Annotated in this window: 50 protein-coding genes and 1 pseudogene (2 of these 51 only partly in view); 24 read left to right on the plus strand and 27 right to left on the minus strand. The window is 74.2% G+C overall.

Going from position 1 to position 56,416, the window contains the following annotated elements; genetic code table 11:
* Positions 1-720, minus strand: the beginning of a protein-coding gene (locus ACGRHY_RS09690; RefSeq protein WP_394634985.1) for a beta-N-acetylhexosaminidase. The gene continues 906 nt to the left of window position 1, outside the view; 720 of the gene's 1,626 nt are visible here — the first part of the coding sequence; the start codon lies at positions 718-720; its stop codon lies off the left edge, out of view.
* 214 nt (positions 721-934) lie between these two features.
* On the opposite strand from ACGRHY_RS09690, the gene ACGRHY_RS09695 reads away from it, so the two are divergent.
* The 5 genes from ACGRHY_RS09695 to ACGRHY_RS09715 all read left to right on the plus strand — a co-directional run bounded on the left by ACGRHY_RS09695 (position 935) and on the right by ACGRHY_RS09715 (position 5,084).
* A complete protein-coding gene (locus ACGRHY_RS09695; RefSeq protein ID WP_394634986.1) occupies positions 935-1,579 on the plus strand; it encodes a 2-oxo-4-hydroxy-4-carboxy-5-ureidoimidazoline decarboxylase in 645 nt (214 codons plus the stop codon).
* 136 nt (positions 1,580-1,715) lie between these two features.
* Positions 1,716-2,096 (plus strand): succinate dehydrogenase, cytochrome b556 subunit, encoded by a 381-nt coding sequence (gene sdhC, locus ACGRHY_RS09700; RefSeq protein ID WP_101255118.1) that lies wholly within the window; start codon positions 1,716-1,718, stop codon positions 2,094-2,096.
* Positions 2,097-2,100: 4 nt separating this feature from the next.
* Positions 2,101-2,535 (plus strand): succinate dehydrogenase hydrophobic membrane anchor subunit, encoded by a 435-nt coding sequence (locus ACGRHY_RS09705; protein ID WP_394634987.1) that lies wholly within the window; start codon positions 2,101-2,103, stop codon positions 2,533-2,535.
* 24 nt (positions 2,536-2,559) lie between these two features.
* The gene (gene sdhA / locus ACGRHY_RS09710; RefSeq protein WP_394634988.1) at positions 2,560-4,314 is read left to right on the plus strand and encodes a succinate dehydrogenase flavoprotein subunit; all 1,755 of its coding nucleotides are present in this window, start codon (positions 2,560-2,562) and stop codon (positions 4,312-4,314) included.
* Positions 4,314-5,084, plus strand: coding sequence for a succinate dehydrogenase iron-sulfur subunit (locus tag ACGRHY_RS09715; RefSeq protein ID WP_394634989.1), 771 nt, complete (start codon positions 4,314-4,316; stop codon positions 5,082-5,084). Before sdhA ends, ACGRHY_RS09715 begins: the two co-directional genes overlap by 1 nt.
* Before the next feature lie 530 nt (positions 5,085-5,614).
* Here ACGRHY_RS09715 and ACGRHY_RS09720 read toward each other — a convergent pair.
* Both ACGRHY_RS09720 and ACGRHY_RS09725 read right to left on the minus strand, forming a co-directional pair.
* Positions 5,615-6,979: a metallophosphoesterase gene (locus ACGRHY_RS09720; RefSeq protein WP_394634990.1), complete on the minus strand. Its 1,365-nt coding sequence runs from the start codon at positions 6,977-6,979 to the stop codon at positions 5,615-5,617.
* A gap of 69 nt (positions 6,980-7,048) precedes the next feature.
* Complete coding sequence (locus ACGRHY_RS09725; RefSeq protein WP_394634991.1) at positions 7,049-7,297, minus strand: SCO4848 family membrane protein; 249 nt, start codon at positions 7,295-7,297, stop codon at positions 7,049-7,051.
* 111 nt (positions 7,298-7,408) lie between these two features.
* On the opposite strand from ACGRHY_RS09725, the gene ACGRHY_RS09730 reads away from it, so the two are divergent.
* Positions 7,409-8,995, plus strand: a complete 1,587-nt coding sequence (locus tag ACGRHY_RS09730) for a serine hydrolase (RefSeq protein WP_394634992.1) — start codon at positions 7,409-7,411, stop codon at positions 8,993-8,995.
* A 57-nt stretch (positions 8,996-9,052) separates the two neighbouring features.
* Here the strand turns inward: ACGRHY_RS09730 and ACGRHY_RS09735 are convergent, their stop codons facing one another.
* Together ACGRHY_RS09735 and trpS are read right to left on the minus strand one after the other, a co-directional pair.
* Entirely contained in the window at positions 9,053-9,637 is a 585-nt protein-coding gene (locus ACGRHY_RS09735) for a 2'-5' RNA ligase family protein (protein WP_394634993.1), read from the minus strand.
* 57 nt (positions 9,638-9,694) lie between these two features.
* Positions 9,695-10,708, minus strand: coding sequence for a tryptophan--tRNA ligase (gene trpS / locus ACGRHY_RS09740; RefSeq protein WP_394634994.1), 1,014 nt, complete (start codon positions 10,706-10,708; stop codon positions 9,695-9,697).
* A gap of 225 nt (positions 10,709-10,933) precedes the next feature.
* Here trpS and rocD point away from each other — a divergent pair, with 225 nt between their 5' ends.
* Complete coding sequence (gene rocD, locus ACGRHY_RS09745) at positions 10,934-12,193, plus strand: ornithine--oxo-acid transaminase (RefSeq protein WP_394634995.1); 1,260 nt, start codon at positions 10,934-10,936, stop codon at positions 12,191-12,193.
* A gap of 58 nt (positions 12,194-12,251) precedes the next feature.
* Here rocD and ACGRHY_RS09750 read toward each other — a convergent pair whose 3' ends face one another.
* Positions 12,252-13,409 carry a site-2 protease family protein gene (locus tag ACGRHY_RS09750; protein WP_394634996.1) on the minus strand — a complete coding sequence of 386 codons (1,158 nt, stop codon included), beginning with the start codon at positions 13,407-13,409 and terminating at the stop codon, positions 12,252-12,254.
* Positions 13,410-13,621: 212 nt separating this feature from the next.
* Positions 13,622-15,127, minus strand: a complete 1,506-nt coding sequence (gene pdxR / locus ACGRHY_RS09755; RefSeq protein WP_394634997.1) for a MocR-like pyridoxine biosynthesis transcription factor PdxR — start codon at positions 15,125-15,127, stop codon at positions 13,622-13,624.
* Between the two features lie 47 nt (positions 15,128-15,174).
* Between pdxR and ACGRHY_RS09760 the strand changes: the two genes are divergently transcribed.
* The 7 genes from ACGRHY_RS09760 (at position 15,175) to ACGRHY_RS09790 (ending at position 20,541) form a co-directional block, all read left to right on the plus strand.
* Entirely contained in the window at positions 15,175-15,669 is a 495-nt protein-coding gene (locus tag ACGRHY_RS09760; protein WP_394634998.1) for a carboxymuconolactone decarboxylase family protein, read from the plus strand.
* Positions 15,666-16,415 carry an isocitrate lyase/PEP mutase family protein gene (locus ACGRHY_RS09765; RefSeq protein ID WP_394634999.1) on the plus strand — a complete coding sequence of 250 codons (750 nt, stop codon included), beginning with the start codon at positions 15,666-15,668 and terminating at the stop codon, positions 16,413-16,415. Before ACGRHY_RS09760 ends, ACGRHY_RS09765 begins: the two co-directional genes overlap by 4 nt.
* A 173-nt stretch (positions 16,416-16,588) precedes the next feature.
* Positions 16,589-17,191, plus strand: coding sequence for a M48 family metalloprotease (locus ACGRHY_RS09770; protein WP_394635000.1), 603 nt, complete (start codon positions 16,589-16,591; stop codon positions 17,189-17,191).
* Complete coding sequence (locus tag ACGRHY_RS09775) at positions 17,188-18,417, plus strand: MAB_1171c family putative transporter (protein WP_394635001.1); 1,230 nt, start codon at positions 17,188-17,190, stop codon at positions 18,415-18,417. The genes ACGRHY_RS09770 and ACGRHY_RS09775 overlap by 4 nt, the downstream gene beginning before the upstream one ends.
* A gap of 52 nt (positions 18,418-18,469) precedes the next feature.
* A complete protein-coding gene (locus tag ACGRHY_RS09780) occupies positions 18,470-19,435 on the plus strand; it encodes an NsdA family TPR-like regulatory protein (protein WP_394635002.1) in 966 nt (321 codons plus the stop codon).
* A complete protein-coding gene (locus tag ACGRHY_RS09785) occupies positions 19,432-19,926 on the plus strand; it encodes a DUF3574 domain-containing protein (protein WP_394635003.1) in 495 nt (164 codons plus the stop codon). Before ACGRHY_RS09780 ends, ACGRHY_RS09785 begins: the two co-directional genes overlap by 4 nt.
* 186 nt (positions 19,927-20,112) lie before the next feature.
* Entirely contained in the window at positions 20,113-20,541 is a 429-nt protein-coding gene (locus tag ACGRHY_RS09790) for a VOC family protein (protein WP_394635004.1), read from the plus strand.
* A 55-nt stretch (positions 20,542-20,596) separates the two neighbouring features.
* Here ACGRHY_RS09790 and ACGRHY_RS09795 read toward each other — a convergent pair.
* A pseudogene (locus ACGRHY_RS09795) lies at positions 20,597-21,548 on the minus strand (phosphotransferase family protein).
* 136 nt (positions 21,549-21,684) lie between these two features.
* Between ACGRHY_RS09795 and ACGRHY_RS09800 the strand changes: the two are divergent.
* On the plus strand, positions 21,685-21,912 hold the full coding sequence (locus tag ACGRHY_RS09800; protein WP_394635005.1) for a hypothetical protein: 228 nt from the start codon (positions 21,685-21,687) through the stop codon (positions 21,910-21,912).
* Between the two features lie 29 nt (positions 21,913-21,941).
* The gene (locus ACGRHY_RS09805; RefSeq protein ID WP_394635006.1) at positions 21,942-22,262 is read left to right on the plus strand and encodes a hypothetical protein; all 321 of its coding nucleotides are present in this window, start codon (positions 21,942-21,944) and stop codon (positions 22,260-22,262) included.
* A gap of 77 nt (positions 22,263-22,339) precedes the next feature.
* On the opposite strand, the gene ACGRHY_RS09810 is transcribed toward ACGRHY_RS09805, so the two are convergent.
* From ACGRHY_RS09810 to ACGRHY_RS09850, 9 genes are all read right to left on the minus strand, one after another.
* Positions 22,340-22,600, minus strand: a complete 261-nt coding sequence (locus tag ACGRHY_RS09810; RefSeq protein WP_394635007.1) for an AAA family ATPase — start codon at positions 22,598-22,600, stop codon at positions 22,340-22,342.
* A 589-nt stretch (positions 22,601-23,189) separates the two neighbouring features.
* The gene (locus ACGRHY_RS09815; protein ID WP_394635008.1) at positions 23,190-24,155 is read right to left on the minus strand and encodes an ABC transporter substrate-binding protein; all 966 of its coding nucleotides are present in this window, start codon (positions 24,153-24,155) and stop codon (positions 23,190-23,192) included.
* A gap of 53 nt (positions 24,156-24,208) precedes the next feature.
* Positions 24,209-26,305: an ABC transporter permease subunit gene (locus ACGRHY_RS09820; protein WP_394635009.1), complete on the minus strand. Its 2,097-nt coding sequence runs from the start codon at positions 26,303-26,305 to the stop codon at positions 24,209-24,211.
* The gene (locus tag ACGRHY_RS09825; protein WP_394635010.1) at positions 26,302-27,456 is read right to left on the minus strand and encodes a quaternary amine ABC transporter ATP-binding protein; all 1,155 of its coding nucleotides are present in this window, start codon (positions 27,454-27,456) and stop codon (positions 26,302-26,304) included. Before ACGRHY_RS09825 ends, ACGRHY_RS09820 begins: the two co-directional genes overlap by 4 nt.
* Positions 27,453-29,045, minus strand: coding sequence for a GMC family oxidoreductase (locus ACGRHY_RS09830; protein ID WP_394635011.1), 1,593 nt, complete (start codon positions 29,043-29,045; stop codon positions 27,453-27,455). Before ACGRHY_RS09830 ends, ACGRHY_RS09825 begins: the two co-directional genes overlap by 4 nt.
* Positions 29,046-29,140: 95 nt before the next feature.
* Entirely contained in the window at positions 29,141-30,643 is a 1,503-nt protein-coding gene (locus tag ACGRHY_RS09835; RefSeq protein WP_394635012.1) for an aldehyde dehydrogenase family protein, read from the minus strand.
* 319 nt (positions 30,644-30,962) lie between these two features.
* Positions 30,963-31,952 carry a malate dehydrogenase gene (locus ACGRHY_RS09840; RefSeq protein ID WP_394635013.1) on the minus strand — a complete coding sequence of 330 codons (990 nt, stop codon included), beginning with the start codon at positions 31,950-31,952 and terminating at the stop codon, positions 30,963-30,965.
* A gap of 266 nt (positions 31,953-32,218) precedes the next feature.
* Complete coding sequence (locus tag ACGRHY_RS09845; RefSeq protein WP_394635014.1) at positions 32,219-32,701, minus strand: DUF3017 domain-containing protein; 483 nt, start codon at positions 32,699-32,701, stop codon at positions 32,219-32,221.
* A complete protein-coding gene (locus tag ACGRHY_RS09850; RefSeq protein WP_394635015.1) occupies positions 32,691-33,563 on the minus strand; it encodes a bifunctional methylenetetrahydrofolate dehydrogenase/methenyltetrahydrofolate cyclohydrolase in 873 nt (290 codons plus the stop codon). Before ACGRHY_RS09850 ends, ACGRHY_RS09845 begins: the two co-directional genes overlap by 11 nt.
* A gap of 370 nt (positions 33,564-33,933) precedes the next feature.
* Here ACGRHY_RS09850 and ACGRHY_RS09855 point away from each other — a divergent pair, with 370 nt between their 5' ends.
* Positions 33,934-34,596: an RDD family protein gene (locus ACGRHY_RS09855; protein ID WP_394635016.1), complete on the plus strand. Its 663-nt coding sequence runs from the start codon at positions 33,934-33,936 to the stop codon at positions 34,594-34,596.
* A 233-nt stretch (positions 34,597-34,829) separates the two neighbouring features.
* Positions 34,830-35,408 (plus strand): hypothetical protein, encoded by a 579-nt coding sequence (locus tag ACGRHY_RS09860; RefSeq protein ID WP_394635017.1) that lies wholly within the window; start codon positions 34,830-34,832, stop codon positions 35,406-35,408.
* Positions 35,409-35,478: 70 nt separating this feature from the next.
* On the opposite strand, the gene purH is transcribed toward ACGRHY_RS09860, so the two are convergent.
* Both purH and purN read right to left on the minus strand, forming a co-directional pair.
* Entirely contained in the window at positions 35,479-37,056 is a 1,578-nt protein-coding gene (purH, locus tag ACGRHY_RS09865; RefSeq protein ID WP_394635018.1) for a bifunctional phosphoribosylaminoimidazolecarboxamide formyltransferase/IMP cyclohydrolase, read from the minus strand.
* On the minus strand, positions 37,049-37,702 hold the full coding sequence (gene purN / locus ACGRHY_RS09870) for a phosphoribosylglycinamide formyltransferase (protein WP_394635019.1): 654 nt from the start codon (positions 37,700-37,702) through the stop codon (positions 37,049-37,051). The genes purH and purN overlap by 8 nt, the downstream gene beginning before the upstream one ends.
* Before the next feature lie 231 nt (positions 37,703-37,933).
* On the opposite strand from purN, the gene ACGRHY_RS09875 reads away from it, so the two are divergent.
* On the plus strand, positions 37,934-38,914 hold the full coding sequence (locus ACGRHY_RS09875; protein ID WP_394635020.1) for a hypothetical protein: 981 nt from the start codon (positions 37,934-37,936) through the stop codon (positions 38,912-38,914).
* Positions 38,915-38,973: 59 nt separating this feature from the next.
* Here the strand turns inward: ACGRHY_RS09875 and ACGRHY_RS09880 are convergent, their stop codons facing one another.
* Positions 38,974-40,224, minus strand: a complete 1,251-nt coding sequence (locus tag ACGRHY_RS09880) for a cell division protein PerM (protein ID WP_394635021.1) — start codon at positions 40,222-40,224, stop codon at positions 38,974-38,976.
* Positions 40,225-40,486: 262 nt separating this feature from the next.
* On the opposite strand from ACGRHY_RS09880, the gene ACGRHY_RS09885 reads away from it, so the two are divergent.
* The gene (locus ACGRHY_RS09885; RefSeq protein WP_394635022.1) at positions 40,487-41,404 is read left to right on the plus strand and encodes a SigE family RNA polymerase sigma factor; all 918 of its coding nucleotides are present in this window, start codon (positions 40,487-40,489) and stop codon (positions 41,402-41,404) included.
* A gap of 92 nt (positions 41,405-41,496) precedes the next feature.
* Here the strand turns inward: ACGRHY_RS09885 and sucD are convergent, their stop codons facing one another.
* The 5 genes from sucD to ACGRHY_RS09910 form a co-directional block, all read right to left on the minus strand.
* Positions 41,497-42,381 carry a succinate--CoA ligase subunit alpha gene (sucD, locus tag ACGRHY_RS09890; RefSeq protein WP_394635023.1) on the minus strand — a complete coding sequence of 295 codons (885 nt, stop codon included), beginning with the start codon at positions 42,379-42,381 and terminating at the stop codon, positions 41,497-41,499.
* A gap of 24 nt (positions 42,382-42,405) precedes the next feature.
* Entirely contained in the window at positions 42,406-43,578 is a 1,173-nt protein-coding gene (gene sucC / locus ACGRHY_RS09895; RefSeq protein WP_394635024.1) for an ADP-forming succinate--CoA ligase subunit beta, read from the minus strand.
* Between the two features lie 368 nt (positions 43,579-43,946).
* A complete protein-coding gene (locus ACGRHY_RS09900) occupies positions 43,947-45,077 on the minus strand; it encodes a VWA domain-containing protein (RefSeq protein ID WP_394637984.1) in 1,131 nt (376 codons plus the stop codon).
* Positions 45,078-45,148: 71 nt separating this feature from the next.
* Positions 45,149-47,563 carry a DUF5682 family protein gene (locus tag ACGRHY_RS09905; RefSeq protein WP_394635025.1) on the minus strand — a complete coding sequence of 805 codons (2,415 nt, stop codon included), beginning with the start codon at positions 47,561-47,563 and terminating at the stop codon, positions 45,149-45,151.
* Complete coding sequence (locus ACGRHY_RS09910; RefSeq protein ID WP_394635026.1) at positions 47,560-48,672, minus strand: ATP-binding protein; 1,113 nt, start codon at positions 48,670-48,672, stop codon at positions 47,560-47,562. Before ACGRHY_RS09910 ends, ACGRHY_RS09905 begins: the two co-directional genes overlap by 4 nt.
* A 269-nt stretch (positions 48,673-48,941) precedes the next feature.
* On the opposite strand from ACGRHY_RS09910, the gene ACGRHY_RS09915 reads away from it, so the two are divergent.
* Positions 48,942-50,015 carry an SWIM zinc finger family protein gene (locus ACGRHY_RS09915; RefSeq protein ID WP_491630959.1) on the plus strand — a complete coding sequence of 358 codons (1,074 nt, stop codon included), beginning with the start codon at positions 48,942-48,944 and terminating at the stop codon, positions 50,013-50,015.
* Positions 50,012-51,619, plus strand: a complete 1,608-nt coding sequence (locus ACGRHY_RS09920; protein ID WP_394635028.1) for a DUF5691 domain-containing protein — start codon at positions 50,012-50,014, stop codon at positions 51,617-51,619. Before ACGRHY_RS09915 ends, ACGRHY_RS09920 begins: the two co-directional genes overlap by 4 nt.
* Before the next feature lie 76 nt (positions 51,620-51,695).
* Here ACGRHY_RS09920 and icmB read toward each other — a convergent pair whose 3' ends face one another.
* The gene (gene icmB / locus ACGRHY_RS09925) at positions 51,696-52,106 is read right to left on the minus strand and encodes a coenzyme B12-dependent isobutyryl CoA mutase small subunit (RefSeq protein WP_206349228.1); all 411 of its coding nucleotides are present in this window, start codon (positions 52,104-52,106) and stop codon (positions 51,696-51,698) included.
* 306 nt (positions 52,107-52,412) lie between these two features.
* On the opposite strand from icmB, the gene ACGRHY_RS09930 reads away from it, so the two are divergent.
* Positions 52,413-53,351 carry an alpha/beta hydrolase gene (locus tag ACGRHY_RS09930; protein ID WP_394635029.1) on the plus strand — a complete coding sequence of 313 codons (939 nt, stop codon included), beginning with the start codon at positions 52,413-52,415 and terminating at the stop codon, positions 53,349-53,351.
* Positions 53,352-53,665: 314 nt separating this feature from the next.
* Positions 53,666-55,204, plus strand: a complete 1,539-nt coding sequence (locus tag ACGRHY_RS09935; protein ID WP_394635030.1) for a peptidoglycan DD-metalloendopeptidase family protein — start codon at positions 53,666-53,668, stop codon at positions 55,202-55,204.
* Positions 55,205-55,330: 126 nt separating this feature from the next.
* Here ACGRHY_RS09935 and pcrA read toward each other — a convergent pair whose 3' ends face one another.
* Positions 55,331-56,416, minus strand: the final stretch of a protein-coding gene (gene pcrA, locus ACGRHY_RS09940; protein WP_394635031.1) for a DNA helicase PcrA. 1,464 nt of this gene lie beyond the right edge of the window; 1,086 of the gene's 2,550 nt are visible here — the last part of the coding sequence; its start codon lies off the right edge, out of view — the gene reads right to left on this strand; its stop codon occupies positions 55,331-55,333.

A 56,416-nucleotide genomic window follows, 5' to 3' on the forward strand; every position in this document is an offset into this window, starting at 1 on the left:
CTCGGGGTGGGAGTCGCTCTCCACGCGGAAGGCCTGGTCGTCGGAGAGGTGGAGCTGGAGCTGGTTGAGCTTGAGGTCGCCCATCTCACGGATGCGGTCCTCGATCCACCCCGCGCCGAAGTGCTTGCGGGCGATGTCGAGCATGAAGCCGCGCTGCGGGCGGTCGGGCCAGTCGCGGACGGTGCCGCGGGGGACCGAGCCGCCGTCGCGGAGGGCCTGGAGGAGGGTGCGGGTGCCGTAGAAGACGCCGGCGTCGGTGCGGCCGGTGACGGTGACCCGGCCGGTGTCGGCTCTCAGCACGTAGCCCTCGCGGCCTCCGTACCCCTTGCCCGGGTTCGCGGAGTCCAGTCTCAGCTCGATGTCGCCGGGCCCGGCCGGTCCGCCGGAGTGCTCCACGTCCAGCTCTCCGGCGAGCAGCTCGGCCTCGTCGGCGAGCGGCCCGCCGGGGTCGGCCACGACGCGGGTGCCGGGGGCGGGCTGCCAGCCGATTCCGGGCTCGGGCGTCCACCGGCGTACGGCGGGGACGGTGGCGGGGGCGGCGGGCAGGGTGACGGCCGGTACGTCCGGGGTCCCGCGTGTGCCCCCGCCCGGCTCTTTGCCGTCCCCCGGGCCGTCCGGCAGTACGAGGAGGGTGACGGCCGTGATGGCGGCGGCCGCCCCGGCCACAGCCGCGACGGCGGCGGCCTTCCTGCGGGGATTGCGTCTGCGCCTGCGTCCCATGAGGTGACCGTATTGCCCCTTTCCAGTCCTCGTCCGTCAATCATGCGCCCGGGACTCGTCTCGTCCGGGTGAAATGAATCTGCCCGCCGACCGTCTCCTCCCACTTGTCGTTACCGTGACGTCATCCTCCGTCACACGATCCCCCCGGCCGCACGGCCGCTCGCACTCCCGTGTCCCGCGACCTCCCTGACATCTCCCCGCGCCCGAGGAGCCCATGCGCCTGCCCCCTCAGCGAAGCGAGGCAACGCCGCTCCACCGCCTCAACAACGCCTTCCCCGCCGACCTCCGGGGCGTCCTGCTCGGCTGCTGCGGCAGCCGGCGGTGGGCGGAGAACATCGCCGCCCACCGCCCCTACCCGGATGTGGACGCGCTGCTCGCCGCCGCCGACGAGGCCAGCTACGACCTCACCGACGAGGACCTGACCGAGGCCCTGACCGGGGAGTCCGCCGCCGGAGCCGGGCACGGCGGCCCGCTGTACGGCGGGCGGCACATCGCCATCACCGGCCCCGGCGCGCTCGCCGCCCACACCGCCCTGCGCGCCGCCCACGCCGCGTACGAGAGCCGCTTCGGCTACGCCTTCGTGCTGTGCGTGGACGGGGTGCGCGAGGAGGAGGCGCTCGGCCACGTCCTCGCCGCGATCCGCACCAGACTGGGCAACGAGGCCGAACAGGAGCGCGCCGTGGCCGCCGAGGAACTGCGACGCATCGCGCGCGGCCGGCTGCTGCGGCTGGCCCGGGACGGGACGCCCCCGGGCCGGCCGCGGCGGCCGCCCCGCGCCGCCGTACCGGGCGCCCCCGTACCGGCCCCGGCCGGTACCACGACCCCCGGCCGGGCACCTAGCCCGTCCGTGCCTGATTGATCACATCTGGCCCCCCGGAGGGACTGTACCGACAGGACGTCGTTACCATGGCCATCGGCCGGTGGACCGTACCCGGCCGGGCCAGACCGACACCGAAGCCGGCCGGCCCCGTAAACCGCTCCCGGAGGGTATTTCCGTGCCGGCTGGAACGCTGTACCGCGGCCGGGAAGGCATGTGGTCCTGGGTGGCTCACCGAGTCACCGGCGTCCTCATCTTCTTCTTCCTGTTCGTGCACGTCCTGGACACGTCGCTCGTCCGCGTCTCCCCGGAGGCCTACGACGAAACCGTGGCGGTCTACAAGACGCCCATCGTCGCGCTGCTGGAGTACGGCCTCGTGGCCGCCATCCTCTTCCACGCGCTCAACGGCCTTCGGGTCGTCGCCGTCGACTTCTGGTCGAAGGGCACCAAGTACCAGCGCCAGATGCTGTGGACCGTCATGGGCATCTGGATCGTGCTGATGATCGGGGCACTGTACCCGGTCCTCGGGCACGCCGTGAGCGAGCTGTTCGGGAGCTGACGACATGGCCTACGACGTAGACAACCCCGCCCCCGTCATCGAGCCGCCCCGCGCCCGCACCAGCCGGACGGCCAGGAAGTTCACGCCCGGCAACTTCGAGATGCACGCCTGGCTGTTCATGCGGCTGTCCGGCATCGTGCTGGTCGTGCTGGTGATCGGCCACCTGCTGATCCAGCTCGTCCTGGACGGCGGCGTCAGCAAGATCAACTTCGCCTTCGTGGCCGGTCGCTGGGCCTCGCCCTTCTGGATGACCTGGGACCTGTTGATGCTGTGGCTCGCGATGCTCCACGGCGCCAACGGTCTGCGGACCGTCATCAACGACTACGCCGAGCGTGACGGCACCCGCTTCTGGCTGAAGATGCTGCTGTACACCGCCACGGTGTTCACCGTCCTGCTGGGCACGCTGGTGATCTTCACCTTCGACCCGAACATCCGCTAGAGCCGGGGCTGAGGCGCTTTCATCATGAAGATCCACAAGTACGACACCGTCATCGTCGGGGCCGGCGGTGCCGGGATGCGCGCCGCCATCGAGGCGACCAAGCGCAGCCGCACCGCGGTACTGACCAAGCTCTACCCCACCCGCTCCCACACCGGCGCGGCCCAGGGCGGCATGGCCGCGGCCCTCGCGAACGTCGAGGAGGACAACTGGGAGTGGCACACCTTCGACACGGTCAAGGGCGGTGACTACCTGGTCGACCAGGACGCCGCCGAGATCCTGGCGAAGGAGGCCATCGACGCCGTCCTCGACCTGGAGAAGATGGGCCTGCCGTTCAACCGGACCCCGGACGGCACCATCGACCAGCGCCGCTTCGGCGGCCACTCCCGCAACCACGGCGAGGCCCCGGTGCGCCGGTCCTGCTACGCCGCGGACCGCACCGGCCACATGATCCTCCAGACGCTGTACCAGAACTGCGTCAAGGAGGGCGTGGAGTTCTACAACGAGTTCTACGTCCTGGACCTGCTGATGAGCGAGGCCGACGGGGTCAAGCGCACCGCGGGCGTCGTCGCCTACGACCTGGCCACCGGCGAGATCCACGTCTTCCAGGCCAAGGCCGTCGTCTTCGCCTCGGGCGGAAACGGCAAGTTCTTCAAGGTCTCCTCCAACGCGCACACCCTGACCGGCGACGGCCAGGCCGCCGCGTTCCGCCGGGGCCTGCCGCTGGAGGACATGGAGTTCTTCCAGTTCCACCCGACCGGCATCTGGCGCATGGGCATCCTGCTCACCGAGGGCGCCCGCGGCGAGGGCGGCATCCTGCGCAACAAGGACGGCGAGCGCTTCATGGAGAAGTACGCGCCCGTCATGAAGGACCTGGCCTCGCGCGACGTCGTCTCCCGCTCGATCTACACCGAGATCCGCGAGGGCCGCGGCTGCGGCCCCGAGGGCGACCACGTCTACCTGGACCTCACCCACCTGCCGCCGGAGCAGCTCGACGCCAAGCTGCCGGACATCACCGAGTTCGCGCGCACCTACCTGGGCATCGAGCCGTACACCGACCCGATCCCGATCCAGCCGACCGCGCACTACGCGATGGGCGGCATCCCGACCAACGTCCAGGGCGAGGTGCTGGCCGACAACACCACGGTGGTGCCGGGCCTGTACGCGGCCGGCGAGGTCGCCTGCGTGTCCGTGCACGGCGCCAACCGCCTGGGCACCAACTCGCTGCTGGACATCAACGTCTTCGGCCGCCGGGCGGGCATCGCCGCCGCCGAGTACGCCGCGACCGCCGACTACGTGGACCTGCCGGAGGACCCGGCCGTGTTCGTCCAGGGCCAGGTCGAGTCGCTGCGCTCCTCGGAGGGCACCGAGCGGGTCACGGAGATCCGCAAGGCGCTCCAGGAGACCATGGACAAGAACGTCATGGTCTTCCGCACCGAGCAGACGCTCAAGGAGGCCGTCGAGGAGATCGCCTCCCTGCGCAAGCGGTACAAGAACGTGTCGGTCCAGGACAAGGGCAAGCGGTTCAACACCGACCTGCTGGAGGCCATCGAGCTGGGCAACCTGCTCGACCTGGCCGAGGTGACGGCCGTCTCCGCGCTGGCCCGCAAGGAGTCCCGCGGCGGCCACTACCGCGAGGACTACCCCAACCGCGACGACGTCAACTTCATGCGCCACACCATGGCGTACCGCGAGGTGGGCGACGACGGCACCGAGTCGATCCGGCTGGACTACAAGCCGGTCGTGCAGACCCGCTACCAGCCGATGGAGCGTAAGTACTGATGGCCACTCCCGTCATGGAGAAGTCCCAGGCCGGTGCCGGCGGCACGGCTGCGGACTCCCCCTACATCACCGCGACCTTCCGGATCCGCCGGTTCAACCCGGAGGTCTCCGACGAGGTCACCTGGCAGGACTTCGAGCTGGAGATCGACCCCAAGGAGCGCGTCCTGGACGCCCTCCACAAGATCAAGTGGGAGATCGACGGCACGCTGACCTTCCGGCGCTCGTGCGCGCACGGCATCTGCGGCTCCGACGCGATGCGCATCAACGGCCGCAACCGGCTGGCGTGCAAGACGCTGATCAAGGACATCAGCCCGGAGAAGCCGATCACGGTCGAGCCGATAAAGGGGCTCACGGTCCTGAAGGACCTGGTGGTCGACATGGAGCCGTTCTTCCAGGCCTACCGGGACGTGATGCCCTTCCTGATCACCAAGGGCAACGAGCCGACCCGCGAGCGCCTGCAGTCCGCCGAGGACCGTGAACGCTTCGACGACACCACCAAGTGCATCCTGTGCGCCGCGTGCACCTCCTCGTGCCCGGTGTTCTGGAACGACGGCCAGTACTTCGGCCCGGCGGCGATCGTCAACGCGCACCGCTTCATCTTCGACTCCCGCGACGAGGGCGGCGAGCAGCGTCTGGAGATCCTCAACGACCGCGAGGGGGTCTGGCGCTGCCGCACCACCTTCAACTGCACGGAGGCCTGCCCTCGCGGCATCGAGGTCACCAAGGCCATCCAGGAGGTCAAGCGCGCGCTGATCACGCGCCGCTACTGACATCCCCTCCGGGCCGCCCGCCACGGGCGCCCCGGGGCATGGTGGGGGCCCGCACCCTTCGGGGTGCGGGCCCCCACGTCCGCGCCGCCTCGGGGCCGGGGCGGGACCGGGGTGCGTCCGCAGCGCGCCGGCGGTCCCGGGCCGACACCGGCCGCCCGGCCGTCCCTCCGGGACAGGAACACCCCGGCCACCGTCCCCGGGGTCACCAGCGGCACCGCGCACCACGCGACGGCGGTCGGGGCGACGCCGAAACGCAGGGGCCGCGGACGCCGTCCCGGCAGGAGTCGCAGGCGGTGGCGAGCAGCGGTCCGGTTCCTCCCCCCGTGAAGGAGCCCGCGATCGGCACCATCACCGCGAGCCCTGCCGACGCGGCCCGGTCGGCCGCGGTGCGCCGGGAACCGCCCGGTTCCGGGGAGGGCGGGAGGGGAACGGTGTCGGTGCCCTCCACGGGGTGGACGCCGACAGCCCTTCCAGGGCGCGGCACGCGTCCTCGTGATCGGAAAGGGGCGGTGTCCCGGGCCCGGGGCGGATCAGGCCTGTTCGGAGGCGAGTTCGACGACGGTGATGTCGGACTCCGCTCCCACCCGCACCGGCGGGCCCCAGGCGCCCGCGCCGCGGGTGACGTAGAGCTGGGTATCGCCGTAGCGATCCAGACCGGCGAGTGTGGGGTTGGCCAGGCCGGCGAGGTAGTTGCCGGGCCACATCTGGCCGCCGTGGGTGTGGCCGGAGAGCTGGAGGTCCACACCGTGGTCCACCGCGTCGTGGATCATGACCGGCTGGTGGGCCATGAGGACCACCGCGCGGGAGGTGTCGCGGTCGCCGAGCGCCCGCGCGAAGTCCGGACCCTCGCCCTCGGTCTCGCCCGCGAGGTCGTTGACGCCGGCCAGGTCGAAGTGGCGCAGCTCGCGTCGGGCGTTCTCCAGCGGCTCCAGGCCCAGCTCGCGGACGTGGTCGATCCACTCGGCCGCGTCGCCGAAGTACTCGTGGTTGCCGGTGACGAAGTACGAGCCGTCGCGCGAGCGGAGCCGGGACAGCGGCTCGGCGGCGGTGCCGAGCTCGGCGACGGTGCCGTCCACCATGTCGCCGACGACGGCGACCATGTCGGCGTCGGCCCGGTTGATGGTGTCCACGATCCGCTGGGCGTGGGTGCGGCCCAGGACGGGGCCGAGGTGGATGTCGCTGACGACGGCGATGCGGTAGCCGTGGGCGGCGCGGGGCAGTTTGGCCAGGGGGACGGTGACGCGCTTGAGCTTCGGGCCGCGCAGTACGCCGTACGTGCCGTAGCCGACCGTCCCGGCCGCCGCGACGCCCGCGGCGGCCGCCACGGTGCGGGCCACGAACAGCCGGCGCGACGGCCCGGCGGGCGGGCGCTCCCCGGAGCCGGCATCGGTCCCGGGGCCCGCGCCGTCGCGGACCGCGACGGCCGTGCACGCCGTCCCGGCCGGCGCCCCGCCGCCCGCGCCATCCTGGGCGGAGGCGCGGGCGGCGGGGCGCGCCTCCGTCGCGGCGGCGTCGCCGGAGGCACCCCCGGCCTCCTCTCCGGCGGCGCCCCCGCAGGCCGCACGCCTCGCGTCCCGCCGCTCCAGGAAGCGGCGCAGCAGCGGCCCCACCGCCTCCCCGGCGAGCAGTGCCAGCGTCAGGTAGAGCACCATGGCGAGCCAGAGGGAACCCGGCCAGGCGAGGGCCTGCTTCAGGACGAAGGGCACCTCCGCCCGTCCGGCGGCCTGCGCCGCGACGGCGGTCAGCGGCAGCAGGACGAGCAGGGGCGTGCCCACCCGTCTGTACCAGGTGCCGCGCGCCGCCACGTCGCGCACCAGACGCCGCCACAGGTACCAGTGCACCGCCGCCAGGACGGCGATCACCAGCACCAGGACGCCCACGAACACCACGGCCATGCCCCGCTCCACTCCCCTGCCCGATTGCCTGTCCTCAGCCGAACGTACCGGCGGCGGTCATGCGTTCCTTCAGCCGCTGCCCGGGGCGCGCAGGGCCCGCAGGCCGCGCAGCCCGATGATCCCGACGGCCGTGCCCAGCACCAGCGAGACCGCGGCCAGCACCAGATGGATCCAGAAGTACGCGGTCGGGTCGCCGGCGTCGTCGAACGCCAGGCCGCTGCCGTCCTTCCACAGGTTCCTGGTGAAGTTGGTCCACACGAACCAGCTCCACGCCCCGAAGGCGAGCAGGAACCACGAGACGGGGCGAGAGAGTTTCACACCTACAAGTATGTCTATCGGCCCAACGGAATCACTGGCAGGGGCGTCTCCCGCCACCGCGATGGTCCTCTCGGAGGTTCCGTTCCGTCGCCGAGCCGATACGTTCGCTCCGTGTCGAAGACTCACTGCGTAATCGCCCGCGCGCGCCGAGTGCGCAGCGCCCGCGGCCTCGCCGCCGCCACCGCCCTGCTCCTGCCGTGCCTCCTCGCGGGCGCTCCGGCCGCGGCGCACGCCGTGTCGGACAAGCCCCGGGAGCCGTCTCCGCCCTCGCGGATGTCCGCCGTCGGCGGGGAACGCCTCGGCCTCCCCGGTGTCCAGATAGAACCGCGGGCCGGGGCCGGCACCCCCGAACTGCCCGACTCGATCACCTCGCGCGCGTGGATCGTCGCGGACGCCGAGACCGGCGACGTACTGGCGGCGAAGAACGCGCACTGGCCGCTCGCCCCGGCCAGCACCATCAAGATGCTGTTCGCCGACACCCTGCTCCCGAAGTTCGACAAGGACCGGGTCCACCGGGTCTCCCGGGAGGAGCTGCTCCGGGTCGGACCGGGCAGCAGCATGGTCGGCCTCAAGGAGGGCCTCACCTACACGGTCGACGACCTGTGGAAGGGCGTCTTCCTCCGCTCGGGCAACGACGCGGTGCACGCGCTGGCCGAGCTGAACGGCGGCGTGGACAAGACCGTCCGGGAGATGAACGAGCACGCCGGACGGCTCGGCGCGACGGACACCCGGGTCGTCAGCCCCGACGGCTACGACGCCGAGGGGCACGTCTCCTCCGCCTACGACCTCACCCTGTTCGCCCGCTCGGGGATGCAGAAGCCGGACTTCCGCGAGTACGCGGCCACCGTCCGCGCCCGGTTCCCCGGAGACGTGGAGAAGGGGAAGGACGGGAAGAGGAAGCGCGGCACCTTCGAGATCCAGAACACCAACCGCCTGCTGACCGGCGCCCCCGGCCTGGAGCCGTACGAGGGCATCGCGGGCGTCAAGAACGGCTACACGACCAACGCCGGCTCCACCTTCACCGGCGTCGCCCAGCGCGGCGACCGGGTGCTGCTGGTGACCGCCATGCACCCCGGGGGAGGCGGCCTCAGCGTCTACGAGGAGACCGCCGACCTCCTGGACTGGGGCTTCGAGGCGGCCGGGAAGACCGAACCCGTGGGCGAGCTGGTGCCGCCCGAGGGGGCCGTGGACGGGCTCGGCAAGAACACCGACGACAGGCCCGGCAACCAGGCGGGCGGGGCCGGCGCGCGGTCCGACGGACCCACCACGCCCACCGCGTCCAGGACGCACGGGGCGTCGGACGGCGCCGGTACGGCCCTGATGATCGTGGCGTCGCTCCTGGTCGCGCTCGGCGCGGGTGCGTACGGGGTGCACCGGCGCTGGCCGCTGCCGGGCATGGCCGGTGTGCCGCGGCCGGGGCGCGGCCCGCAGGGCCCGGCGGTCCTGGGCAGCCCGGAGCACCCCGGTGCCCTGGAGAGGATCGTGACGAGGCCGCCGGCCCCCGGGAGGCCGGGAGGCGCCGCCTCCGCGTCCGGAAGCGCCGGAGAGGCCGGGAGAGCCGAGGGGGCCGGGAGGGCCGGAGCTCCGAAGGGCGCGAAGGCCCCGGGGAAGACGGAGGACTCCGAGGAGGGGCCCGCCACCGGATCCGGCGGGACCGTGCCCCCGGCGCCCCCGGCGAAGGACGCCGGGACGCCCTGACCGGGCCTGCGGCCGAGCGGGCCGTGACCGGCCCCCTGCTCCGCGCGCCGAGGCGCGTCAGAGCGAGGGGGCCGGAGGCCTGGAGAAGTTCGGCTGCGGAGGCAGGGGCAGATGCGCGGAACCGCCGAAGGAGAACTCTCTTCGGAGCCGCCACACGCAGTCCTCGCCCTGCTCGTACAGCGCGAAGCCCGTCACCGTCCAGGCGGCCTCGAAGTCGGCCAGTTCCGCGTACGCCCGGTCCATCGCCTCCTCGGCGATGCCGTGGGCGACCGTGACGTGCGGGTGGTACGGGAACCGGAGCTCGCGGGCGAGCGGGCCGTCCTCGGCCCGGATCCGCTCCTGGAGCCACCCGCAGGCCGAGGACCCCTCGACGACCTGGACGAAGACCACCGGCGACAGCGGGCGGAAGGTGTCCGTACCCGACAGTCTCATCGGGAAGGCCCGCCCCGCCGCCGCCACCCCGGCGAGGTGCTCCTCGATCCCGGGGCGGCACGCGGCTTCCACATCGGTCGGCGGCAGAAGGGTCACATGGGTGGGGATGCCGTGGGCCGCGCTGTCACCGAAGCCGGCGCGCCGCTGCTGGAGCAGGCTGCCGTAGGGCTCCGGGACCGCGATCGATACGCCGAGCGTGACGGTCCCCACGTGCTTCTCCTTCCTCGTCCCCGTCGTTTCCGTTCCCCCTGGTCCTCCGGTGCCCTGTCAGTGCTTGGCGGGCACGAGACCCACCTTCTCGTACGCCGCGGCCAGGGTCCGCGACGCGACGTCGCGCGCCTTGTCGGCTCCCCTGGCCAGCACCGAGTCCAGCGTCTCGGGGTCGTCCAGATATTCCTGGGTGCGCTCCCGGAAGGGCGTCACCCACGCGGCGACGACCTCGGCCAGGTCGGTCTTGAGGGCACCGTAGCCCTTGCCCGCGTACTGCTGCTCCAGTTCCGGGATCCCGGTACCGGTGAGGGTGGAGTAGATCACCAGCAGGTTGCTGATGCCGGGCTTCTCCTTCTCGTCGTGGCGGATCTCGGTCCCGGTGTCGGTCACCGCGCTTCTGATCTTCTTGGCGGAGGTCTTCGGCTCGTCGAGCAGGCTGACCACGCCCTTGGGGGAGGCCGCGGACTTGCTCATCTTGACCGTCGGCTCCTGGAGGTCGTAGATCTTCGCCGTCTCCTTGAGGATGAAGGCCGAGGGGACGGTGAAGGTGTGGCCGTAGCGGCTGTTGAAGCGCTCGGCGACGTCGCGGGTCAGCTCGATGTGCTGGCGCTGGTCCTCGCCCACGGGGACGCTGTCGGCCTGGTAGAGCAGGATGTCCGCGACCTGGAGGACGGGGTAGGTGAACAGGCCGACCGTCGTGGCCTCGGCGCCCTGCCGCGCGCTCTTGTCCTTGAACTGGGTCATCCGGGAGGCCTCGCCGAAGCCGGTGAGGCAGTTCATCACCCAGGCGAGCTGCGTGTGCTCGGGCACGTGGCTCTGGACGAACAGGGTGCAGCGCTCCGGGTCGAGCCCCGCGGCCAGGAGCTGGGCGGCGGCCAGCCGGGTGGAGGCGCGCAGTTCCTTCGGGTCCTGCGGGACGGTGATGGCGTGCAGGTCCACGACGGCGTAGAACGCGTCGTGGGTGTCCTGCAGATCGACCCACTGGCGGACGGCACCGAGGTAGTTGCCGAGGTGGAAGGAGCCCGCGGTGGGCTGGATGCCGGAAAGTACACGGGGACGGTCAGTGGCCATGGCGCCATTCTCGCAGAGGGCCGCCGCCGGGATCACCCGTGTTCGGCCTCCCGTGCGGGGCCGGACACCGGCCCGGCCGGGCGCACCGGCGCGCCGGAACGCGCCGCGCCGGAGGGTTTCGGTGCGAAGCGGGCGTACGACGATAGATATAGGCATCACACGCGGCGACCGCCGCACGATCGCCGGTGCACACGTCCACTCCGCCCACCCGACACGGAGCGTTCCATGGCCACCTCGGCAGAATCGTCCGCCTCCCCCGCGCGTACCGCGCCCACCGCCTCCGCCGAACTGATCGCCGCCGCCGACGCGCACAGCGCGCACAACTACCACCCGCTGCCGGTCGTGGTCTCCTCGGCCGAGGGGGCGTGGATGACCGACGTGGAGGGCCGGCGCCACCTCGACATGCTCGCCGGCTACTCGGCGCTCAACTTCGGCCACGGCCACCCCCGGCTGCTGGCCGCCGCCCACGCGCAGCTGGACCGCCTCACCCTCACCTCCCGCGCCTTCCACCACGACCGCTTCGCCGCCTTCTGCACGGAGCTGGCCGCGCTGTGCGGCATGGAGGCGGTGCTGCCGATGAACACCGGCGCGGAGGCGGTGGAGACGGCCGTGAAGACGGCCCGCAAGTGGGGCTACCGGGTCAAGGGCGTCCCCGACGGGCGGGCGCGGATCATCGTGGCGGAGAACAACTTCCACGGGCGCACCACCACGATCGTCAGCTTCTCCACCGACCCCGAGGCCCGCGCCGACTACGGCCCCTACACACCGGGCTTCGAGATCGTCCCCTACGGCGACCTGGAGGCGATGCGGGCCGCGCTCGACGAGGATCCGGACAACACCGTCGCCGTGCTGCTGGAGCCGATCCAGGGCGAGGCGGGCGTGCTGGTGCCGCCGCCGGGCTACCTGGCGGGGGTGCGCGAGCTGACCCGTGAGCGGAACGTACTGTTCGTCGCGGACGAGATCCAGTCGGGCCTGGGCCGCACGGGCCGGACGTTCGCCTGCGAGCACGAGGGCGTGGTGCCGGACGTGTACGTGCTGGGCAAGGCGCTCGGCGGCGGCATCGTGCCGGTCTCGGCGGTGGTCTCCTCGGCGGAGGTGCTGGGCGTCTTCCGTCCCGGCGAGCACGGTTCGACGTTCGGCGGCAACCCGCTGGCCTGCGCGGTGGCGCTGGAGGTGGTCGCGATGCTGCGGACCGGCGAGTTCCAGCAGCGGGCGGCCGAGCTGGGCGAGCACCTCCACCAAGAGCTGGGCCTGCTGGTGGGCGGCGGCGCGGTCGAGGCGGTGCGCGGGCGCGGGCTGTGGGCGGGCGTGGACGTCGTCCCGTCCCTGGGCACGGGCCGGGAGATCTCCGAGCGGCTGATGGAGCGGGGCGTCCTGGTCAAGGACACCCACGGTTCGACGATCCGCATCGCCCCGCCACTGGTGATCTCCAAGGAGGACCTGGACTGGGGGCTGGAGCGGCTCGGCGCGGTGCTGGGCGCCTGATCCGGGCACGGCGGTTCCGGGAACCGGCCCCGGGACCCGCGCCACGGTGCGGAGTGGGTCAGCCCCCCTCCCGGCCCGTCCGGCCGCCGCTTTTGCGGGCCGCCATCAGCCAGCTCACCGCGCGGCTGACGTCGGAGGCGGAGACGATGCCTGCAAGCAGGCCCCCCTCCGTCACGAGCGCCCGGTTCTCGGCGCCCGGCACCAGCTCCGGCAGCAGGTCGGCCAGCGGGTCTCCGGCGTCGACGACGGTGACGTCCGGCAGCGGCGTCATGGCCTGCTCGGCCGTCATGGCCTGCCGCCGCGCCTCGGGCACCTTCCTGGCACCGTCGAGCGTCAGCAGTCCCAGCGGCACCCGCCCCTCCCCGGTCACGGGGAACGCCGTGTGGCGGTAGCGGTAGCGGGGGTCGGCCAGGAAGTCGGCGACGGTCAGGCGGGCGGGGACCGCGACCGGGTCGGGCGTCATCGCGTCCCGAACCGGGACACCGGCGAGCACGGCGCGCAACTGCGCCTGCCGGCCCTCCACGGTGGCGGCCGCCACCAGGAACCAGGCGATCATCACCAGCCACAGTCCGCCGACGATGTCGCCGCGCGCGAACAGCAGTACGCCCAGCAGCATCAGGAACCAGCCGAAGCCGCGCCCGGCGGCCGCCGCTCCGGCTGCGGCGCGCAGCCGGTCCCCCGTGCGCCACCACAGGAACGCGCGCAGCAGCCGCCCGCCGTCCAGCGGAGCGGCCGGGATCGCGTTGAAGACCGCCAGCACGATGTTGATCGCGGCCAGCCAGGCCAGCGCCTCGACGACCGGTCCCGGCGCCCCTGTCTGCCCGAGCAGCCAGGCGACCAGTGCGAAGAAGGCGCCCAGGGCCAGGCTCACCAGCGGCCCGGCCCCCGCGATGCGCAGCTCGGCCGCCGGCGTGCGGGCCTCCGTCCTGAGCCGGGCCACGCCTCCCAGCAGCCACAGGGTGATGTCGTCCACGCCGACCTCGTTGCGCCGGGCCACGACGGCGTGCGCCAGTTCGTGGGCCAGGAGCAGCGCGAGGAACACCATGGCGGTCACCAGGCCGATCGACCAGTAGACCGCCCGGGACTCGCCCGGGTACGTCCGGGGAAGCCGCCCCTCGGCCAGGCCCAGGGCGATGAGGGCGAGGATGAACAGGACGCTCCAGTGGACGCCGACCCGGACGCCGGCGATCCGGCCCAGCGAGATCGTGGCCCGCATCGTGCCCTCCAAGCGTCGCGTGTCCGGCTGTCCCCAGGACCGTGCCCCGGCCCTGTCCCGGTGTTCCGCACCGGCGGCCGTTCCCACACTGGAGGGGACGCCGCCGTCGCGCCTGCGTGGCACGGCTGGGGCGGGCTGCGGATTCACTCCGAAAGCGGCGGCCCGGCCGGGGCGCGCGGGCGCCGGGCGGGGCAGCCGTCCGGCACCGTCCGTCAGGCGAGGGCGCCGCGCAGCACCGCGCACAGCGCCTCCACGGCCCGGGAGAAGCCGTGCTCGGGCGGGGTGCCGTAGCCGACGACGATCGCGTCGTGCCCGGCGCCGGACAGCCCGGGGCCGGTTTCCGGGGCGGCCGGGTGGCGGAAGCGCGTCAGTCCCTGCAGGGCCACCCCCGCCCGCCGTGCCGCCCCCAGCACCGGCTCCCCGGTGCCGGACGGCAGTTCCAGCACGGCGTGCAGTCCGGCCGCGATGCCCGTGACGCGTGCCGCGGGAGCGTGCTCGGCGAGCGCGGCCACGAGCTGGTCGCGGCGGCGCCGGTAGCGCAGCCGCATGGCGCGCACATGCCGGTCGTACGCCCCCGAGTCCACGAAGTCGGCGAGGGTGAGCTGGTCGAGGGCGCCGCAGGTCTCGGCCGTCTCGCGGCGGGCGGCCAGGACGGGACCGAGCAGCGTCTCGGGCACCACCATCCAGCCCAGCCGCAGCCCCGGCGCCAGGCTCTTGCTGGTGGTGCCGAGGTAGACCACCCGCTCCGGGTCGAGGTCCTGGAGCGCGCCGACGGGCTGGCGGTCGTAGCGGAACTCGCCGTCGTAGTCGTCCTCCAGGACCAGCCCCCCGGTGGCCCGCGCCCAGTCGACGGCGGCCGTACGCCGGTCGGCGTGGAGGGGGACACCGGTGGGGTACTGGTGGGCGGGGGTGAGGAGGGCGGCGCGCGCCCCCGCGCCGTACAGGGCGGACACGTCGGCCCCGCGCTCGTCCACCGGCAGCGGTACGGTGCGCGCCCCGGCGCGGGCCAGCAGGTCGCGGTGGATCCACAGGCCGTACGACTCCACCGCCACCGTGGCGCCCAGCACCTCCCCCAGCAGCGCCAGCCCGCGCACGAATCCGGCGCAGACCACGATCCGTTCGGGGTCGGCGCGCACGCCCCGCGCGCGGGAGAGGTATCCGGCCAGCGCGCGGCGCAGTTCGGGCCGGCCGCGCGGGTCGTCGTAGCCGAGGGCGGCGCTGGGCGCGGCGGTCAGGGCGCGGCGGGCGGAGGTGAGCCAGGCGGCGCGGGGGAAGGCGGAGACGTCCGGCCGCCCGGAGCGCAGGTCGTGGAGGATCCGCGGGGGCGTACGGGCGGCGGGACACGGTGACCGGCGCGGGGCGGCGGGGCGTGCGCCCGGCGGGCCGGCCGGCGCGGCCGGTTCGGCGCGCGGCGCGACGCGGGTGCCCGACCCCTGGCGGGCCGTCAGCCAGCCCTCGGCGACGAGTTCGGCGTACGCGTCGGCCACGGTGTTGCGGGCGACGCCCAGGTCGGCGGCGAGTGAACGGGAGGAGGGCAGCCGGGTACCGGGGGCGAGGCGGCCGGTGCGGATGGCGTCGCGCAGGGCGCGCATCAGCGAGGCGCGCAGCCCGCCCGGCCCGCCGAGGTCCAGATGGAGGTCGCTGCCGGCCCTGCCGTCCGGCCCCCCGATCGAACCACCGCCTGAACTCCCACTCGAACTGGCCCAGGAATCCCGCATGGAAGTGGACCATACCCCTGGGCTACCGCCCTCCTAGGGTCGTCATCATGACGACAGTTCACGGACACGGCCCGCGCATGAACCTCTGGAAGCTCGTCCCCGAGGTGTACAAGGGGATGGCCGCCTTCGAGGCCGCGGCGTCGAAGGGGCTGGACCCGGTCATCGCCGAGCTGGTCAAGATCCGCGCCTCGCAGCTCAACAAGTGCGCCTTCTGCCTCGACATGCATCTGGCCGACACCCGCAAGCTGGGCGTCCCCCAGCTCAAGCTGGACCTGCTCGACGCCTGGGAGGAGGCGCACGGCCTCTACACCGACAGGGAGCAGGCCGCGCTCGCCCTCACCGAGGCGGTCACCCGGCTGGACGGCGGCACACCGCAGGGGCACTACGTTCCGGACGAGGTCTACGAGCGGGCGGCGAAGAACTTCGAGGAGACCGAGCTGGCCCATCTGATCTCGCAGGTCGTCTCCATCAACGCCTGGAACCGCTTCCAGGTGGCCACCCGTGCCGTCCCGGGCTCGCTCGAGGACAAGGGCGGGGAGTGACCCCCCGCGCCCAGGACGCGGTGGACGCCTTCCGCGCTCTCCACCACGGCGACGCGCCCCTGGTCCTGCCTTGCGTGTGGGACGCGGCGAGCGCCCGCGCCTTCGCCGGCGCGGGCTTCCCCGCACTGGCCACCTCCAGCAGCGCGGTGGCCGCCACCCTGGGTTACGCCGACGGCGAGGGCACCCCGCCCGGCGAGATGTTCGCGGCCGTCGCCCGGATCGTCCGGGCGGTGGACGTGCCCGTCACCGCCGACATCGAGCGGGGCTACGGCCTTCCGCCGAGGGAGATCGCCGAACGGCTGCTGGAGGCCGGGGCGGTCGGCTGCAACCTGGAGGACTCCGGACCGGCCGCACGGGGGTTGGCCGATCCGGGGCACCAGGCGGGGCGGCTGGCCGCGGTGTGCGCGGCGGCGGGCGGAAGGCTGCTGGTCAACGCCCGGATCGACACCTATCTGCGCGACGCGGACGACCCCCTGGCGGCGGCGGTGGAGCGCGGGCGGCTGTACGCGGCGGCGGGCGCCGAATGCGTCTACCCCATCACCGCGCCCCCGGACCACCTGCCCGTGCTGGCGGCGGAGATCGGCGCCCCGGTCAACGCCCTGTGCCGCCCCGGCACCCCCTCCCCCGCCGAACTGGGCGCCCTGGGCGCCTCCCGCGTCACCTTCGGCGGCTCGCTCCACGCCCGCGCCGCCGCCGCCGTCACGGAACTGGCGGCCGGGCTGTACGACGGCCGGGGGCGCCTTTGAGCCAACTTGCCGGTGTTCGTGCCGCAATCGCGGCAGTGGGTTGCGCACGGCCCGGAGGTTGGTGACGATCTCTCGGGAGGCGCCGAAAGCCGACACCCGGCCGACCGCCCCACGGCGCCGTTCCCTCCAGGCCCCCGAAGGCGACGCGGCGCGGAGCCGGAAAGGACACACCGGTGGCAGCGTCCCCCCTGCGCTTACCGGGCCGCCGCCGTGCCCGGTTCCGGGAGATGCAGCGCGACTGCGAAAGACGCCTCGCCGAGATCGGTGCCGCCTCCGGGCACGACGGCATCGCGGACACCACGGGCGTCGCCGGCGCCGCGGGCATCACGGCCGTCTGCGAACAGGTGGGCCGCCGGCGCGGGCGCGCCATCCGCCTCGTCCCCATGGAGCTGGAGGAGCCGCTGCTCCACGGCCTGTGGATCGCCCTGCCGGACACGGACGTCATCGTCTACCGGGCGAACACCAGCAGGCCCCACCAGGAGCACATCATCGCCCACGAGCTCTCCCACATCATCTGCGAGCACGACTTCGGCGCGCTCCCCGGGCCGGCCGTACCGGCGCGCCTCTTCCCGGACACCGATCCGGACCTCGTCCGCAGGTCGCTGAAGCGCTCCGCCTACGACGACCGGGCCGAGCAGGAGGCCGAGATGATGGCATCGCTCATCCTGGCGCACGCCCGCCGCAGGACCGCACCGGACCCGGAGGACGCCGACGCCCTGCCGCCCGAGGACGCCACCGTGATGGCCCGCGTGGAAAGCGTCGTCGGCCGCGGATGATCTACGACGCCCTGTCCCACCTGTGCGCCCTCGTCGGGCTCGCCGCGTTCTGCTACAAGCTCCCCGAACTGCTGCGGCGCATGGAGGACCCGGCCCTGTGGGCCCTGGAGATCTACTTCCTGTGCTCCGGGCTCAGCTTCCTCATCGACCTCAACTGGCTGCGCGACGACGTCTCCCGCCTGTTCGGCTACCCGAACCTCACCACACTCCTGACGCAGGCCGCGGTGGTCGTGCTGACGGCCGCCCAGCAGGTCGTGCTGGTCCACTGGTCGCATCCGCCCGAGCGGGCGGCGGCCCTGGCCAGGCGGCGCGTGCTGGCGTTCTCCGGCGCGCTGGCGGCCCTGGTCGTGCTGTTCTTCGTCGTGGAGCCCTACCGGCAGACCGCCTCCGCCGAGGGCACCCTGCTGAGCAACATGCGGGACCGCGACTACGCGGGATACCTGCTCCTCTACATCACCGTCTGCGCGGTGGGGCAGGTCGGGGCCGTACGGCTGTCCTACCGCTACGCGCACATCGCCCGCCGCACCTGGCTGCGCGCGGGCATGTGGACGGTCACCGCGGGCGCCTCGCTCATCCTGGCCTACTGCGCCATCCGCTACACCCAGATCGCCGGCACCCAGCTCGGCCACGACATGAGCGCCTGGGAGCCCGCGTACTGGCTGGCCGGGAGCGTGGGGGCGCTGCTGCAGGTGTTCGGCTGGACGGTGCCGTCCTGGGGGCCCGCCCTCTCCGGCCGGCTGCGCGGCTACCGCTCCTATCTGCGGCTGCGCCCCCTGTGGTGGGCCCTGTACGAGGCGGTGCCGGCGATCGCGCTCGAACCACCGCCCAGGCGGCCGCTGGACCTGCTCCCGCCGGCCGGCCTCGACTACCGGCTCCACCGGCGCGTCATCGAGATCCTCGACGGCTGCCACGCCCTGGGCCCGCATCCGCCACGCGGCGCGGAGCGGGGCTCCCCCGCCGACGAGGCCCGTCTGCTGAGGTCCGCCCTCGACGCGCGGGCCGGGGCCCCGACGGCTCCCCCGCCCTCCTCACCCGCCGCGCCGCCTCCGCCGGCCGAACGCCGGGGCGGCTCGGGCGACTCCGGTGAATCCGGCGACTTCGCACAGGAGGTGGCCTGGCTGTCCGAGGTGGCACGGGCCTTCGCCCGGCTCCCCGCCGCCCGTCCGGCCGACTCACGGGCCACCGCCGAACGGGCCGCCGCACCACGGGGAAGCGACCACCCCTGATCCCTGATCCCTGATGCCTGACTCCACCAGGACCGACCCCGCCAGGAAACCGATGGAACCCCGCACACCTCCCCCGCCGGACGTCCGCGCCATGACGGCCGAACTCCTGGTACTCGACCGGACACTGGGAGCACGCCACGCCGCCCCCGTGGCGTTGCGGTCCGTGCGGGCGGTCGAGGCGGCCGAGGCCGCGGGTGCGGCGGTCGCGGACCTCACGGGCCCGGCGGACCTGGCGGAGTTCTTCGAGGTCGCCGCCTGGATCCTGTTCGACGCCGAACGGCACGGACCGTCGTACCGCCTCAACCGGCGGGCGCTCGCCCTGACCCGCCGCCTGCCCGAGCAGGAGCGCTCCATCGAGCTGCTGGTGCTCTCCGTGCTGAGCATGCAGCAGGCCCACCTCGCGCTCCCCCGCGCGTCCCTGCGCACCTCCTCCGCCGTCCTGGCCCGGCGGGACCTGCCGCCACGGGTGGCCGCCCTGTTCCACGTGCGCGAGGCACGCGCGTACGCCCGGCTCGGCAGCGGGGCACGGGCGCTGCGCGCCCTGGAAGCGGCCCGGGAGATGTCCGCGGACGGCCCCTCGGGGCGGGACCCCGCCTGGAGCTGGTGGTTCGACCGCGCGGAACTCGACGGCCACCACGGGCTCGTCCTGGCCGACCTGGGAGACACGGAGGGGGCCGCGGCCCTGCTCCACGCGGCCGTCGCGTCCGACGGCGGCCCCGCCTACCGCGCCCTGTTCGCCGCCGACCTCGCCCGCGTCCTGGCCCGCGCGGGCGCCTGGCGGGACACGGACGCCTGGCTGTCCGCCCTGGCGGAGAGCGCTCCCCGCATGGGGTCCGTACGCGCCCTGAACTCCCTGCGGCAGGCGGTCGCCGCCGTCGGGGAGGGCCGCCGGGTGCCGCGCGGACTGCGCGGTACCACCCGAGACCTGGCCGGACTGCTCGCGCGGGAACTCCCCCGCGAGCGGCCCGGTGAAGGAGAAGTCCACCCCCCGTCCACCGAGCCACCGGAGTCCCGATGACACCGCACGTCTCCCGCCGTACCCGCCTCGCCGTCCTGCTGGCGGCCCTGCTCTGCGCGGCGGGCGCGTCCACCGCCTTCGCCACGACGCTCCAGGAGCGGGACGCCAGACCCGCCGCCGCCCGCGCCGAGGCGTCCGGGACGTACCAGTCCCCCCACACCGAGCCGTACGTGCGCACCCAGCTCTTCTTCGGCACCGGCCGCCACGGCGGCGAGCCGCCGATCACCGAGGAGCAGTTCATGGACTTCCTGGACGAGTACGTCACCCCGCGCTTCCCCGACGGCCTGACCCTCCAGGAGGGCTACGGCCAGTGGCGCGACAGGACCGGCTCCATCAACGGCGAGCGCTCCTACGAGCTGATCCTGCTCTACCCCCGCGAGCAGGCCGAGGCCCGCGACGCCGACATCGAGTACCTCCGCGACCGGTACACCGGGATGTACGAGCTGGAGTCCGTCGGCCGGGTGGACGAGCAGGTGCGCGCCGACTTCTGAGCCCCCGCCTCCCCGCCCGTGTCCCGTCCCCCGCCGGATCGCCGCCCCGGCGGGGGCGGGTTCCGGCGTCGGCCCCGGCTCCCCCTGCCGCACGGCACAGCGGCGGCCGCAAGGGGCTCCCTCCCGGCAACGTTCCCGCCGTCAAATAAAGTTGAGCGAAGGGATCACCTTGCTTACGGTTGCCCGATGGCACCGGTCCGACGGCTCCAGATCACCTTCGACTGCGCGGAACCCGAGCGCCTCGCCCGCTTCTGGTGCGAGGTGCTCGGGTACGTCGTACCGCCGCCCCCGGAGGGGTTCGCCACCTGGGAGGATTTCGACCGCTCGCTGCCGCCCGAGCGTCAGGGTTCGGCGTTCGCCTGCGTCGATCCTTCCGGTGCGGGCCCGCGGCTGTTCTTCCAGCGCGTTCCCGAGGGCAAGACCGCCAAGAACCGGATGCACCTCGATGTGCGGGTCGGCACCGGTCTCGTGGGCGAGGAGCGCCTGGCCGCGCTCGAGGCCGAGTGCGCGCGGCTGGTCCCGCTCGGTGCGGTACGCGTACGGCTCCTGTACGACGGCCACGACTCGTGCATCGTGATGCAGGACATCGAGGGCAACGAGTTCTGCCTCGACTGACCGTCCTCCAGGACGGCGGCCCGGCCCCCGCCCGGAGTGACCGCGGCGGGGCCGCTCAGGCGTACCGGTCGAGGAGCGCCAGGAGGTAGTCCTCCAGCCTCCGGGTGAGGACGGCCGGGGTCAGGTCCCGCCGCCCCAGCTCCCGCCAGGGGACGGCGACCTTCTCCGCGTCCGGGGCGAAACCGAGGGCGTCCAGCACCCGCCAGTACAGGTGGGCGGCGGGATCCTCGGTCAGTGTGCCGCCCGCGGCGAGGTAGGCGTCGGCGAACCGCATGCCCGCGTCGGCGCCGTGCAGAAGGGCCAGAGCGGTGGAGCAGTGGGCGACGTCCAGATCGGCCGGCCCCCAGGAGGTCTCCACCCAGTCGACGACGCCGCTGGCCTCCAGACCTTTCCCGTGGCCGGTGAAGAGCACGTTGCCGGGGTGGAAGTCCCGGTGCAGGAAGCACCCCCGGTACGGCGGGGGCTCACGGCGGATGACGTCCACGGCCCGTCGCCACACCTCCGGCCGGCCGGCTGCCTTCGGGTGAGGTCCACGCCTGGTAGGTACGGGGGCGGGCGTCCGGCGGCACCCACACTCCGTGGACGGCGGCCAGCCGGCGGGCCAGGAGCACCACCCGCCCGCCGGCCTCCCGTTCGTCCAGCCGCACGCTCCCCGGCAGGAACGACATCAGCAGCGACGGGTGATCGCACCGCGCGGCCGTGGCGTCGACCGCTCGCAGCTCGGCGGCCGGTATGTCCGTGCCGGCAAGCAGGCGCAGGACGTCCGCCTCGCGGGTGAGCAGCCCTTCCGCGTGCCGGACGAAGAAGGGCTTGGTGAACGACCGCAGCACGAGCCGCTCCGGCCCGTCCGCGCCCGCCGTACCCGTGATGTGCAGCAGTCGGATCTCGGACGTCCATCCGCCCCGCAGTCTCCCGGCCGCGGCGACGGAGGATCCCCGGGGCAGGTTCTCCTCCACCCGGGCGCGTGTGCGAGCCCGGCCCCGGTCGTCGATGCCGCCCGGTCCCATGCGCGTCCTCCCCCGTCAGGCGCCCCGTCCCCCGCGGGCGGGGCACGCCCCCCGGCACGCCACCCCCGCTTCCGGTGACGGCACCGGACATCAGGCTCGGTGATCCGCCGCCGAAAACCAGCCACGGGGAGCGCACGTGTCGGCAAGTGACCGGGTCGGCGAGCATTTCGGCGCCGACGGCATGCGCCGTTTCACCACCGCGGCCCTCTACGGCACGGCGGTGCCCGACGACACCGCACGTGTGCTGGAGGAGACCGGCGTCCCCGTCGCGGTGGGACCGTACTTCCGGGCCTCGGCCGTCAGCGAGGCCGTGCGGCTGGGCGTGTACGCGTCCCACCACCGGGCCGCCGAGCAGGCTGGCTGACCGACGGAAAGGCTCCCCGGCTGTGCCTGGTGACGGGGCCGGTGGGGGCGGGGAAGTCCCATCTGCTGGCGTGGCTGGTCCAGTACGGCGGCACCCGGTCGGGCGAGGGCGGCGACCGGCGCCTCCACGCGGTGGCGCCGCTGGCGGGGGCGAGTGTGCGGGGCGCGACCTGGCTGCTCGCCGACGACCTGCGCGTGGCCGCCCGGGCACCGGGCGAACTGGTCGAGGCGGTGGCCGCCGACACCCGGCGCACGGTCCTGGGCGTCGCCGACCTCCATGCGGCCCACCGTCCCGAGGCCGTCGTGGAGCAGGCGCTGCGTACGCGACACGCAATGCTCCTGTGTCGGTGAGGGGGGGTGTTCGATTTCTTAGCCCCGCTGGTTCCATGCTCTGTCGCACTCGACCTGCCCCAGGCTCTGGTCGGGAGTCACGCCGCCAGTTCCTCCGGGGCCGGACGCCGGAGTTGCGTCGCGCCGTCGTGCAGCATGGCTTCCGCCCCGCCGCGCAGGCCGACCTCCATCCGCAGGTCCCCGTCGGCGATGCGGCCGAGCAGTTCGACCGCGTCGATGAAGTTGCTCTTGCCCGCGCCGTTGGGGCCGACGAGGACGGTGACCGGTCCCGGGGTCAGCTCGGTCGCCCTGATCGACTTGTGGCCGGTGACGGCGATGCTCTCGACCCTGCGTGACATGTGCTCAACCTATCGGTGTGTGTCTGTTCCGACGCTCGGACATGTGTCCTCGCCTCCCGCCCCGCGCCGGGTGGGGAGGGCGTTCCCTCCCCACCCGGCGGGCGTGGGGCCGTGCGCGTCAGCCGCGGTGGGCGGCCTGGACGAGGAGGACCACGGCCACGGTGGAGACGACCACCAGGAGGGTGGTCCAGGTGCACGACTCCAGCCGCACGCGGCGCGTGCGGTGGTGCGTCATCCCCGGCTCCCCCTCCGGTCCGGGCAGCCGAACAGGGCCGCTCGGTGGACGGGTTCGGCCGGTTCGGCGATACGGCGGGCGTGGACGGTGAGGGCCGCGGTCTCGTACGTCCAGCCGCGTCCGGTGTCCGCCTCGGCCCGGACACGGGCCGGGTCGTGGAAGGCCGGCGGGGCCGGGCAGCCGCGCAGAAGGTACTCAGCCGGCTGCGCGCGAGGGGCGCCACACACACCGTGCCGGGGCTCGGCAGCTTCGTGGCCGAGCCCGAGGAGTAGGTCCGCCGGCAGAACGGCGGGCCCGGAACGCGAGTGCGTTCCGGGCCCGCGGCCGTGCGGCCGTCCCTTGCGGGGCAGGTCCTTACGGGAGCCACTTCTCCCAGGTGGACTTGTTCTCCTTGACCCACTTGGCCGCCGCGTCCTCCGAGGACATGCCGTCGCCGGCGATCCACTTGGCGACCTGGTTCTGCTGCTCGGTCGACCAGTTGAAGTTCTTCAGGAACTGCGCGGCGTCGCCGCCGTCCTTCGCGAAGTCGGCGTTGAGGTACTTCTGCAGCGGGGTGTTGGGATAGGCGCAGGCGACCTTCTCCGGGTCGGCGTCGCAGCCCTCGGTGTACTCGGGCAGCTCCACCTCGACGAAGTCGATCTCGGCGTTCAGCCACTGCGGCGTCCACCAGTACGTCAGGAAGGGCTTCTTCTCCTTGACGTACTTCTTGATCTGGGTGATCTGCGCGGCCTCGCTGCCCGCGTAGACCGTCTTCAGGTCCAGGTCGAGGTTCTTGATGATCGCGTCGTCGTTGGTGGTGTACGACGGCGAGCCCTCCAGGAGCTGGCCCTTGCCGCCGCTCTCGGTGGTCTTCAGCTCGTCGGCGTACTTGTTGAGGTTCTTCCAGTCGGTGACGTCGGGGTTCTCGTCGGCGAAGTACTTGGGCACGAACCAGCCGATGTGACCGGTCACCCCGAGGTCGCCGGCCTCCACGACCGTCTTGCGCTCCTCGATGTAGCGCTTCTCCTTCTTGGGGACGCCGCCCCAGTCCTCCAGGATCGCGTCGACCTTGCCGCTGTCGAGCGCGTCCCAGGCGACCGGCTCGTCCATCTGCTGGAGCTTGGCCTTGACGCCCAGCTCCTCCTCCAGGATGTGCTTGGTGACGGCCGCGTTGGCCTCGGCACCGACCCAGGAGGGGACGGCGATGGTGACGGTGTCGCCGCCGCCGGAGGACGCGCCGGTGTCGGCGGCGCCGCAGGCACTGAGCGCGGCCATGCCGAGGACGGCCGATCCGGCGGCCAGGGTGGTGCGTATGCGTCTGCTGGTCTTGCCGGTGTTCATTCCGGGGTTCTCCTTCTGTTGTGCGGAAAGGGGGGTGGGGTGTGGGGTCCGGGTCAGTGCCGGTCGCGGTGGGCGGCGGCGGGCTGGGTGATGCGGTCCAGGAGCACGCCGAGGCAGACGATCGCCGCGCCGGCGGTCAGGCCGATGCCCAGCTCGCTCTTCTGCAGGCCGTAGACGACGCCGTAGCCGAGCGCTCCGCCGCCCACCAGGCCGCCGATGACGACGATGGCCAGGACGAGGACGACCCCCTGGTTGACGGCCAGCAGCAGGGCGGGCCGGGCCAGCGGGAGCTGGACGTGGCGCAGTTGCTGGCCGGTGGAGGCGCCCATGGAGCGGGCGGCCTCCAGTGCGCCCGGGTCGGTCTCCCGGATGCCCTGGGCGGTGATGCGGATGACCGCGGGCAGCGCGTAGACCACGGCGGCGATGATCGCGGCGGTGCGTCCGACGTTGAACAGCGCCACCACCGGGATGAGGTAGATGAACTGCGGCATCGTCTGCATCACGTCGAGCACCGGCCGGATGGCCCGGTCCACCCAGGACACCCGGGCGGCCAGGACGCCGATCGCGACGCCCAGCAGCAGGGTGACCACCAGTGCGGCGAGCACCTGGGAGAGGGTGTTGAGCGAGGTGGGCCACAGGCCCATCACGCCGACCGCCGCCAGCGCGGCCACGGCGGTCAGTGCGGTGCGCCAGGTGCCCGTCAGCAGGGCGAGGGCGGCGGCGGCCAGGAGCAGCAGCCACCAGGGGGCACCCTGGAGTCCGTCGCGCAGCGGGTTGAGCACCCAGCGGGCGAAGTTCTCCGACCAGGTGACGGTGCCGCCGACGAGGGGGATGCCGGAGCCGAGGTTCTCGGTGATCCAGTCGACGGCGGTGTTGACCGGGCCGGAGATGCCGACGGTCCACTGCTCGGGCCACTGCCGTCCCAGGGCGGCCGAGCCGGCCACCGAGGCGGCGGCGACGAACGCCGCGGCGGCGGCCCGCACCGACCAGGCGCGCCCGCGGCTCGCGGGGGCGGAGACGTCGTCCAGGCGCGCCCCGGCGGCGGCGGTGGTGCGGTCCAGCCAGATCGCGATGAGCACGATGGCGATTCCGGGGCCGAGCGCCTGGCCGACGTCCACCCGCGACAGGGCGGTGAAGACCTCGTCGCCCAGGCCGCCCGCGCCGATGACCGAGGCGAGGACGACCATCGACAGGCACATCATGATGGTCTGGTTCAGGCCGAGCAGCATCTGCCGGCGGGCCAGCGGCAGCCGGGCGGTGAACAGCCGCTGCCAGGCGTTCGCGCCCAGCGAGGCGGAGGCCTCCAGCGCGGCCGGGTCGGCGCCGCGCAGGCCGAGCGAGGTGAGCCGGGCCATGGGCGGGGCCGCGTAGATGACGGTGGCGACCAGGGCCGAGGGCGTACCGATGCCGAAGAGCAGCACGAACGGCAGCAGGTAGGCGAACGCCGGCATCACCTGCATGGTGTCGAACACCGGGCGCAGCAGCCGCTCGCAGCGGTCGGAGAGTCCGGCGGCCAGACCGAGCAGTACGCCGGTCAGCGCGGCGGCGGCGACGGCGACGGCCATCAGCGCCAGGGTCTCCATGGCGGGTGCCCACAGGTCCAGCAGGCCGATCACGGCGAAGGCGCCCAGGGCGGTCGCGGCGGTGCGCAGGGCGCGGCGGCCGGAGTCCGCGCCGCCCGCGAACCAGGCGAGGGTGGTGGCGGCGGCCGTCACGCCCGTCCAGCCGAGCCCCTGGAGGAGGGCGAGGACGGCGTCGACGGCGGAGACCGCGTTGTTGCTGATGTGCAGCAGGAAGTACAGGAACAGCCAGTGCGACTCGCGGTTGTCGACCAGCCAGGCGTCCAGTTCGTCCAGCGGCGGGCGGACGTCGTGGGTCAGGGCGTCCGGCCAGCTTCCGCTGCCCCACGCCGAGGCGGCGACGGGGAGCGCCACGAGGGCGAGGAGGGCGAGGACGAGCAGTCTCCGGACGGCCGGCCGGCCGGGGACGAGGGCGGCCAGGCGGCGCAGGGCGCCGGGGCGGCCCGGCGGTCCCTCCCGGTCCGGGCCGGAGCCGGACGGGGTGGAGGCGGTCTTCCCGGGCTTCCGCCGGTTCTCCGGCTTCCCCGGTTCCGGGGTCCGGGCGGAGGGGGCGGGGGTGGCGGTCGTCATACGGCGGCCACCTCCCCGCCGGTGGTATGGGGGCCGCCTGCGTCCGGGGCCGGATCCGGGTCCGGCCCGGCGTCGGGGTCCAGTCCGGCGACGACGGCCAGCAGCCGGGCGTGGTCGACGACGCCGAGGGTGCGGCCGTCCTCCACCACGCGGACGTGTTCGCCGCTGCGCGCCACGGCCTCGATCGCCTCGGCGACCACCGTGCCGGGGGCGAGTGCGACGCCGGTGCCGGCCTCGCCCGCCAGGGCCGGGCGCATCGCGCGGCGCACCGAGATGACCTGCTCGCGCGGCACGTCGCGGACGAAGTCGCGCACGTAGTCGTCGGCGGGGGCGGCGACGATCTCCTCGGGGGTGCCGAGCTGGACGATCTCGCCGTCGCGCATCAGCGCGATGCGGTCGCCGATGCGCAGCGCCTCGGACAGGTCGTGGGTGATGAAGACCATCGTGCGGCCCTCCTCGCGGTGGAGCCGGATGACCTCCTCCTGCATGTCGCGGCGGATCAGCGGGTCCAGCGCGCTGAACGGCTCGTCGAACAGCAGCACCTCGGGGTCGACGGCGAGCGCGCGGGCCAGGCCGACGCGCTGCTGCTGGCCGCCGGAGAGCTGGCCGGGGCGGCGCTCGCCGAGTCCGGCGAGGCCGACCTTCTCGATCATCTCGGCGGCGCGGGCGCGGCGTTCGGCCCTGCCCACGCCCTGGATCTCCAGGCCGTAGGCGACGTTGTCGGTGACGGTGCGGTGCGGCAGCAGGCCGAAGTGCTGGAAGACCATGGCGGCGCGGGTGCGGCGCAGCTCCCGCAGCCGGGCCCGGTCCATGGCCAGGACGTCCTCGCCGTCGATGTGGAGGGTGCCGGAGGTGGGCTCGATCAGCCGGGTCAGGCAGCGCACCAGGGTGGACTTGCCGGAGCCGGACAAGCCCATGACGACGAAGACCTCGCCGCGGGCGACGTCGAAGGAGACGTCGCGGACGGCGGCGGTGCAGCCGGTGCGCTCGCGCACCTCGGCGGCGGACAGCCCGGTCAGGGAGGTGTCGCCGGGGACGCGTCCGGCCTTGGGACCGAAGACCTTCCACAGGTTCCGGACGGAGAACACCGGGTCGTCGGCCTCCGGCGTCACGGTATCCGTCGCGGACGGGGTGGCTGGGGCTGCGGTCACGCGGCACCTCCCGGTGTCGTGGTGTCGTCGGGTTCGTCGTCGGGCTCGGTGCGGTCGTCGCGGAGCAGGTCGGCGGCCTTCTCGCCGACCATCAGCACGCCGATCATGGGGTTGACGGCGGGGATGGTGGGGAAGACCGAGGCGTCGGCGATGCGGACGCCGTCCAGACCGCGGATGCGCAGGTGCGGGTCCACGACGGCCAGTTCGTCGTCGGCCGCGCCCATGCGGCAGGTGCCGGCGGGGTGGTAGACGGTGTGGGCGGCCCGGCGGGCGTACTCGCTCAGCTCCTCGTCGGACGTGATGTCCGGGCCGGGGCAGACCTCCCGCTTGAGCCAGGAGGCCAGCGGCGCGGTCGCCGCTATCTCGCGGGCGATGCGGATGCCGTCGACGAGGGTGCGGGCGTCGTGGTCCTCGGCGTCGGTGAAGTAGCGGAAGTCCAGCGCCGGTTTGACCGAGGGGTCGGCGCTGGTGAGGTGGAGCCGGCCGCGACTGCGGGGCTTGGGGATGTTGGGGGTCATCGACACGCCGTGGGCGGGGCGTTCGTAGCCCAGCCGCTCGGGGTTGTCGGTGAAGGGGATCTGGTAGAAGTGGAACATCAGGTCGGGGCCGGGGGACCGGGGGTCCCGGCGGACGAACAGGCCCGCGTCGGAGTCCATCGCCGAGTTCTCGGGGATGGGGCCGTCGGTCTCCCAGACGATGACCGACTCGGGGTGGTCCAGCAGGTTCTCGCCGACGCCCGGCAGGTCGTGGACGACCGGGATGCCCAGGGCCCGGAGGTCCGCGGCCGGTCCGACGCCGGAGTGCAGCAGCAGCCGCGGGGTGTCCACCGCGCCCGCGCACAGCACGACCTCGCGCCGGGCGGTCACCGGCGTCTCCTCGCCGTCGGCGGTGCGGACGTGGACGCCGGTGACGCGGCGGCCGCCGTCCCCGCCGAACTCCAGTCGGTAGGCCCATGTCTCCAGCCACAGCTCCAGGTTGGGCCGGTCGCCGGCCTCCATGTGGGGGTGGAGGTAGGCGACGGAGGCGGAGGAGCGCTTGTTGTCCTCCGGGTGGTAGGCGAGGTCGAAGAAGCCGGCGCCCTCGGTGAACGGTCTGGCGTTGAAGCCCTCCACCCGCGGTACGCCGAGGGCCGCCTGTGCGGCGTCGACGAAGTCGCGGGCGATGGCGTTGCGGTCCTTCTCGTCGACGGCGACGATGTTGTTGCGCAGCCGGTGGTAGTAGGGCTCCATCGCGATGGCGTTCCAGCCGCTCGCCCCGGCGTCCTCCCACTCCTGCCAGTCCGAGGGCAGCGGCTTGAAGGAGATCAGGGTGTTGTGCGAGGAGCAGCCGCCGAGCACGCGCGCGCGGCTGTGCCGGATGTGGGAGTTGCCGCGTGGCTGCTCGGTGGTGGGGTAGTCGTAGTCGAGGTCACCGCCGAGCAGGCCGAGCCAGCGGCGCAGGGTCAGTACGTCGGGGCGGTCGGCGTCGGAGGGGCCGCCCTCGATGAGGGCGACGGTGGTGCCGGGGTCCTCGGCGAGCCGGGAGGCGATCACCGAGCCGGCCGTACCGCCGCCGATCACCACGTAGTCGTAGGTGGTGTTGCTGGGCATGAAGGTGGTGCTCCTACAGGGTGTTGCGTCGGGGGTGCGCGGGAGTGGGCGGGGCGCGGAGGCGCCCGGGTGCGGGACGGCCGGCCCGGGCGCGGTCAGCCGGCGAACCAGCGCACCGGCGCGGGGCGCAGGTTCTCGTAGACGTGCTTGGTCTCGCGGTACTCGTCCAGCCCCGAGGGGCCGAGTTCGCGGCCGGTGCCGGAGCGGCCGAAGCCGCCCCACTCCGCCTGCGGCAGGTAGGGGTGGTAGTCGTTGATCCACACGGTGCCGTGGCGCAGCCGGGCGGCGACCCGGCGGGCGCGGGCGGTGTCGGCGGAGAAGACGGCGCCGGCCAGGCCGTACTCGGTGTCGTTGGCCAGGGCCACCGCCTCGTCCTCGGTGCGGAAGGTCTCCACCGTCAGGACCGGGCCGAAGACCTCCTCGCGCACCACGCGCATCGTGCGGTCGCAGCGGTCCAGGACGGTCGGCGGGTAGAAGTAGCCGGTGGCCGGGAGGGTGTCCGAGGGCTTCGGGCGCTCTCCGCCGCAGCGCACGACGGCGCCCTCGGCGATCGCGGAGGCGACGTACTCCTCGGCCTTGTCGAGCTGCCGCTGGGAGACGAGCGGGCCGCACTCGACGCCGGGCTCGGTGCCGCGGCCGAGCCGGATGCGGCGGGCGCGGCGGGCGAGTTCGGTGACGAAGCGGTCGTGGACGGACTCCTCCAGGATGAGGCGCCCGCCGGCCGAGCAGACCTGGCCGCTGTGGATGAAGGCTGCGTTGAGGGCCTGGTCGACCGCGGTGTCGAAGCCCTCCTCGGTGGCGCAGGCGTCGGCGAAGACGACGTTGGGGTTCTTGCCGCCCAGTTCCAGGGCGACCTTCTTGACCGTGGCGGCCGCGGCGGCGGCCACCTTGGTGCCGCTGGCCAGGCCGCCGGTGAAGGAGACCAGGTCCACGCCGGGGTGCTCCGAGAGCCGGGCGCCGACCGGGTCGCCCGCGCCGGTGACCAGGCCCGCCACGCCCGCGGGGAGGCCGGCCTCGGCCAGCAGCCGGATCAGGTGGACGGTGGACAGCGGGGTGACCTCGCTGGGCTTGACGACGAAGGTGTTGCCCGCGGCCAGCGCCGGGGCGATCTTCCAGCTCGCCTGGAGCAGCGGGTAGTTCCAGGGGGTGATCAGCGCGCAGACACCGACCGGTTCGTGGACGACGATGCTGTGCACGTCCGGGCTGCCCGCGTCCGCCACGCGCCCGCCGGAGCTGCTCACGGCCTGGTCGGCGAAGTACCGGAAGGCCGCGGTGACGTCGTCGACGTCGACGCGGCCCTCCTCGATGGTCTTGCCGGTGTCCATGGACTCGGTGAGCGCGATCTGCTCGCGGTCGCGCTGGAGGAGGTCGGCGGTACGTCGCAGCAGCGCCGCCCGTTCGGCGACGGGGGTGCGCGGCCAGGCGCCGGTGTCGAAGGCGCGGCGGGCGGCCTCGACGGCGGCGTCGGCATCCTCGGCGCCGCCCTCGGAGACGACCGCGAGCACCGTCGCGTCGGCGGGGTCGAGGACCTCCCTGGTTCTTCCGGAGAGGGAGGGGCGCCACTCCCCGTCGATGTGCGTGGTCTCGATTGCCGACACGTTCCGTAATGCCTTCCTCGCATGGTGCTGTTGCCGCCCGGCAGGCCGAGCGACCCGGTCCCATGCCCCATACCGAGGAATTCATTCTCTTAATCCATGGCGAGTGGCGTGCTTCACACAGGAAACCATGATCACCTGGGTTCTATGTGAATGGATTTAAGGTGATGCACGGATATGGAGGACATTGCTGGCACTACATGACGTACCCGGACGAATACGGGGAAAGGTCCGGCGCCTGCGCGCCGAAGGCCCCCGGCTCGAAAGAGCCGGGGGCCTTCGGCGCGCAGGCGTTCCGGAACGGATCCGGAGCGGTGCCGGGTCAGATGAGGCCGAGACCGCGGACGGCCTCGCGCTCCTCCTCCAGTTCCTTCACGGAGGCGTCGATGCGCGCCCGCGAGAACTCGTTGATCTCCAGGCCCTGGACGATCTCGTACTTCCCGCCGGAGCAGGTGACCGGGAAGGAGGAGATCAGACCCTCGGGGACTCCGTAGGAGCCGTCCGAGGGGATGCCCATGGAGGTCCAGTCGCCCTCCGGGGTGCCGTTGACCCAGGTGTGGACGTGGTCGATGGCGGCGTTGGCGGCGGAGGCGGCCGAGGAGGCGCCGCGGGCCTCGATGATGGCGGCGCCGCGCTTGGCGACGGTCGGGATGAAGTCCTCGGCCAGCCACTTCTCGTCGTTCACCGCCTCGGCGGCGTTCTTGCCCGCGACCTCGGCGTGGAAGACGTCCGGGTACTGGGTGGCCGAGTGGTTGCCCCAGATGGTGAGGCGGCGGATCTCCGACACCGGGGTGCCGGTCTTCTTCGCGAGCTGCGACAGGGCCCGGTTGTGGTCCAGGCGGGTCATGGCGGTGAAGCGCTCGGCCGGTACGTCCGGGGCGGCGGCCTGGGCGATCAGGGCGTTGGTGTTGGCCGGGTTGCCCACGACCAGGACCTTGACGTCGTCCGCGGCGTGGTCGTTGATGGCCTTGCCCTGCGGCTTGAAGATGCCGCCGTTGGCCTCCAGCAGGTCGCCGCGCTCCATGCCCTTGGTGCGCGGGCGTGCGCCGACCAGGAGCGCGACGCTGGCGCCGTCGAACGCCTTGTTCGGGTCGTCGGTGATCTCGATGCCGCTGAGCAGCGGGAAGGCGCAGTCGTCCAGCTCCATCGCGGTGCCCTCGGCGGCCTTGAGACCCTGCGGGATCTCCAGGAGGCGCAGCGCGACCGGCACGTCCGGGCCCAGCAGCTGACCGGAGGCGATGCGGAACAGCAGCGCGTAGCCGATCTGGCCGGCGGCGCCGGTGACGGTGACATTGACGGGAGTGCGGGTCATGGCGGTCTCCGTTTTACCTGACAGTGGCGGCTGGGTCTCCAACGTATCTCTACATCAAGAGACCTGGCGTCAGGCTATCCGACGGTCCCGCTCCGGGGGCAGCCGCCCGCCGGAGGGGGGGAACGGCGGGCGGCCGCGGGGACGTACCGCACCCGTGGGGGGTACGAGGGATCGCATGCCCCGGATTCCCGCCGTCATACCGTCCGGAATCGGCCAACTCCCGCCGTGCGCGGGCATCCGCGTCCACGGCGGCGGCTCCGGCCCGGTCAGCGGATCGTGAAGTGGACGATGTCCTCCAGGAAAGGGATCTCCAGCACGGGTTCGGGCTGCGCCATCAGCGCCAGCAGCACGATCGCCGTGCCCAGCACGCCGTACGTCACCACGTCCGTGAAGCGGGAGCGCACCGCGAGCATCCCCACCGACGGCACGGCCCAGCGCAGCACGGCGCCGGCGAGCAGGGACAGGCCGACGGTCAGCGGACCCGCGCGGAAGTGGCCGAGCGTCACCAGCAGGCCGACGGCCGTCCCGGCCAGCACGCACAGCAGCGGCCACTGCCGCGCGGGCGCGGGGGCGTCCCCGGGGGCCGCCCGCCCGCCCCCCTCGGGGCGGGCGGTGTCACGGGTGATCAGGGGGAACCGCCGGGAGGGGCGCCGACGGGCGCCGGCGCTCCCCCCGGCCGTCCCGGACTCCCCGTTCTTTCCGGACTCCTCGGCCGTTCCGGTCTCCTCGGCCCCCGTCTCAGCCGACACGGTCCGCACCCGCGGCGCGCTCCGCCGCCTCCACCACGTTGGCCAGCAGCATCGCCCGCGTCATCGGGCCGACGCCGCCCGGGTTCGGCGAGAGCCACCCGGCGACCTGCGCGACGTCCGGATGCACGTCGCCGGCGATCTTCCCCGTAACCGCGTCCCGGCTGACGCCCACGTCCAGCACGGCCGCGCCCGGCTTGATGTACTCGGGGCGGACCAGGTGCGCCGCCCCGGCCGCCGCCACCACGATGTCCGCCCGTCGCAGATGCGCTCCCAGGTCCCGGGTGCCGGTGTGGCAGAGGGTCACCGTCGCGTTCTCCGAGCGGCGGGTGAGAAGCAGTCCGATGGAGCGGCCGACGGTGATGCCACGGCCGACGACGGCCACGTCCGCCCCGTCGATCTCCACCTTGTGGCGGCGCAGCAGCTCGACGATGCCGTTGGGGGTGCACGGCAGCGGGGCCCGTTCGTTGAGCACCAGACGGCCGAGGTTCGTCGGGTGGAGCCCGTCGGCGTCCTTGGCCGGGTCCATCAGTTCCAGGACGCGGTTGGTGTCGATCCCGCGCGGCAGCGGGAGCTGCACGATGTAGCCGGTGCAGGCCGGGTCCTCGTTGAGTTCGCGGACGACCGCCTCGATGTCCTCCTGGGAGGCGGTGCCGGGCAGCTCGCGCTGGATGGAGGCGATGCCCACCTGGGCGCAGTCGCGGTGCTTGCCCGCCACGTACTTCTGGCTGCCGACGTCGTCGCCGACCAGGAGCGTGCCCAGGCCGGGCTGGATGCCGCGCGCCCTCAGGGCTTCTACACGGGCGGCGAGTTCGGTCTTGATCGCGGCTGCGGTGGCCTTGCCGTCGAGAATCTGGGCGGTCATGGGGGCCATCCTCCCGGATACGGGGGCCCGGTCTCCAATCGCGTCCGCACCCCGCGGCGCCTTCGGCACGGAGAGTGAGAAGGGTGTCGCGGAACGCCTCGCTCCCCGGGCCGGCCGGGCCGGAAGCGTTGCGGATTCGCCACGGCTCCCCGTCTTGTCTGGACAGCGTCATCCATCCCCACCAGCATGGTCGCGGGTGCCGTGCCCGCGGGGGCCGACGGGTGCGGCGCACGGGGGAGGCACGCTCTTGTACGACCCGTTCCTCACGCAGCGGAGCTGCGGGGGCGCCGCGGTGTTCCTTCGGACGTCCTCCTGGACATCCCCTCGGCCCCGACCGTCCCCGTTTCGTCCGCGCGTAAGGAATACGCTCATGAGTCACCCGCAGGACCCGTACGGCCAGCCTCCCCAGCCCGGCTACGGCCACCCGCAGCAGGGTGTGCCGCTGCAGGGCGCGTACCCCCAGTACCCCCAGTACCCGCAGTACCCGCAGCAGCCCGGCGGGGCGTACGCCTCCCACCACCCCCAGCAGCCGCCCCACGGCGGTGGCATGCCGCCGTACGCGGGCTGGGGCGCCCGGGTCGGCGCGGCCCTGCTGGACGGTCTGATCGTCGGCCTGATCCCCGGGATCCTGATGTCCGTCGGCTACGCGCAGTTCCTCGGAGCGATCATCGACGCGGCCGACAGCTGCCCCATCGGCGACGCGGTCTGCGCGCAGAACGCGGCCGAGGTGCCCGGCAGCGCCTGGCCGCTGATCGCCATCGGTGCCCTGCTCTCCCTGGCCGGCCATCTGTGGCTGATCCACAAGGAGGGCAGGACCGGGCAGACTCCGGGCAAGAAGGCTCTGAAGATCAGCGTGCTGAGGGAGGCCGACGGGCAGCCGCTCGGCTTCGGCATGGCCTTCGTGCGCAAGCTGGCGCACTTCCTGGACGGCGCGGCCTGCTACATCGGCTACCTGTGGCCGCTGTGGGACGACAAGAAGCAGACTTTCGCCGACAAGGTGGTCAAGAGCGTCGTCGTGGAGCAGCAGCGGTAGCAGTCCCGTCCGCCGGCCCCTCCTCCGTTCCGGCGCGTCCCCGCACCCGCCGGGGATGCGCGGGCCGGTACTGGGAAGGGTGGTCCTTGAGGGAGTGGCGCGGCCCGCCCGGCAGGCGCCGCGCAAGGGCGCAGGCATCGGGGACCGCACCGCGGGGGGCCGCGGTGCGGCCCCCCGACGTCCGGTCACCGCACAGACCGCCCGGAGGAACCGGAGGAACCGGAGGAAACGCCATGAGCAGCTCCGACCCGAACACCCCGAACGATCCCTATCGGAAGAACCCGTACGACCGGCCTCCCGGGGGGCAGCCGCCTCCCGAGGGGCAGCCGGGCGGGCACCACGGCCCCTACGGCGGCGGCGAGGAGCATCCGCTGGCTCCGCCGCCCGGCCCGATGGGCTTCCCCGGCGGAACGCCCGGGGCGATGCCGCGCAAGGTCAACTCGTCCCGCATGATCTTCTTCATCGCCGGCGGGCTCCAGGCCCTCTTCTCACTGCTGGCGATCGTCACCTTCGCCGCGGCCGAGGACGACCTGGAGGAGACCTACGGTGACCTGGGCGTGGGCACCGGCATCTACTACACGCTGTTCGTCTTCTTCCTGCTCCACGCGATCGTCGGCATCGTGCTGGCCGTGAAGTTCCCGCAGGGCGGAGGCGGACTGCGGATCGCGGGCGTCGTCTGGTCGGCCGTCCTGGTGCTGATCGGCCTGGCCACGCTGCCGCTCGGGCTGCTGTGGCTGGTGCTCGGCATCATCTGCATCGTGCTGCTGTCCTCCGCCGAGTCGGCGGCCTGGTTCAACCGCCCGCGCACCTGAGACCGGCACCGCCGCCCGCGTACGCCGCAGGCCGCGCCCCCGCCGGGGCGCGGCCTGACATGCGTCCACCTCAGTGGAAGAAGTGCCGGGTGCCCGTGAGGTACATCGTCACACCCGCCGCCTTCGCCGCCTCGACCACCTGCTCGTCACGGACCGAACCGCCCGGCTGGACGACCGCACGCACGCCGGCGTCCGCCAGGACCTGAAGGCCGTCGGGGAAGGGGAAGAAGGCGTCGGAGGCCGCGTGGGAGCCGCGCGCCCGCTCCTCGCCGGCACGCTGGACGGCGAGCTTGGCGGAGTCCACCCGGTTGACCTGGCCCATGCCGACGCCGACGGTGGCACCGTCCTTGGCCAGCAGGATCGCGTTGGACTTCACCGCCCGGCAGGCGCGCCAGGCGAAGGCCAGCTCGGCCAGCTCCGCCGCGTCCAGCGCCTCGCCGGTGGCCAGTGTCCAGGCGGCGGGGTCGTCGCCGTCGGCCTGGAGGCGGTCGGCGGCCTGGAGCAGCGCGCCGCCGTCGACCGGTTTGTGCTCCAGGCGTGCGGCCGGGGCCTGGGGGCAGCGCAGCACGCGGATGTTCCTCCTGCGGGCCAGCACCTGAACCGCGCCGTCCTCGTAGTCCGGCGCCACGATGACCTCGGTGAAGATCTCGGCGACCTGCTCCGCCATGGCGACGGAGACCGGGCGGTTGACGGCGATCACACCGCCGAAGGCGGACAGCGGGTCGCAGGCGTGGGCCTTGCGGTGGGCCTCGGCGACGTCCGCGCCGACGGCGATGCCGCAGGGGTTGGCGTGCTTGATGATCGCCACGCAAGGCTCGGCGTGGTCGTGGGCGGCCCGGCGCGCGGCCTCGGTGTCCGTGTAGTTGTTGTAGGACATCTCCTTGCCGTGCAGCTGCTCGGCGCCGGCCAGACCGCCGGTGCCGTCGCTGTAGAGGGCGGCGCCCTGGTGCGGGTTCTCGCCGTAGCGCAGCACGCTGGAGCGCTGGTAGGCGGTGCCGAGGAACTCGGGGAAGCCGGATTCGTCGGCCGGGGCGTAGTCGCCCGCGAACCAGGAGGCGACGGCCACGTCGTAGGCCGCGGTGTGCGCGAACGCCTCGGCGGCCAGCCGCCTGCGGGTGGCGAGGTCGAAGCCGCCGTCGGCGACGGCCTTCAGCACCTCGCCGTAGCGGCCGGGATTGACGACGACGGCGACGGACGGGTGGTTCTTGGCCGCGGCGCGGACCATCGACGGGCCGCCGATATCGATCTGCTCCACGCACTCGTCCGGGGAGGCGCCGGAGGCGACGGTCTCGCGGAAGGGGTAGAGGTTGACGACGACGAGGTCGAAGGGCTCCACGTCCAGCTCGTCGAGCTGCCGGCGGTGGTCCTCCAGCCGCAGGTCGGCCAGGATGCCGGCGTGCACACGCGGGTGGAGGGTCTTCACCCGGCCGTCCAGGCACTCGGGGAAGCCGGTCAGCTCCTCGACCCGGGTGACCTCCACGCCCGCGGCGGCGATCCGCGCGGCCGTCGAGCCGGTCGAGACGAGCTTGACGCCCGCCGCGTCCAGGCCGCGGGCCAGCTCCTCCAGGCCCGTCTTGTCGTAGACGCTGACCAGCGCACGGCGGACGGGCCGCCTGGTGGCCGCGGTGGTCTCGGAGCCTTCAGTCATGACCGAGAATGACCTTTCTTGCCTCGATGCGGTAGCCGTGGCGGGCGATGCGTCGCACCGTGTCGACGAGCAGCCGCCGCTCGACTTCCTTGATCCGCTCGTGGAGCGTGGATTCGTCGTCCTCCTCCCGCACCTCGACCACGCCCTGGGCGATGATCGGGCCGGTGTCGACGCCGTCGTCGACGAAGTGGACGGTGCACCCGGTGACCTTCACGCCGTACGCGAGCGCGTCGCGCACGCCGTGGGTGCCGGGAAAGCTGGGGAGCAGGGCGGGGTGGGTGTTGACGAAGCGCCCGCCGAACCGGGCGAGGAACTCCTTGCCCACGATCTTCATGAAACCGGCGGAGACCACCAGATCGGGCTCGTACGCCGCCACCGCCTCCGCCAGTGCGCGGTCCCAGGCATCCCGGCCGGCGTGGTCGCGCACGCGGCAGACGAAGGTGGGCAGCCCGGCGCGCTCGGCGCGCTCCAGCCCGGCGATGCCGTCGCGGTCGGCTCCGACGGCGGCGATCTCGGCGCCGAAGGCGTCCGGCCTCTCCTCGGCGACGGCGTCGAGGAGTGCCTGGAGGTTCGTGCCCGAACCCGATACGAGGACCACGACGCGGGCCGGGGAGTGGGCGGCGGAGGAACGGGAAGCGGAAGCCACGAGGAGGCTCTTCTCGGATCTCTCGATGGGACGGTGCGGCTTTGTACGGTCGTACGAATCCATGGGGCGGACGAATCCGGGGAACCCTACGAAGCGGCCGACCGTCAGCAACGATACCGGCACACCGGACGGCCCCCCCGGGACGGGGTGACGGCCGCCCGGTAGCGTCAGGGCCACACATCGGCGAACGGCCCGGGGCCGGGACGACATCTAGGGGAAGACACAGAGCACATGACGGACCGACGACGCCGCGCGGCCCCTGAGACCTCGACCGGGATTCCGACCGGCACCACCCCGGGCCCGCTCCGGCGGCGGCCTTCCTCCGGTCCGTCCCCCTCCGGCCTGCCTCTCTCCGGCCCGTCCCCCTCCCCCGGCCGGCTCTCCCGCGACCGGCTCTCCCGCGACCGGGAGAACGACAACCCCTTCGCCGCGCCGCCCGAGGGCCGCCCCGAACAGCCCTGGCGTCCGCGCGGGTCCCGGGGGCCCGACTCCTCCGGCTCGCCGGACTCCCCGCGAGGCGACGGGGACGGGGACGGCGACGGCGACGGCCGAAACGGCGACCGGCCGGAGGGCTCCTCGCCCGACTGGGGCAGCAGGTGGAGCAGCCGCCAGCCGGGCCGCCAGGGCGGCGGTTTCGGCGGTGGCGGCCGTCCGGAGCAGAGCGGCGGGCAGGGGGGCGCGCCCGGCGGTATGCGCTGGGATCCGACCGACCCCGTCCAGCGCCGGGCCCGGTACGCCCTGGTCATCGGCGGCTGGGGACTGATCTTCGCCTTCTTCGGCCTCCCCTGGCTGGCGGTGCCGCTGGGTGCGCTGGCCGTGTACTGGGGCATCGGCGCCGTCCGCGGCAAGCCGGGCACCGGCGGCGGTACGGGCTCAGGCGCGGGGACCGGCCGGGCGGCCGCCCGGCCCGAGGACGTGGCCGGTACCGACCGCTCCACCGCGCCGGAGCCCGGCGCGGGCCGGGCGCCCGCCCCCGCCGGCCCGGAGGCCGGCCGCTCGGGCCGGCCGCAGCTGGCGGCGGCGGTGACCGGGCTGGTCACCGGAATCCTCGCGCTGGTGATCATCGCGGCGCAGTTCACCGTCCAGCTCGTCTACCGCGACTACTTCGTCTGCGTCGAGGACGCCCTCACCAACTCCTCGCGCGAGGCGTGCGAGCGGCATCTGCCCGAGCAACTGCGCCCGCTGTTCGGTGAACCCGAACGCCAGGAGTGAGGCGGGGCGCGGTCGCGACGACCGCGGGAGACCGCCGGGGGCTCCGCGGCCGCCTGACATCAGTGACCGCGGACCGGGCGCAGCCGCCAGGACCGCAGGGCCAGGGCCGCCGGCACCCCCAGGACGGCCGTCCAGCCCAGCGCCGCGGCCCCGGTGAGCCGCCAGTCCGGGCCGAGGTGGGCCAGCGCCCCCGTGCCCAGCGGACCGCCCGCGCACGCGGCCAGCGCCGCCATCGCCGCACCGCAGCCGCAGGCGGCCAGCGCGGCCGCGCGGACGGTCGCCCGCCCGTCGAGCTCCGCACGGCCTCCCCTGGCGGGCACGGCCGTACGCGCCACGCACCACGCCGCGAGCAGTCCGCCCGCCAGCGGGACCGGAAGCGCCGCGGCCCAGGTCACGGGGGTGCCCGGCCCCTCGGCCGGTACGGCGGCCAGCAGCGGGAAGTCCGGCAGCGGCGGCAGGCCGGTCACGGCAGCGGGCCGCACCGCGCTGCCTCCCCCGAGCGTGAACCCGGGACCGAGGCCGTAGGCCGCGCCCCAGACGGCCGCGTTGGGTGTCAGGGCCAGGGCCAGCAGCAGGACCGCCGCCAGCCCCGGCCACGCCGGGATCGGCTGCTCCGGCGACGGGAACGCGGTCCGCTGGGCGGTGGCCACATGCCAGAGCAGGGCGCCCGCCGCCAGCAGTGCGCCCCCGGCGCACAGCGCCGCGGCCGACGCGGCGGCGCCGCGCAGGGCGGCCGACGCCCCGGCGCGTGTGAGCGCCGGCCGCTCCGTCCGCCGCCGCGTCCGGCGCAGGAGCCGCAGCGGGGCCTCGGGCAGCGGCCGTCCGAGGCCCGTCCACGTCCCCGCGGCCGCGGCGGCGGCCACCACGGCGGGCAGGCGCAGCGCGGCGCCCAGCGGATCGACCCGGATGGGGCCGGAGGCCGCGTAGACGGTGACGGCCGCCGCGACCAGCAGGTATCCGGCGGCGATCCAGCACGTGGCACGCCATGCCGCGCCGGGGCCTCCCTCGCCGGGACCCGTACCGGGGTCTTCACCGGGGACACGGGCGGGGACCGGCCCCCGGACCGCGCCGCGGGCCGTGCGGTGGAGCAGCCAGACCGGTACGGCGCACAGCAGCAGGGGCACCAGCCCGACCGGCGCGGGGGAACCGTTGAGGGTTTCGGTACGGACGAGTGGGGCACCGTGTGCCACCAGCCAGAGGCCGGCGGTGATACGCAGCGCGCCGCCGGGGCCGTCGTCGGGGTGGGGTGAGGTGATCCACAGCAGCATGACGAGGACTGCGAGTCCGCCCAGGCCCAGGCCTGCGGCCATCGCACCGTCGAGAAGACGGTCACGGGGAGGAACCGGCGCATGACGGACGAGCGCGAGGGCATGCGGGGACGGTGGGGAGGGCGACGCGTCGCGGCGGGTCATGGGGTACACGCCGACATGCTGCCAACAACGCCCGATCAGTCCCGGTAGTGGGGAAACAGTCGATGTGTCGCACACAGTACGCTATGCAGTTTTTTCATACAGTGCGGCGGTATGGCATCCATACCGCCGCAATCATGACGACCCGTAGGGGGCGGCCAGCATGACCGAGACACTCTCCATTCCCGCGCCCGCCGAGGACGCGGCCCCGGAAGCCGCCGAGCACGCGGAGCCCGCCGCCGGGCCGTCGCCGGGGCTCACGGAGGCCGCGGACCTCCCCCGTCCGGCGGTGGCGGACGGACCGGCCGAGGCGTTCGACCTGCTCTACGCGCGCCTGGCCGGGCCGCTGCTGCGCCAGACGTATCTGCTCACCGGCGACCGGACGCTGGCCGGACGGGCCGTGCGCCACGCCTTCCGGCAGGCGTGGGAGCGGTGGCCCGAGGTCGCCGTTGACCGGGATCCGGCCGGCTGGGTGCGGACGGCGGCGTACGACCACGCGCTCTCGCCCTGGCACCGGCTGGATCCCCGCCGCCGCGCGGCGCGGCGGGAAGACGCGGGGAGCGGGGCGGGAAGGACCGGTCCGGAGGGGAGCGGCGGAGGGCTGCCGCCGGAAGCGCTGCTGGACCTGCCGCCCTCCTACCGCCGCACGCTCCTCCTGCACGACGGCCTCGGGCTGGGGCTGTCGGAGACGGCCGCCGAGAGCGAGGCGAGCACCGCCGCCACGGCCGCACGGCTGATGCACGCGCGCGAGGCGCTGGCCGAGTACGTGCCCGGTCTGCGCCGTGTCGCGCCGGACCGGCGCGGGGAGATCATCCGCTCGCTGCTGGAGAAGCTGGCGGACGCCGAGTCCCTGCCCGGGCTCCCGCCCGCCCGCACGGCGCGCGACGGCAGCGAGCGGACGGTACGGCTGCGGACGGGCGCCTCGTTCGGGGCGACCACGCTGGTGGCCGCGGCGGCGCTGCTGGCGTCCCTCACCGGACCGCAGGCGCACGACTCCGCGCGGCAGGCGCCGCGGAAGGCCGGGGTCCCGGCCGTGTCCGAGTCCTCCCCGGGCGGGCAGCAGGACCGGGCGGCCGGCTGAGGACGGCCCCGGGACCCGCCGAAACGACGCCGAACGGCGCGGGCCCGCACTCCCGAGGGGTTGCGGGCCCGCGCCGTTCGGCGTCGTCCGTGTCAGCCGGCGAGCAGCTCGCGCGCCAGACGGGCGGTCTCGGACGGCGTCTTGCCGACCTTCACGCCCGCGGCCTCCAGGGCCTCCTTCTTCGCCTGGGCGGTGCCGGAGGAGCCGGAGACGATGGCACCGGCGTGGCCCATGGTCTTGCCCTCGGGGGCGGTGAAGCCCGCGACGTAGCCGACGACCGGCTTGGTGACGTTGGCCTTGATGAAGTCCGCGGCCCGCTCCTCGGCGTCGCCGCCGATCTCGCCGATCATCACGATCAGGTCGGTGTCGGGGTCGGCCTCGAACGCCTTGAGGGCGTCGATGTGAGTGGTGCCGATGATCGGGTCGCCACCGATGCCGACGCAGGTCGAGAAGCCGAGGTCGCGCAGCTCGTACATCATCTGGTACGTCAGCGTGCCGGACTTCGAGACCAGGCCGATGCGGCCCGGCTTGGTGATGTCGGCCGGGATGATGCCCGCGTTGGACTGGCCGGGGGTGATCAGGCCGGGGCAGTTCGGGCCGACGATGCGGGTCCTGTCGCCCTTGGACCCCGCGTAGGCCCAGAATTCGGCGGTGTCGTGGACGGCGATGCCCTCCGTGATCACCACGGCGAGGGGGATCCCGGCGTCGATCGCCTCGATGACCGCGCTCTTGGTGAACTTCTCCGGGACGAAGACGACGGTGACGTCGGCGCCGGTGGCCTCCATGGCCTCCTTGACCGTGCCGAAGACGGGCACCTCGGTGCCGTCGAAGTCGACGGTCGTGCCCGCCTTGCGCGGGTTGACGCCGCCGACGATGTTGGTGCCGGAGGCCAGCATGCGCCGGGTGTGCTTCTGGCCCTCGGAGCCGGTCATCCCCTGGACGATGACCTTGCTCTCCTTGGTGAGGAAGATAGCCATTGTTGTCGGTGTCCTCGTCCTTCGTTACTTCGCGGCCAGCTCGGCGGCACGCTCGGCCGCGCCGTCCATGGTGTCCACCTGCTGCACCAGCGGGTGGTTGGCGTCGTCAAGGATCTTGCGGCCCAGCTCCGCGTTGTTGCCGTCCAGGCGCACCACCAGCGGCTTGGTGACGTCCTCGCCCTTGGACTTCAGCAGCTCCAGGGCCTGCACGATGCCGTTGGCGACGGCGTCGCAGGCGGTGATGCCGCCGAAGACGTTGACGAAGACGGACTTGACGTCCGGGTCGCCGAGGATGATCTCCAGGCCGTTGGCCATGACCTCGGCGGAGGCGCCGCCGCCGATGTCGAGGAAGTTGGCGGGCTTGACGCCGCCGTGGTCCTCACCGGCGTAGGCCACGACGTCCAGGGTGCTCATGACCAGGCCCGCGCCGTTGCCGATGATGCCGACCTGGCCGTCGAGCTTGACGTAGTTCAGGCCCTTGGCCTTGGCGGCGGCCTCCAGCGGGTTGGCCGCGGCCTTGTCCTCCAGGGCGGCGTGGTCCGGCTGGCGGAACTCGGCGTTGGCGTCCAGGGACACCTTGCCGTCCAGCGCGATGATCCGGCCGTCGCCGGTCTTGACCAGCGGGTTCACCTCGACGAGGAGGGCGTCCTCCTTGACGAAGACGGTCCACAGCTTCTGCACGGCGTCGACGATTCCGTCGGCGACCTCGGCCGGGAACTCCGCGGCCTCGACGATCTCGCGGGCCTTGGCCCCGGTGACGCCCTCGACGGCGTCCACCGGGATCCTGGCCAGGGCCTCGGGCTTGGTGGCCGCGACCTCCTCGATGTCCATGCCGCCCTCGACGGACGCCATCGCGAGGAAGGTGCGGTTGGCGCGGTCCAGCAGGAAGGAGACGTAGTACTCCTCCGCGATGTCCGCGGTCTGGGCCAGCATCACCTTGTGGACGGTGTGGCCCTTGATGTCCATGCCCAGGATCTGGCGGGCCTTCTCGACGGCGTCGTCCGGGTCGGAGGCCAGCTTCACACCGCCGGCCTTGCCCCGGCCACCGGTCTTGACCTGCGCCTTGACGACCGCGCGACCGCCGAGTCGCTCGGTCACCTCGCGCGCCGCCTCGGGCGTGTCGATGACTTCACCGGCCAGCACCGGTACGTCATGCTTGGCGAAGAGATCCCTCGCCTGGTACTCGAACAGGTCCACGCGCGTCCGTCCCTAGTTGTGGTGTCGCGGTTCGTTGTCAGCGTGGGCGTGCCGCGTGGCCGCGGCGTCTGCGAGCGCGCGGCATGTCCGCCTTGCAGGTTAGTCCTGTCGGTGTGCCCGGCATAAATCGCAGCTCACACCCGTGCGGTGACAACCGTCACAGACACCGCCCTCCCGACTTGGGCAGGAGACGCCTCGGCGGGGCGGGACCCGGCCGGCCGCCGGAGCCGTCCGGACGGGTTCCCGGGCCGGGCTCCGGGCCGGTGTCCGCTCCGGTTCCCGGATTTCCGGGCCGGCGGCCCTGCCGTCCGGCACACCGCCGGCCTCGTCCACGGTCAGGGCGCCGGGGGCGGGTCCCCGCCCGCGGTTCACTCCCCGGGGACCGGCAGGGGGCGCTTCTCGATCGCGGCCGCCATCACCTCCGGGAAGTGGTCGGGGGTGCAGGCGAAGGCGGGCGCGCCGAGTGCGGCCAGCGCCGCGGCGTGCTCCCGGTCGTAGGCGGGGGCGCCCTCGTCCGAGAGGGCCAGGAGTGTCACGAACCGCACGCCCGCGCTCCTCATCGCGGCGACTCGCTTGAGCATCCCGCCGCGTATGCCGCCCTCGTGGAGGTCGCTGACGAGTACGAGGACGGTCTCGGCGGGCCGGGTGATGCGCGACTGGCAGTAGGCGAGCGCGCGGTTGATGTCGGTGCCGCCGCCGAGTCTGGTCCCGAACAGCACGTCGACGGGATCGTCGAGCAGGTCGGTGAGGTCCACGACGGAGGTGTCGAAGACGACCAGCCGGGTGGAGACCGACCGCATCGAGGCGAGCACGGCCCCGAAGACGGAGGCGTAGACGACCGAGGCGGCCATCGAGCCGGACTGGTCGACGCACAGGACGATGTCCTTCCGCACCGCCCGGGAGGCGCGGCCGTGGCCGACGAGCCGTTCGGGCACGACCGTGCGGTGCTCGGGCAGGTAGTTCCCCAGGTTGGCCCGGATGGTGCGGTTCCAGTCGATGTCCCGGTGGCGGGGGCGGCGTACCTTCGCCGACCGGTCCAGGGCGCCCGTCAGCGTCGCTCTGGTGCGGGCCGCGAGCCGGCGCTCCAGCTCCCCGACGACCTTGCGCACGACCGCGCGGGCGGCCTCCCGGCTCGCCTCGGGCATCGCCTTGCCCAGGGAGAGCAGGGTGCCGGCGAGGTGGACGTCCGCCTCGACGGCCTCCAGCATCTCCGGTTCCGCCAGCAGGGCCGACAGGCCGAGCCGGCCGATGGCGTCCCGCTGCATCACCTGGACGACGGAGGCCGGGAAGCAGTCGCGCACGTCGCCCAGCCAGCGGGCCACGCCCGGCGCCGAGGCGCCCAGCCCGGCGGACCGCGGCCCCGGCCGGGCACCGGCGCCCTCCTCGTCCCCGTAGAGGGCTGCGAGAGTGCGGTCCATGGCCGCGTCCCGGCCGGTCAGGGCGCGTCCGGTGCCGTCGGCGTCCTCCCCGCCGCCCAGGACCAGCCGCCAGCGCCGCAGCCGCTCGCCGGTGTCCCGCCCGCCCGTGCCGCCGGCCGCCCCGGCCGTGCCCGCGGCCGTGGTCGGTTCGTTCACCGCCCGGTCACCTCCTCTCCCTCCGCGCCGCCCCGCCCGGCGCCCTCCGTGCGCTCTCCCAGCAGCAGCCGCAGGGTGGGCAGTACGGCGCAGGCCCGCTCCGGATCCGGCTCCTCCCCGAAGCCGGGGACGGCCTCCCATGCCGCCGCCGCGCCGCCCGGCACCCGCGTACCGCGCCGGACCAGTTCGCCGACGGTGCGCCGCACCCCCGGCTCGTACGCGGCGAACGTCCGCCGCAGCAGCGGCAGTACGCCGGTGAACGCCTCCTCCGGTATCCCCGCGAGCCAGCCGTCCACCAGGGCCAGCAGCCGCTCGTCGTGGACGAGCAGCGTCCCGCCGTCCGCCAGGAACCCCTCGATCCACCCCGCCGCGTCCACCGGCGGGGCGCCCGGGGAGAGCGCCAGGCCCATCAGCCGGGCCGCCTCGTCCCCGGAGAGCCGCCCGTCGTCCAGCAGCAGCCGGACGCAGCGGCCCCGGAGCAGCCCCGGGACCCCGGGGGCGCGGTCGCGTCCGGCGAGGGAGCGCAGCACCGACCGCCAGCGTGTGAGCAGGTCCTCCCTCGCCAGCAGGACGACCGCCCGGTGGACGGCGTCCACATGGCCGCGCATCCCGGCCGCGCCGGCGGCGCCGAGGCCGGCGCAGGCGGGCGGCAGCCCGACGCACACCCGCTCGGCGATCCCCTCGGCGACCTCGCGCAGCGCGGCGGCGTCCGTGCCTCGCACGTCGCCGTAGCGCACGGAGCGCACCAGCGCGGGCAGGGCCTGGGCCAGGTGGCCGACGTCGGCGTCGAGGGCGGCGCGGTCGGCGAGGGCGCGCATCACCGCGGGCAGGGCCTCGCCGAGCCCGGCGAGCAGGCAGCGTTCGGCCAGTTCGGTGGTATCGGCCAGCGAGACCGCTTCGCGGGCCAGCGCCTCGGCCCTGGCGCCGGCCGCGGCCGCCACGGTGGTGCCCCACACCCCGGCCTCGGCGATCCGCACCGACAGCTCCGGCCGCCAGCGCAGCCGCCAGGCCTCGCGGAAGGTGCCCGTGCCGCCGGAACGGCCGCGCACCGGCTCGCCCCAGTCGACGCCGAGCAGCCGCAGCCGGTGCAGCAGCCTGCTGCGCGCCGCGGCGTTCTCCTCCCGCAGATCGAGGTCGAGTTCGCGCTCGCGCGCCTCGGGCCCGAGGCGCAGCGACCTCTGCAGGCGGGCGAGGTCGCGCTGGAGCGGAACGGCGGGGGCGTCCGGCGGCACCGTGCCGAGGACGTCCCCGACGACCAGCCGGTCGTGGACGAGGGCGAGCGGCAGGTCCGAGCCCTCGCACAGCACGGCCCGCACCGCGTCGAGCGTCTCGGCGAGCCCCGGCAGCGGGCGCCCGCGCAGAGCCGCCAGGGCGTCGGCGAGCCGTACCGCCTCGATGACGTGCGCCGGGGACGCCGGAGCCCCGGCACGGCTCTCCTCGCGCAGCAGCCGGGCGGCCTCGGCCATCCACCGCTCGAGGGGCCGGTCGGGCGCGGCGAACAGATGGCCGTACCAGCCGGGCGAGGTGATCCCCGCGCCGTAGCCGCTGCGCCGTGCCAGCCGCTCGTTGGTCCACGGCACCCAGGTGATCTCCGTCCTCACCTTAGGCAGGCCCCTGAGGAGCCGCCGGTCGGCGGCGGCGGTCGTCCTCACGGTGAGGGCCGGGACATGCCAGGCGCCGCAGACCACGGCGACCCGGTCGTCGCCGAACTCCCCGCACGCCTCCCGCAGCCGCAGCCTCATATGGGCCTCGCGCACCGCGTCGCGCCGGTGGCCCGCGCCGCCGGAGGGGGTGCCCGAGGCGCCCTCGTACGCGTCGCGCAGAGCGGTCATGGCGTCGGCGAGGGCGGTGAAGGGCGCGTACGGGCCGGCGGGGCGGCCCCCGGCGGTACGGGCCGGCGGTACGCCGCGGTGCTCGACGACGTCCTCCCACCAGCGCTCGGGGTCGTCGTGACCCGCCGTCTCGGCGAGCACCCGCAGCGGGTCCGGGCGCGGTTCCCCGGCCCGCCCCTCCTCGTTCTCCTCTCCGCCCCCGCCCCCCGGGGCCAGCGTGTGGGCCGCGGGCAGGTCGAAGAAACGCACCGGCACCCCGTGCTCCAGCGCCCAGCGCACGGCGACCCACTCCGGGGAGAATCCGGCCAGCGGCCAGAACGCGGCGCGGCCCGGGTCGTCCGCCGCGTGTGCCAGCAGCGCTACCGGCGGGCGCATCTCCTCGTGCGCCGCGAGCCCCACCACCGCGCCGGCCTCCGGCGGCCCCTCCACCAGCAGCACCGACGGTCCGTGGGCCTCAAGCGCCGCGAGGACGGCCCGTGCCGAGCCGGGACCGTGGTGGCGCACGCCCAGCAGCAGCGGCCCCGGCGGCGGCGCGGCACCCGCGGCGGTGACAGCCGCCGCCGCGCCGTGCACGCTCATGCGCCGGCCTCGCGGCAGGCCCGGTAGAAGTCCTTCCAGCCCTCCCGCTCCCGGACGACCGCCTCCAGGTACTCCTGCCACACCACCCGGTCGGCGGCCGGGTCGCGGACGACCGCGCCGAGGATGCCGGCGGCCACGTCGTCCGCGCGCAGCAGCCCGTCGCCGAAGTGGGCGGCCAGGGCCAGTCCTCCGGTGACCACCGAGATGGCCTCGGCGGTCGACAGGGTGCCCGAGGGCGACTTGACCCTGGTGCGGCCGTCGAGGGTGACGCCGTCGCGCAGCTCGCGGAAGACGGTGACCACCCGCCGGATCTCGTCGGCGCCGTCGGGGACGGCCGGCAGGTCCAGGGAGCGGCCGATCTGCTCCACCCGCCGGGCCACGATGTCCACCTCCTCCTCGGGTGTCCCGGGCAGCGGCAGGACGACGGTGTTGAAACGGCGGCGCAGCGCGCTGGACAGCTCGTTGACGCCCCTGTCGCGGTCGTTGGCCGTGGCGATCAGGTTGAAGCCGCGCACGGCCTGGACCTCCTCGCCCAGTTCCGGTACCGGCAGCGTCTTCTCCGACAGGATCGTGATCAGGGTGTCCTGCACATCGGCCGGGATGCGGGTCAGCTCCTCGACCCGCGCGACCGCGCCGCCGGACATGGCCCGCATGACGGGGCTGGGCACCAGGGCCCCGCGGCTGGGCCCCTCCGCCAGCAGCCGCGCGTAGTTCCAGCCGTAGCGGACCGCCTCCTCGGCGGTGCCCGCCGTGCCCTGGACCAGCAGCGTGGAGTCGCCGCTGACGGCCGCCGCCAGATGCTCCGACACCCAGGTCTTGGCGGTGCCGGGCACCCCGAGCAGCAGCAGGGCCCGGTCGGTGGCCAGCGTGGCCACGGCCACCTCCACGATCCGGCGCGGGCCGACGTACTTGGGGCTGATGACCGTGCCGTCCGGCAGGGTGCCGCCGAGCAGGTAGGTGGCGACGGCCCACGGTGACAGCCTCCACCGCTCCGGCCGCGGCCGGTCGTCCGCCGCGGCCAGGGCGCTCAGCTCCTCGGCGAAGGCGTCCTCGGCGTGGGGCCGCAGAGCGGCCGGTGCGCTGGTGGCGGTCACGTTTCCCCCTCGCATGCGGCTTTCGCGTGTCGGTCCCACGATGCACGGGGCCACTGACAATCCCCGCGGCTGTTCCGCGACGCGCCCTCCCCGGCCTGCCCGGACGCCGTCCGGAAACGGCCGGACAGCGGCCGGGGCGGCCGGAGACGGATTGTCAGTGGCGGCTCGTACGGTCGTCCGCATGGTTCACCGCACAGAGAGCGAGCCCGTGTTTCCGGTCGGTGAGAACTGCGGCATCGGTGGCGACGACAATCACGCGTCCGTACGGGGAGGGCGAGGGGCACATGAGCACAGGGGGATCGCGGCGGCCCGCGGAGCCGGCGCCTGACGCCGCTCCCGCGGGAGCGGGGACCGGCCGGCGGAGCGCCGAGCGGCGGGCCGAGCGGCGGGCCGAGCGGATCTCGGCGGGCGCCACAGAGCTGGAGCACCGGCTGGCGGACCTGCTGCGCGGCGGCCTGGCGGACATGGAGCGGCCGTCGGGGAAGGCGGGCCGCGGCGTCTGGGAGGAGACGGCCGCCCGCATGGTGGACGCACAGGCGCCGGGGCTGGCCGCCCGGGTGCGGGAGCTTGGGTCCGTCCCCGGCTCCGGCCCCGGCTGGCCGTCCCGGCTGCTGGAGGAGTGCGCCCTGCTGCACCTGCTGGGCCAGGGGTTCCTGAACATCGGCGGGCTGCCGGAGCCGCTGGCCGCGACCGTGCGGTCCCGGGTGGGGATCACCACCCGGGCGGCCGAGGTGCTGGCCGACCGCGACGCGGTGGTGCGCGACCACTGGCTGGTGCTGGGCCGGCACGACACCGAGGAGGGGAGGGTGAGGGCGCGCCGTGTCTGGCTGTACGGACGGCGGACCGGGCGCACGGCGCTGGTGCTGTCGTTCGCCGCCGGCCGGCTGCCGGAGCCGCCGCTCCCGGTGGGGACCTCGGTGGACGCCGGGCTCGCCTACTACCCCGGCGCCCCGGCGCTGCGTGCCGCTCTCGGCGAGCGGCACGCGGAGCCCGGGCCGGGCGGGCGGCCGCCGGGGGCCGGCGTGCACGACGCGCTGGCCTCCTACGGCGCCGCGCTGTGCGGCGACCCCTGGCTGGAGGGCTGGCCGGTGGTCCTGGCCGGCGTGGTGCCCGTGCCGGTCGGGGAGGGGTGGCAGCTGGCCGACGAGGGCGGCTCCGCGCTGCCGGTGGCGGGGACGGCGGGGGTGCGCTCCCGGATGTGGCGGCTCGCCGCCGTCTCGGGCGGCGAGCCGGTCACGGTGTTCGGCGAGTGCGGCCACCGGGGCTTCACCCCGTACACCGTCTGGCCGAACTCGGAGGCGGGGGCGGGGGCGGCCGTGCCGCTCACCCCGACGGAAACGCCGGGCGGTGCGCGGTGAGCTGGGGCGAGCTGGTCGGCGCCGCACTGCTGGGCGCGGAGCGGCGCCGCCCGCCCGGCGGCTCGGTCGAGGCGCTGCTGGACGCCGCCGCGGTGGAGACGGTGCGGCGGCGGGCCGGGCTGCGGCCCGCCGCCGCCGCACCCCGGCCGGAGCCGGCGCCGCGGGACCCGCGTCCGCCGCTGCCGCCGGCCGCCGCCCGGCGGCTGTCCCTGCTGCTCGCCGACCGTCCCGGCGCGGGCGGCGGGCGCCGGGGCACCGCGCCCGACCTCGCCGAACTGCTGCCGCAGTGGCTGGCCGCCGCGGGTGCCCACGGCTACCGCGCCCCGGCCGAGCAGCTTCCCGCCCTGCTGGACGCGGCCCGCGCGCGCACGGATCTGCGCGCGGGCGCACTCGCCCTGGGCGGACCGCGGGCCCTGTGGCTGGCGCGGCTCAACCCGGACTGGCGGTTCGCGCTGCGCGGCCGCTCCGGGCGCGGCCCCGGCCCGCCCGCGGAGGGAGCGGGCACCGCGGACGGCGGCGCCGTACGGCGGCTGTGGGAGGAGGGCCTGTTCGCCGAACGGTCGGCGCTGCTGCTGTCCCTGCGGCGCCGCGATCCGGCGGCGGCCCGCGAGCTGCTGGCCGGCACCTGGGCCGCGGAGCGGGCCGAGGACCGGCTGATGTTCCTGGACTCGCTGCGCGAGGGCCTGTCGCCGGCGGACGAGGAGTTCCTGGAGCGTGCGCTGGCCGACCGCAGCCGCAACGTCCGGGCCACCGCCGCCGAGCTGCTGTCGGCGCTGCCCTCCTCCGCGCTCGCGGCACGGATGGCGGCCCGGGCCCGCTCCTGCGTCGCGCTGGACCGCACCGGCCGGCCGGACCGGCTGGTGGTCGAGGCGCCGTACGAGTGCGACCCGGGCATGCGGCGCGACGGTGTGGTGCCCGGGGCGCCCCCGGGCCACGGCGAGCGGTCGTGGTGGCTGGTCCAGGTGGTGGAGGCCGCGCCGCTCGGCACCTGGCCGGAGCATCTGGGCGGCCGTACGCCCGCCCAGATCACGGCACTGCCGGTCGCCGACGACTGGGAGGCGGACCTGCACGCCGCCTGGGCGCGGGCCGCCGTGCGCCTGCGGGACACCGCGTGGGCGCGGGCGCTGCTGCGGAGGCCGTCCGCCCCGATGGCGGCGGCCCCGGGCGACCCGGCGAAACTGCTGGCGCTGCTGCCGGCCCGGGAGCGGGCGCGGTGGGCGGCGGAGTTCATAGCCGCCCACGGCCTGTCCGAGGCGTTCCGGGTGCTGGGTGTCTGCGCGGTCCCCTGGGCCGGGCCGCTGGGGCGGGCCGTGGTGGACGCGCTGGAGATCGCCCGGGACGCGGGCAGTTATCCCTGGAGCTTCAGCGGGGTGCTGGGCCTGGCCGAACGCTGCCTGGACCCGGGCGAGGCCGACCGCCTCGCCCCGCTGGCCGCGGTCCCGGACGAGCCCGAGGACGGCTCACCGGGCGCGGGCGGCTACTGGGCGGAGGCGTTCCAGCGGCTGGTGGCCACGCTCCGCCTCCGCGCCACGATGCTCGCGGAACTCGAGCCGCCGGGAGACGGCGGCCCCGCGCAGGGGCGGGCCGCCGCGGAACACGCATGAGGCGCACCCGCTCCGCCGCGCCCCCGGGAGGACAGCCCCGCGCCCGGCCCGCACGCGGCGCGTGCTCCGACCTGGGTCAGGCCGCCACGGAACGCACGTGGGAGCGCACCCACTCCACCACCTCGCCGGTGGGCGCACCGGGGGTGAAGATCTCGGCGACCCCCTGCTCCTTGAGCGGGGGGATGTCCCCCTCGGGGATGATGCCGCCGCCGAAGACCTTGATGTCCGCCGCGTCACGCTCCCGCAGCAGCTCCAGGACCTTGGCGAAGAGCGTGTTGTGGGCGCCGGAGAGGATGGACAGGCCGATCGCGTCGGCGTCCTCCTGGATCGCGGTGTCCACGATCTGCTCGGGCGTCTGGTGCAGGCCGGTGTAGATGACCTCCATACCGGCATCGCGCAGCGCCCGTGCGATCACCTTGGCGCCGCGGTCGTGGCCGTCGAGACCCGGCTTGGCGACCACCACGCGGATCGGACCCGACACACCCATCACTGCCTCCCATAACGACTGCGGCCCGGCTGGTCCGCCCGACCATCTGTCAGTGGACGGTTACCCGGTGAACGAACGTTATCGCCAGCATCCCCCACCCGGCAGTTCCGCGGTAAGGAGGGAGGGGGAAATCACACGGGACACCGGCCGTCACGGCCGGTTCCCCCGCAGGAGCCCGCGGTGAGCTCCCGGGCGATCCGCGGCCCCGAGATCCCGCGATCCGCGTCCGTCCTGCATCAGCCCCCCTCTCAGGGGGAATACGACCATATATGCCCGGCGCGTGCCACCGGGGAGGAGGTCGACGGCATGAGGGTCAACAGGGCGCTGCCCTTCCCGTCCGGCTCCTTCCTCGGTGCCCTGCCGCTGTCCCTGATCCCCTTCGCCCCGCGTGAGCTGCGGGCCGCCGCGCTGGAGGCCGCCTCCCTGGCGAGTCGCACCCTGCTCTACCCCGCGGGCATGGCACAGGAACGGTGCGCGCCGGCTCCGCCGGCGGGCGCGGGCGAGGAGGACGAGCGGGTGCGCCCGGGATTCCCGCCCGGGGACAGGCGGGAAAAGGAGTGCGCCGGCGACACGGGAAGCCGTGAGGGGGAGAACTGCCCTCCCGTTCTGCTGCTGCACGGCTTCATCGACAACCGCTCGGTGTTCACCCTGCTGCGCCGCTCACTGGTGCGCAACGGCTGGCGTGACATCCGCGCCTTCAACTACTCCCCCCTCACCTGCGACGTCCGCTGCGCCGCGGAGCGCCTGGCGGAGTACGTCGGGGAGGTCTGCGAGAGCACCGGCCGCCGCCGCATCGACGTGGTCGGACACAGCCTGGGCGGCCTGATCGCCCGCCACTACGTCCAGCGGATGGGCGGCGACGCCCGCGTCCGCACCCTGGTGACCCTCGGCACCCCGCACTCCGGCACCCGGGTGGCGCCGCTGATGTCGGCCCACCCGATCGTGCGCCAGCTCCGGCCGGACTCCGGTGTGATCGAGGAACTGGCCGGTCCCGCGCCGGGCTGCCGCACCCGCTTCGTGGCCTTCTGGAGCGATCTGGACCAGCTCATGGTCCCCGTGGAGACCGCTCGGCTCGACCATCCCGACCTGGATTCCCGCAGTGTGCGCGTGAGCGGCCTGGGACATCTGACACTTCCCGCGCACTGGGAGGTCGCCGCCGGGGTCCGGCGGGAACTGGCCGCGGGGACGCCGCACCGGAAGGGGCGGGCAGGGCGGGCGGAACGGGGATCCGCCGGGGCCGCCTGAGCAGCCTCGGCCGGCCCTGCCCACCGCCGCTTCCCGGGACGCCCTCCCGCCTTTTCTCCCGCACACCCGCATCTCCGTGTCCCCGCACGGGAATTACCGGGGCTCCGACACCGAATCGACACCTTCCCGCACTCGTTTCATTCGAACTGATTTCGAACGCGCGGCCAAGTACTGATCCGTAGCCCACCGAAAGGCGACCGAATGCCCGTTTCCCGGCCGCCCGAAACCTGCCGAAGATTGTCGCCGTCGCATACCGCCGGGTACAGTCGCCGCACTGCTCCGCCCCTGTCGTCGAGGCGAAAGAGAAGTTGGTGGTGAACGACCGTCACCTGTCGGGAGTCTCGACCCCCGCCGATCCCCCCGCCGACTCCTCGTACGGCCCCTACGGCTCCCCGTACGACCAGTCCGCCTACGGCTACCAGGGCTCGCAGGACACCCCGTACGGCTACGTCACCGGCACCTCCGACGCCCTCGGCACCGCGTACGGCGACGGCGACCCCCTCTTCGGGGCGATGCCGGGCGACACCTCCCGGACCCCGGCCGACCAGCGGTTCCCCTCGGGCGACGGCTGGACCGGGGACACCGGCCGGCACGCCGTGTACGACGGCTACCCCGCCGGCTCCTGGACGCACGCACCGGCGCAGCCCGCCGAGTCCCCGGACGGCGGCGACCACGGCTGGACGGAGAACGGCTACGGCACGGGCGTCCACACCGGCCCGGCGGTCTCCCCCGAAGCCTCCTGGACCGGGGACACCGGCCGGCACGCCGTGTACGACGGCTACCCGGCCGCCTCCTGGGACGACCCCGGCTCCTACCCCGCGGTGGAGCCCGAGGCCGGCGACGGACAGGTCTGCGGCGAGTACGGCGAATACCCCGAACACACCGACTACGCCGAGTACGGCGGGTACGGCGCCCACTCCTCCGCCGACACGGACGGAACCGGCGCCTTCCCCGCGCCCGAACCCGAACCCGCCCACGGACCGGCCGAGTCCGCCGACTCCACCGAGCGGCCCGGCGCCTCCGGCCCCCTCGACATCCCCGGCCCGCCGGCCCGGCCGGAGGAGTACGAGGAGGAGCCGCGGAGGTCCGGGCCACCGGCACGTCCGGCGGGTTCGCGCCGCCGCCGCTCCGCGCGGCCGAAGCGCTCGGCGCTGCTGACCGTCGCCGTGCCGTCCGTCTGCGTCATGGGCGTGACCGCCGTGGCCGCCGCCTCCGTCAGCGGCGTCGGCGACGAGGCCGAGGACACCACCGCCCAGGCCGCCCCCGACGCCGCCTCCGCGGTCAAGTCCAAAGCGGCCAACAGCAAGCTCGACACCCAGCTCGCCGGGCTCTCCCAGGAGGCCGAGGGCTTCGCCGACCGCGCCAGCCGCACCCAGGAGCGCATCGACCTCAAGGAACGCCAGGAGGCCGAGCGCAAGCGCAAGGAGGCCGAGGCGGCGCGCAAGGAGGCGATGCGCCCCAAGTTCGCGCTCCCGGTGGCCCAGCAGGGGCTCAGCGCTTACTACGGGCAGGCCGGCATCAACTGGATGTCGCTCCACACGGGCCTGGACTTCCCCGTCGCCTACGGCACCCCGGTCATGGCCGCCACCGACGGCACGGTCAGGACCCAGTGGAACAGCGCCTACGGCAACATGGCGATAGTGACCGCGCCCGACGGGACCGAGACCTGGTACTGCCACCTGAGCAGCACCCGGATCCGCTCCGGCTACGTCAAGGCCGGCGACACCATCGCCTACTCCGGCAACTCCGGGAACTCCACCGGCCCCCACCTGCACTTCGAGGTGCGGCCGGCCGGCGGCGCGGCCATCGACCCGCTGCCCTGGTTCCGCGCCCAGGGCCTTGATCCCACCTGACCCCGTCCCCGGCCCCGCCTGATCCCGCCCGCCCCGGCCGACGCACCGTCGGCCGGGGCGGAAAACCCAGAACCGTGAGCCCGTCGGCCGGAGAACGAGGCCCCGGCCGACGGGCTCGGAACATCCTCAGAGCTTCTCCACCGGGGCGTACCGCAGCAGCAGCCGCTTCGGCTTGTCGCCGCCGAAGTCGATCGTCGCCTCCGCGTTGTCCCCGCTGCCCTTGACGGCCACGACCCTGCCCAGCCCGAAGCTGTCGTGCGTCACCCGGTCCCCCGCCTCCAGCGCGACGACCGGCCGGTCCTTGGCCCGGCCCGTGGCGAAGCCGCTCGGGCCGCGACGCCGCGACGCCGCCGGGCCCGACGGGAACGACGACGACAGCGACGACGACAGCGACGACGACAGGGAGGAGGCCGTCGAGGACAGCCCTCCGCCGCTCCTCGCGCCTCCGCCCGGCGCGGCCATCGGCCCCGTGCGCTTCCACTCCAGGTACTGCTCCGGAATCTCCTCCAGGAAGCGGGAGGGCGGGTTGTACGCGGGCTGCCCCCATGCGCTGCGCATCGCCGAGCGCGTGAGGTAGAGCCGCTCGCGCGCCCGAGTGATGCCGACGTACGCCAGCCGCCGCTCCTCCTCCAGTTCCTTGGTCTTGCCCAGGGTCCGCATGTGCGGGAAGACGCCGTCCTCCATCCCGGTCAGGAAGACGACCGGGAACTCCAGGCCCTTGGCGGTGTGCAGCGTCATCAGCGTCACCACGCCCGAGCCCTCGGCGTCCTCGTCCGGGATCTGGTCGGAGTCGGCGACGAGGGCCACCTGTTCCAGGAACTCCGCGAGCGTGCCCGGGTTCTCGCCGCGCTCCTGCTCGAACTCCAGCGCCACGGCGGCCAGTTCCTGGAGGTTCTCCACCCGGGTCTCGTCCTGCGGATCGGTGGACGCCTGAAGCTCCGCCAGGTACCCGGTGCGCTCCAGCACCGCCTCCACCACGGTCGCCGGCCCGGCTCCGGACTCCACGACCGTCCGCAGGTCGTCCATCAGCGTGTTGAAGCGCCTGACGGCGTTGGCCGAGCGGGCCGCCATGCCGTACGCCTCGTCGACCCGGCGCAGCGCCTGCGGGAAGGTGATCCTCTCGCGCAGCGCGAGCGCCTCGATCATCGCCTCGGCCCGGTCGCCGATGCCGCGCTTGGGGACGTTGAGGATGCGGCGCAGCGGCACCGCGTC

Origin of the sequence: Streptomyces shinuiensis, assembly GCF_043660855.1 — a bacterium.
Taxonomy (GTDB): Bacteria; Actinomycetota; Actinomycetes; order Streptomycetales; family Streptomycetaceae; genus Streptomyces.

What these genes read in the sequence shown, in the direction of transcription:
- ACGRHY_RS09855 (WP_394635016.1), top strand. Translation starts at nt 33,934, where the DNA reads ATGAGTCACCCGCAGGACCCGTACGGCCAGCCTCCCCAGCCCGGCTAC.
- ACGRHY_RS09910 (WP_394635026.1), bottom strand. Translation starts at nt 48,672, where the DNA reads ATGCGAGGGGGAAACGTGACCGCCACCAGCGCACCGGCCGCTCTGCGG.
- rocD (WP_394634995.1), top strand. Translation starts at nt 10,934, where the DNA reads ATGGCCACCTCGGCAGAATCGTCCGCCTCCCCCGCGCGTACCGCGCCC.
- ACGRHY_RS09830 (WP_394635011.1), bottom strand. Translation starts at nt 29,045, where the DNA reads ATGCCCAGCAACACCACCTACGACTACGTGGTGATCGGCGGCGGTACG.
- purH (WP_394635018.1), bottom strand. Translation starts at nt 37,056, where the DNA reads ATGACTGAAGGCTCCGAGACCACCGCGGCCACCAGGCGGCCCGTCCGC.
- ACGRHY_RS09775 (WP_394635001.1), top strand. Translation starts at nt 17,188, where the DNA reads ATGATCTACGACGCCCTGTCCCACCTGTGCGCCCTCGTCGGGCTCGCC.
- ACGRHY_RS09720 (WP_394634990.1), bottom strand. Translation starts at nt 6,979, where the DNA reads ATGGCCGTGGTGTTCGTGGGCGTCCTGGTGCTGGTGATCGCCGTCCTG.
- ACGRHY_RS09715 (WP_394634989.1), top strand. Translation starts at nt 4,314, where the DNA reads ATGGCCACTCCCGTCATGGAGAAGTCCCAGGCCGGTGCCGGCGGCACG.
- ACGRHY_RS09815 (WP_394635008.1), bottom strand. Translation starts at nt 24,155, where the DNA reads ATGAACACCGGCAAGACCAGCAGACGCATACGCACCACCCTGGCCGCC.
- icmB (WP_206349228.1), bottom strand. Translation starts at nt 52,106, where the DNA reads ATGGGTGTGTCGGGTCCGATCCGCGTGGTGGTCGCCAAGCCGGGTCTC.
- trpS (WP_394634994.1), bottom strand. Translation starts at nt 10,708, where the DNA reads ATGGCCACTGACCGTCCCCGTGTACTTTCCGGCATCCAGCCCACCGCG.
- ACGRHY_RS09880 (WP_394635021.1), bottom strand. Translation starts at nt 40,224, where the DNA reads ATGGCCGCAGGCCTGGGCCTGGGCGGACTCGCAGTCCTCGTCATGCTG.
- ACGRHY_RS09915 (WP_491630959.1), top strand. Translation starts at nt 48,942, where the DNA reads ATGAGCACAGGGGGATCGCGGCGGCCCGCGGAGCCGGCGCCTGACGCC.
- sdhA (WP_394634988.1), top strand. Translation starts at nt 2,560, where the DNA reads ATGAAGATCCACAAGTACGACACCGTCATCGTCGGGGCCGGCGGTGCC.
- ACGRHY_RS09840 (WP_394635013.1), bottom strand. Translation starts at nt 31,952, where the DNA reads ATGACCCGCACTCCCGTCAATGTCACCGTCACCGGCGCCGCCGGCCAG.
- ACGRHY_RS09790 (WP_394635004.1), top strand. Translation starts at nt 20,113, where the DNA reads ATGGCACCGGTCCGACGGCTCCAGATCACCTTCGACTGCGCGGAACCC.
- ACGRHY_RS09820 (WP_394635009.1), bottom strand. Translation starts at nt 26,305, where the DNA reads ATGACGACCGCCACCCCCGCCCCCTCCGCCCGGACCCCGGAACCGGGG.
- ACGRHY_RS09905 (WP_394635025.1), bottom strand. Translation starts at nt 47,563, where the DNA reads ATGAGCGTGCACGGCGCGGCGGCGGCTGTCACCGCCGCGGGTGCCGCG.
- ACGRHY_RS09750 (WP_394634996.1), bottom strand. Translation starts at nt 13,409, where the DNA reads ATGCGGGCCACGATCTCGCTGGGCCGGATCGCCGGCGTCCGGGTCGGC.
- ACGRHY_RS09885 (WP_394635022.1), top strand. Translation starts at nt 40,487, where the DNA reads ATGACCGAGACACTCTCCATTCCCGCGCCCGCCGAGGACGCGGCCCCG.
- ACGRHY_RS09760 (WP_394634998.1), top strand. Translation starts at nt 15,175, where the DNA reads ATGACGACAGTTCACGGACACGGCCCGCGCATGAACCTCTGGAAGCTC.
- ACGRHY_RS09785 (WP_394635003.1), top strand. Translation starts at nt 19,432, where the DNA reads ATGACACCGCACGTCTCCCGCCGTACCCGCCTCGCCGTCCTGCTGGCG.
- ACGRHY_RS09930 (WP_394635029.1), top strand. Translation starts at nt 52,413, where the DNA reads ATGAGGGTCAACAGGGCGCTGCCCTTCCCGTCCGGCTCCTTCCTCGGT.
- ACGRHY_RS09695 (WP_394634986.1), top strand. Translation starts at nt 935, where the DNA reads ATGCGCCTGCCCCCTCAGCGAAGCGAGGCAACGCCGCTCCACCGCCTC.
- ACGRHY_RS09705 (WP_394634987.1), top strand. Translation starts at nt 2,101, where the DNA reads ATGGCCTACGACGTAGACAACCCCGCCCCCGTCATCGAGCCGCCCCGC.
- ACGRHY_RS09850 (WP_394635015.1), bottom strand. Translation starts at nt 33,563, where the DNA reads ATGACCGCCCAGATTCTCGACGGCAAGGCCACCGCAGCCGCGATCAAG.
- sucD (WP_394635023.1), bottom strand. Translation starts at nt 42,381, where the DNA reads ATGGCTATCTTCCTCACCAAGGAGAGCAAGGTCATCGTCCAGGGGATG.
- ACGRHY_RS09810 (WP_394635007.1), bottom strand. Translation starts at nt 22,600, where the DNA reads ATGTCACGCAGGGTCGAGAGCATCGCCGTCACCGGCCACAAGTCGATC.
- ACGRHY_RS09780 (WP_394635002.1), top strand. Translation starts at nt 18,470, where the DNA reads ATGGAACCCCGCACACCTCCCCCGCCGGACGTCCGCGCCATGACGGCC.
- pdxR (WP_394634997.1), bottom strand. Translation starts at nt 15,127, where the DNA reads ATGCGGGATTCCTGGGCCAGTTCGAGTGGGAGTTCAGGCGGTGGTTCG.
- ACGRHY_RS09860 (WP_394635017.1), top strand. Translation starts at nt 34,830, where the DNA reads ATGAGCAGCTCCGACCCGAACACCCCGAACGATCCCTATCGGAAGAAC.
- ACGRHY_RS09875 (WP_394635020.1), top strand. Translation starts at nt 37,934, where the DNA reads ATGACGGACCGACGACGCCGCGCGGCCCCTGAGACCTCGACCGGGATT.